General features: G+C 55.1%; 49 protein-coding genes and 2 pseudogenes (1 of these 51 running past the window's edge). 37 read left to right on the forward strand and 14 right to left on the reverse strand.

The window, feature by feature from the left end:
• Positions 1-97 (forward strand): annotated as a pseudogene (locus AC2FML_RS00005) (IS5/IS1182 family transposase); the annotation flags it as partial.
• Positions 98-106: 9 nt separating this feature from the next.
• Here the strand turns inward: AC2FML_RS00005 and AC2FML_RS00010 are convergent.
• A complete protein-coding gene (locus AC2FML_RS00010) occupies positions 107-1,960 on the reverse strand; it encodes an amidohydrolase (protein WP_496781441.1) in 1,854 nt (617 codons plus the stop codon).
• A 418-nt stretch (positions 1,961-2,378) separates the two neighbouring features.
• Between AC2FML_RS00010 and AC2FML_RS00015 the strand changes: the two genes are divergently transcribed.
• The 3 genes from AC2FML_RS00015 (at position 2,379) to AC2FML_RS00025 (ending at position 5,662) form a co-directional block, all read left to right on the forward strand.
• Positions 2,379-2,675 (forward strand): putative quinol monooxygenase, encoded by a 297-nt coding sequence (locus tag AC2FML_RS00015; RefSeq protein WP_496781443.1) that lies wholly within the window; start codon positions 2,379-2,381, stop codon positions 2,673-2,675.
• 20 nt (positions 2,676-2,695) lie between these two features.
• Positions 2,696-4,123, forward strand: a complete 1,428-nt coding sequence (locus AC2FML_RS00020) for an adenylate/guanylate cyclase domain-containing protein (protein WP_496781445.1) — start codon at positions 2,696-2,698, stop codon at positions 4,121-4,123.
• 306 nt (positions 4,124-4,429) lie between these two features.
• On the forward strand, positions 4,430-5,662 hold the full coding sequence (locus AC2FML_RS00025; RefSeq protein WP_496781447.1) for an alpha/beta hydrolase family protein: 1,233 nt from the start codon (positions 4,430-4,432) through the stop codon (positions 5,660-5,662).
• A 248-nt stretch (positions 5,663-5,910) separates the two neighbouring features.
• Here AC2FML_RS00025 and AC2FML_RS00030 read toward each other — a convergent pair whose 3' ends face one another.
• On the reverse strand, positions 5,911-7,185 hold the full coding sequence (locus AC2FML_RS00030) for an adenylate/guanylate cyclase domain-containing protein (protein ID WP_170339966.1): 1,275 nt from the start codon (positions 7,183-7,185) through the stop codon (positions 5,911-5,913).
• Positions 7,186-7,452: 267 nt separating this feature from the next.
• Between AC2FML_RS00030 and AC2FML_RS00035 the strand changes: the two genes are divergently transcribed.
• Complete coding sequence (locus tag AC2FML_RS00035) at positions 7,453-7,914, forward strand: hypothetical protein (RefSeq protein ID WP_170357415.1); 462 nt, start codon at positions 7,453-7,455, stop codon at positions 7,912-7,914.
• A gap of 345 nt (positions 7,915-8,259) precedes the next feature.
• Entirely contained in the window at positions 8,260-8,748 is a 489-nt protein-coding gene (locus tag AC2FML_RS00040; RefSeq protein ID WP_496782003.1) for a CHAP domain-containing protein, read from the forward strand.
• A gap of 597 nt (positions 8,749-9,345) precedes the next feature.
• On the opposite strand, the gene yghX is transcribed toward AC2FML_RS00040, so the two are convergent.
• From yghX to AC2FML_RS00065, 5 genes are all read right to left on the reverse strand, one after another.
• Positions 9,346-10,236, reverse strand: coding sequence for a YghX family hydrolase (yghX, locus tag AC2FML_RS00045; RefSeq protein ID WP_496781448.1), 891 nt, complete (start codon positions 10,234-10,236; stop codon positions 9,346-9,348).
• Positions 10,237-10,325: 89 nt separating this feature from the next.
• Positions 10,326-11,849, reverse strand: a complete 1,524-nt coding sequence (locus tag AC2FML_RS00050; protein WP_496781450.1) for a malonate--CoA ligase — start codon at positions 11,847-11,849, stop codon at positions 10,326-10,328.
• Positions 11,846-13,144, reverse strand: a complete 1,299-nt coding sequence (locus AC2FML_RS00055) for a malonyl-CoA decarboxylase (RefSeq protein ID WP_496781452.1) — start codon at positions 13,142-13,144, stop codon at positions 11,846-11,848. Before AC2FML_RS00055 ends, AC2FML_RS00050 begins: the two co-directional genes overlap by 4 nt.
• Before the next feature lies 1 nt (position 13,145).
• The gene (locus AC2FML_RS00060; protein WP_496781454.1) at positions 13,146-13,811 is read right to left on the reverse strand and encodes a GntR family transcriptional regulator; all 666 of its coding nucleotides are present in this window, start codon (positions 13,809-13,811) and stop codon (positions 13,146-13,148) included.
• Positions 13,812-13,853: 42 nt separating this feature from the next.
• Positions 13,854-14,240 carry a YciI family protein gene (locus tag AC2FML_RS00065; RefSeq protein ID WP_496781456.1) on the reverse strand — a complete coding sequence of 129 codons (387 nt, stop codon included), beginning with the start codon at positions 14,238-14,240 and terminating at the stop codon, positions 13,854-13,856.
• Between the two features lie 84 nt (positions 14,241-14,324).
• On the opposite strand from AC2FML_RS00065, the gene AC2FML_RS00070 reads away from it, so the two are divergent.
• The 11 genes and pseudogenes from AC2FML_RS00070 to AC2FML_RS00120 all read left to right on the forward strand — a co-directional run.
• Complete coding sequence (locus AC2FML_RS00070) at positions 14,325-15,209, forward strand: fumarylacetoacetate hydrolase family protein (protein ID WP_496781457.1); 885 nt, start codon at positions 14,325-14,327, stop codon at positions 15,207-15,209.
• Positions 15,206-15,871 carry a malonic semialdehyde reductase gene (locus tag AC2FML_RS00075; RefSeq protein ID WP_170363805.1) on the forward strand — a complete coding sequence of 222 codons (666 nt, stop codon included), beginning with the start codon at positions 15,206-15,208 and terminating at the stop codon, positions 15,869-15,871. The genes AC2FML_RS00070 and AC2FML_RS00075 overlap by 4 nt, the downstream gene beginning before the upstream one ends.
• Positions 15,872-15,889: 18 nt before the next feature.
• Positions 15,890-16,345, forward strand: coding sequence for an OsmC family protein (locus AC2FML_RS00080; protein ID WP_496782005.1), 456 nt, complete (start codon positions 15,890-15,892; stop codon positions 16,343-16,345).
• Between the two features lie 34 nt (positions 16,346-16,379).
• The gene (locus AC2FML_RS00085; RefSeq protein WP_170404055.1) at positions 16,380-17,453 is read left to right on the forward strand and encodes a C4-dicarboxylate TRAP transporter substrate-binding protein; all 1,074 of its coding nucleotides are present in this window, start codon (positions 16,380-16,382) and stop codon (positions 17,451-17,453) included.
• Positions 17,454-17,483: 30 nt separating this feature from the next.
• Entirely contained in the window at positions 17,484-18,035 is a 552-nt protein-coding gene (locus AC2FML_RS00090; RefSeq protein ID WP_170339329.1) for a TRAP transporter small permease subunit, read from the forward strand.
• On the forward strand, positions 18,032-19,336 hold the full coding sequence (locus tag AC2FML_RS00095; protein ID WP_170339327.1) for a TRAP transporter large permease: 1,305 nt from the start codon (positions 18,032-18,034) through the stop codon (positions 19,334-19,336). The genes AC2FML_RS00090 and AC2FML_RS00095 overlap by 4 nt, the downstream gene beginning before the upstream one ends.
• Positions 19,337-19,346: 10 nt before the next feature.
• Positions 19,347-20,213, forward strand: coding sequence for a dioxygenase family protein (locus tag AC2FML_RS00100; RefSeq protein WP_170366815.1), 867 nt, complete (start codon positions 19,347-19,349; stop codon positions 20,211-20,213).
• A 21-nt stretch (positions 20,214-20,234) separates the two neighbouring features.
• Positions 20,235-21,041 (forward strand): amidohydrolase family protein, encoded by an 807-nt coding sequence (locus AC2FML_RS00105; protein ID WP_170339937.1) that lies wholly within the window; start codon positions 20,235-20,237, stop codon positions 21,039-21,041.
• Complete coding sequence (locus tag AC2FML_RS00110) at positions 21,038-21,415, forward strand: hypothetical protein (protein WP_496781458.1); 378 nt, start codon at positions 21,038-21,040, stop codon at positions 21,413-21,415. The genes AC2FML_RS00105 and AC2FML_RS00110 overlap by 4 nt, the downstream gene beginning before the upstream one ends.
• Entirely contained in the window at positions 21,412-22,542 is a 1,131-nt protein-coding gene (locus tag AC2FML_RS00115) for a cytochrome-c peroxidase (protein WP_496735912.1), read from the forward strand. The genes AC2FML_RS00110 and AC2FML_RS00115 overlap by 4 nt, the downstream gene beginning before the upstream one ends.
• Before the next feature lie 255 nt (positions 22,543-22,797).
• A pseudogene (locus tag AC2FML_RS00120) lies at positions 22,798-23,049 on the forward strand (IS6 family transposase); the annotation flags it as partial.
• A gap of 296 nt (positions 23,050-23,345) precedes the next feature.
• Here AC2FML_RS00120 and AC2FML_RS00125 read toward each other — a convergent pair.
• Complete coding sequence (locus tag AC2FML_RS00125; protein WP_222458282.1) at positions 23,346-23,987, reverse strand: TetR family transcriptional regulator C-terminal domain-containing protein; 642 nt, start codon at positions 23,985-23,987, stop codon at positions 23,346-23,348.
• A 191-nt stretch (positions 23,988-24,178) separates the two neighbouring features.
• Between AC2FML_RS00125 and AC2FML_RS00130 the strand changes: the two genes are divergently transcribed.
• From AC2FML_RS00130 to AC2FML_RS00160, 7 genes are all read left to right on the forward strand, one after another.
• A complete protein-coding gene (locus tag AC2FML_RS00130; protein WP_496781459.1) occupies positions 24,179-25,042 on the forward strand; it encodes an ABC transporter permease in 864 nt (287 codons plus the stop codon).
• On the forward strand, positions 25,039-25,833 hold the full coding sequence (locus AC2FML_RS00135; protein ID WP_170339925.1) for an ABC transporter permease: 795 nt from the start codon (positions 25,039-25,041) through the stop codon (positions 25,831-25,833). The genes AC2FML_RS00130 and AC2FML_RS00135 overlap by 4 nt, the downstream gene beginning before the upstream one ends.
• Positions 25,834-25,853: 20 nt before the next feature.
• Positions 25,854-26,969 (forward strand): ABC transporter ATP-binding protein, encoded by a 1,116-nt coding sequence (locus AC2FML_RS00140; RefSeq protein ID WP_170357404.1) that lies wholly within the window; start codon positions 25,854-25,856, stop codon positions 26,967-26,969.
• Positions 26,966-28,021, forward strand: coding sequence for an ABC transporter substrate-binding protein (locus AC2FML_RS00145; RefSeq protein ID WP_170419474.1), 1,056 nt, complete (start codon positions 26,966-26,968; stop codon positions 28,019-28,021). The genes AC2FML_RS00140 and AC2FML_RS00145 overlap by 4 nt, the downstream gene beginning before the upstream one ends.
• Positions 28,022-28,115: 94 nt before the next feature.
• Positions 28,116-30,182 (forward strand): oxidoreductase, encoded by a 2,067-nt coding sequence (locus AC2FML_RS00150; RefSeq protein ID WP_496781460.1) that lies wholly within the window; start codon positions 28,116-28,118, stop codon positions 30,180-30,182.
• 8 nt (positions 30,183-30,190) lie between these two features.
• Positions 30,191-31,390: an aromatic ring-hydroxylating oxygenase subunit alpha gene (locus AC2FML_RS00155; protein ID WP_496781461.1), complete on the forward strand. Its 1,200-nt coding sequence runs from the start codon at positions 30,191-30,193 to the stop codon at positions 31,388-31,390.
• Between the two features lie 25 nt (positions 31,391-31,415).
• Positions 31,416-32,984, forward strand: a complete 1,569-nt coding sequence (locus AC2FML_RS00160; protein WP_496781462.1) for a trimethylamine methyltransferase family protein — start codon at positions 31,416-31,418, stop codon at positions 32,982-32,984.
• A gap of 63 nt (positions 32,985-33,047) precedes the next feature.
• On the opposite strand, the gene AC2FML_RS00165 is transcribed toward AC2FML_RS00160, so the two are convergent.
• Positions 33,048-34,442, reverse strand: a complete 1,395-nt coding sequence (locus AC2FML_RS00165; protein ID WP_496781463.1) for an aminotransferase — start codon at positions 34,440-34,442, stop codon at positions 33,048-33,050.
• Between the two features lie 189 nt (positions 34,443-34,631).
• Between AC2FML_RS00165 and AC2FML_RS00170 the strand changes: the two genes are divergently transcribed.
• From AC2FML_RS00170 to AC2FML_RS00195, 6 genes are all read left to right on the forward strand, one after another.
• Positions 34,632-35,222: a TetR/AcrR family transcriptional regulator gene (locus AC2FML_RS00170; protein WP_496781464.1), complete on the forward strand. Its 591-nt coding sequence runs from the start codon at positions 34,632-34,634 to the stop codon at positions 35,220-35,222.
• 416 nt (positions 35,223-35,638) lie between these two features.
• Positions 35,639-37,213, forward strand: coding sequence for an ABC transporter substrate-binding protein (locus tag AC2FML_RS00175; RefSeq protein ID WP_170419505.1), 1,575 nt, complete (start codon positions 35,639-35,641; stop codon positions 37,211-37,213).
• A 55-nt stretch (positions 37,214-37,268) separates the two neighbouring features.
• The gene (locus tag AC2FML_RS00180) at positions 37,269-38,822 is read left to right on the forward strand and encodes an ABC transporter substrate-binding protein (protein WP_475143423.1); all 1,554 of its coding nucleotides are present in this window, start codon (positions 37,269-37,271) and stop codon (positions 38,820-38,822) included.
• Positions 38,823-39,791 carry an ABC transporter permease gene (locus tag AC2FML_RS00185; RefSeq protein ID WP_170339894.1) on the forward strand — a complete coding sequence of 323 codons (969 nt, stop codon included), beginning with the start codon at positions 38,823-38,825 and terminating at the stop codon, positions 39,789-39,791.
• Positions 39,788-40,702 carry an ABC transporter permease gene (locus AC2FML_RS00190; protein WP_170339892.1) on the forward strand — a complete coding sequence of 305 codons (915 nt, stop codon included), beginning with the start codon at positions 39,788-39,790 and terminating at the stop codon, positions 40,700-40,702. The genes AC2FML_RS00185 and AC2FML_RS00190 overlap by 4 nt, the downstream gene beginning before the upstream one ends.
• Positions 40,699-42,387: an ABC transporter ATP-binding protein gene (locus tag AC2FML_RS00195; RefSeq protein ID WP_170461714.1), complete on the forward strand. Its 1,689-nt coding sequence runs from the start codon at positions 40,699-40,701 to the stop codon at positions 42,385-42,387. Before AC2FML_RS00190 ends, AC2FML_RS00195 begins: the two co-directional genes overlap by 4 nt.
• 528 nt (positions 42,388-42,915) lie before the next feature.
• Here the strand turns inward: AC2FML_RS00195 and AC2FML_RS00200 are convergent.
• Together AC2FML_RS00200 and rsgA are read right to left on the reverse strand one after the other, a co-directional pair.
• Complete coding sequence (locus AC2FML_RS00200) at positions 42,916-43,701, reverse strand: VOC family protein (RefSeq protein ID WP_496781465.1); 786 nt, start codon at positions 43,699-43,701, stop codon at positions 42,916-42,918.
• Entirely contained in the window at positions 43,688-44,524 is an 837-nt protein-coding gene (gene rsgA / locus AC2FML_RS00205; protein WP_496781467.1) for a ribosome small subunit-dependent GTPase A, read from the reverse strand. The genes AC2FML_RS00200 and rsgA overlap by 14 nt, the downstream gene beginning before the upstream one ends.
• Before the next feature lie 1,229 nt (positions 44,525-45,753).
• Here rsgA and AC2FML_RS00210 point away from each other — a divergent pair.
• Both AC2FML_RS00210 and AC2FML_RS00215 read left to right on the forward strand, forming a co-directional pair.
• Positions 45,754-47,286: a phospholipase D family protein gene (locus AC2FML_RS00210; RefSeq protein WP_496781469.1), complete on the forward strand. Its 1,533-nt coding sequence runs from the start codon at positions 45,754-45,756 to the stop codon at positions 47,284-47,286.
• Positions 47,287-47,399: 113 nt separating this feature from the next.
• Complete coding sequence (locus AC2FML_RS00215) at positions 47,400-48,476, forward strand: PLP-dependent cysteine synthase family protein (RefSeq protein WP_170340095.1); 1,077 nt, start codon at positions 47,400-47,402, stop codon at positions 48,474-48,476.
• Positions 48,477-48,929: 453 nt separating this feature from the next.
• Here the strand turns inward: AC2FML_RS00215 and AC2FML_RS00220 are convergent, their stop codons facing one another.
• Positions 48,930-49,832 (reverse strand): LysR family transcriptional regulator, encoded by a 903-nt coding sequence (locus AC2FML_RS00220; protein ID WP_170524375.1) that lies wholly within the window; start codon positions 49,830-49,832, stop codon positions 48,930-48,932.
• 188 nt (positions 49,833-50,020) lie between these two features.
• Here AC2FML_RS00220 and cuyA point away from each other — a divergent pair, with 188 nt between their 5' ends.
• The 5 genes from cuyA to AC2FML_RS00245 all read left to right on the forward strand — a co-directional run bounded on the left by cuyA (position 50,021) and on the right by AC2FML_RS00245 (position 55,426).
• Positions 50,021-51,052, forward strand: a complete 1,032-nt coding sequence (gene cuyA, locus AC2FML_RS00225; RefSeq protein ID WP_480636289.1) for a D-cysteate sulfo-lyase — start codon at positions 50,021-50,023, stop codon at positions 51,050-51,052.
• Positions 51,053-51,086: 34 nt separating this feature from the next.
• Positions 51,087-52,046, forward strand: a complete 960-nt coding sequence (locus AC2FML_RS00230) for an ABC transporter substrate-binding protein (protein ID WP_496781471.1) — start codon at positions 51,087-51,089, stop codon at positions 52,044-52,046.
• A 67-nt stretch (positions 52,047-52,113) separates the two neighbouring features.
• Positions 52,114-53,169: a quaternary amine ABC transporter ATP-binding protein gene (locus AC2FML_RS00235; RefSeq protein ID WP_170357437.1), complete on the forward strand. Its 1,056-nt coding sequence runs from the start codon at positions 52,114-52,116 to the stop codon at positions 53,167-53,169.
• Entirely contained in the window at positions 53,166-54,710 is a 1,545-nt protein-coding gene (locus AC2FML_RS00240) for an ABC transporter permease subunit (RefSeq protein WP_496781473.1), read from the forward strand. Before AC2FML_RS00235 ends, AC2FML_RS00240 begins: the two co-directional genes overlap by 4 nt.
• Entirely contained in the window at positions 54,707-55,426 is a 720-nt protein-coding gene (locus tag AC2FML_RS00245) for an alpha/beta fold hydrolase (protein ID WP_170389583.1), read from the forward strand. Before AC2FML_RS00240 ends, AC2FML_RS00245 begins: the two co-directional genes overlap by 4 nt.
• Before the next feature lie 193 nt (positions 55,427-55,619).
• Here AC2FML_RS00245 and AC2FML_RS00250 read toward each other — a convergent pair whose 3' ends face one another.
• Both AC2FML_RS00250 and AC2FML_RS00255 read right to left on the reverse strand, forming a co-directional pair.
• Entirely contained in the window at positions 55,620-56,945 is a 1,326-nt protein-coding gene (locus tag AC2FML_RS00250) for an HlyD family type I secretion periplasmic adaptor subunit (RefSeq protein WP_496781474.1), read from the reverse strand.
• On the reverse strand, positions 56,942-57,671 hold the end of the coding sequence (locus tag AC2FML_RS00255) for a type I secretion system permease/ATPase (protein ID WP_496781476.1). Its footprint extends 1,010 nt past the window's final position; the window shows 730 of its 1,740 coding nt (coding positions 1,011-1,740); the start codon falls outside the window, past its right edge; its stop codon occupies positions 56,942-56,944. The genes AC2FML_RS00250 and AC2FML_RS00255 overlap by 4 nt, the downstream gene beginning before the upstream one ends.

Here is a 57,671-nt window from a genome sequence, read left to right on the forward strand (position 1 = left end):
CAAGGATTGGAGGCGCGTGGCGACACGCTACGACCGTTGTCCCAAGGTATTCCTATCAGCCATCGCACTCGCGGCAACCGTTATGTACTGGTTATGAATCCTGACCCTAAAGATGGGCGTGAACAACCGAAAGCGCGTGATTGAGAGTGTTCACTGCGAACTCTCTTTGGCTGTCCGGATCATTTAGAGGCAAACGTGCATCTTCCTGTTCTGCCTTGTCGCCCACAGGAAACTTTTCGCCTTCCAATACTGTTCCCCAAACCTGAATGTCCTTGATTGCCATGGGGTCCACCGTCAATGGGTTGTCATCCAAAATAGTGAAGTTCGCACGCTTGCCAGGTTCGATACTGCCAAGGTCCCGTTCAAGACGATGAGAATAGGCGGCGTTGATTGTCACTCCACGCAAGGCCTCTTCGACCGGGACCGTCTGATCCTGTCCTGCTACCCGACCGGAACTCGTCACGCGGTTCACCGCACACCACATTAGGAACAATGGATCACCGGGCGCCATCGGCATATCGGAATGCAATGACCAGGATACGCCCGCTCGATCCAGATCTCCAAGACGGACCATCTCATTGGCGCGTTCAGGACCAAGACCGGTTTTACTGTATTGATCCGCAAGTGCCGTAACGTAGTAGGGATTTGCAGAAACAATCGCACCCAGACGTTTGATACGATCGACCTGATCGGGCGCACTCACAGCAAAGTGCACGATCACCGTTCTATGATCGAAACGCGGGTTTCTGCGTAAGTTTCGCTCTAAGGCGTTCAATACACGGTCCAACCCGGCGTCACCGTTGACGTGAATATGAACTTGGTAGCCGGCGTCCCAATAGGTTTGAAACGCGCGTTCAAAGGCCGGCAGGTCCATCATCCACTCGCCATGGTAATCGCCAAGCGGATCGTCCCTCAGTTGAATGGCAAGGGAATATATCGCACCGTCCGCAAAAAGCTTGACGCTGCCTTTGGACATACTGGTCTTGCCACCATACCAGTCGACAAGTGCTTCTGTCTGTTCGATCACATCTTCAGCATTGTCATATTTGGCGATCAGGCTTTTTCCATCTGGAATGAAGCTCCACCGAAACGGCATTGAGGGTGCGGAGAATACAGCGTTCACCGCATCCTGAACCGGGCGTGCGAGAATGCCGCCGGGCTCGTTGCCGTAGGTCACGCCTTTCGCATGCAAATAATCGCGCATGGTCTCCAAACCAGCGCGAAACTTTTCAGGGGTCGCCACGTATGGCGCAATCAAAGGCAGAACTGCAAACAAACCCTGTTCCCAGAAGTGCCCATGCTCAAAGCTGGATTGCATCTTTTCTGAGTCGGACCAAGCGTCCATGACCTCCTCGGTAACGCCTGCGGCCTCCATTGCAGCTGAATTCAGGATGAATTCGTGGCAAGAGCGTGCCCACACAAAGATAGGTCGTTCGCTGCTGATCTGGTCAAGGTCCGACCGTGTCAATGGACCATAAAATGCAGCGTGGTATCCCCATGTCATGACAGGGGTGTCCGGGTCTTGCTGACCATCAACAGCTTCAGACAACCGTGCCAGAAAGTCATCCTTGTCCACAACGGCGCGTGATAAACCTTGTGGCAAGTCCCAGTCCTCTATCGAAAGAATGACGGACGAAAGGCTCAAGCCGCCCAAAACTGGGTGATCATGCTGGGCGATAAAGCCGGGAACGATGATGTGGTCGGCGAATGTGTCATCAACGGTGAAGGGCTGTTCACCAATCGCCTCTTGAACTTGCTCTCTAGTGCCGGTCGCCAAAACCCGACTGTTTACAACAGCAACGGCTTCGGCGCTTGGAAGGTCGGGATCAAGTGTGACGATCTCGCGCGCCGTAAAAATCGTGACTTCATCAAGATCGAGTATCGCTCCGCCAAGATCGGTCAGCGTGCCTTCTTGCCCGAACAATGTACTCGGAGCAACGAGGATCGTCGTGCTCGTCAAGAAGGACCTAATAAATGCCCGTCTGGAGGTGTTTCCCATGGTGGATGCCTTTCCCTAATGCACTTAACTAACACAAAATACGCAGATGTTTTCAATGCGGTTAACCAAAAGACGCCCGTAAGCCGCACCAGAAGAAACGCTATTCAGAGTTTTGCTGACTTGGAGTCCTTCGAACCGCAGTTCTTGATGGAGGCCAATCGAAGCATTCAGCCTCTGTCTTCCCCAAGCTGTCTTTGGGTTCGATCCGGTTACTCGCTCCATTGCGACCAATGTCTGTTTTGTCCGCAGAGCAGTCATTCGTCCAAACTCTACGAGCACTGCTCGGAGTCATAATCTGACACTCGCCATCGAGTATGCTAAGCTGGATCGTGCGAGGCACACATACATTCAGAAACCGCATCTTTGGGAGGATGGATGTATGATCATGCGCATTTTTCAGGTGACAACGCGGCCGGGAAAAGAAGAGGAAGTTGGCCGCTTTTTTCGCGGCACTGCGATCCCGTTGATGAAAAGCACCCCTGGAATCGTGCACCTTTTTCCGGGCGCGCCGAGAGAGGATACGCCACGAGAGTTCAGTTTCGTTATGGTTTGGGAGAGCTTGGAGGCACTGAAGTCGTTTGTGGGAGAAAACTACCAAAGCCCGCACATCGATCCGATAGAAGCTGACCTCGTCGAGTCTCGATACATCAAGCACTATGACTTGGTCGACGGCTAATCGCGAACGGGAGGATCAGGATGTCGAAGGGTAGGGGAAAATCGCTGCCAGAACGCGTCCTTGGTCTGAACGAACCGAAGGCTGAGGACTTGGCAGCCTTGGAACTCCGGTTGCGAGAGGCGCTGGATCGGCAAAAGGCGACCGCCAAAATCCTGGAGGTCGTCAACAGCTCTATCAAAGACCCTCAACCTGTCTTCAACTCGATTGTTGAAGCGGGTCAAACGCTGTTCCCAAAGTCGACAGTCAGCATTGGATTACAGGACGGCGACAAACTGATTTTGGGAGCAATTTCTGGTCCCGAACCGGGTGGCGTCGAGGCTTGGCGGCGTCGCTTTCCGGCGCCACTTCATCCAGAAACAATCCATGGCCATGTCATTTTGAACGGCGAGGCGATTGATCTGCCGGACGTCGCCGCATCGAAAGACAGGTTCCGTATAGGGGCTGGAAACTTCCTCGCCTCAGGGTTTCAGGCAGTCACCATGGTGCCAATTTCACAAGGAGGACAAACTGTTGGAGCTCTCGCCGTGTTGAGGCATTCAACCGGAAGACTTCAAAAAGAGCAGTTCGATATTCTCACAACATTTGCGGCACAAGCGAACATCGCCTTGGACAACTTGCACTTGCTGAGCCAGATGCGTGAGGCGAATGACACTTTGACACACGTGTCCAAACAGCTTGCCAAATACATGCCACCCCAACTCTACGAGTCAATCATTGCCGGCGACCAACACGCGGCTATCGAAAGCCGCCGCCGAAAGCTCACGATCTTCTTCTCAGACATCGTCGACTTCTCCGAAATCACAGATCATCTCGAAGCCGAGGAGTTGACTACTTTGTTGAATGAGTATCTTTCAGCAATGTCCGAAATTGCCCTGAAGCACGGCGCATATTTCGACAAGTTTGTCGGTGACGCCATGATGCTGTACTTTGGCGAACCCGAAAGCCTCGGGGTAGAAGAAGATGCCGCTGCATGTGTGCGAATGGCAATAGATATGCAACGCAAGCTTGGCCACTTGCAAACGGAATGGCAGCGCAAAGGATTGATCGATCGACCATTTCGCGCTCGCATGGGCATAAACACTGGTTACTGCACTATTGGAAACTTCGGCTCGGAAGACCGGATGGACTACACTGCTATCGGACGCGAAGTGAACCTGGCTGCGAGACTTGAGGCCGAGTGTGATCCAGGAGGTCTCTTACTCGCTGCCGAAACCTATTCTTTGGTAAAAGACTGGCTTCCGGTTGAGGAACGAGAGCCTGTTCGAGTGAAGGGATTTCAAAACCCCATTCGCACCTATGCTGCGACCGCTATTTATGAAAGTGCCGACCGCGATAGCCGCATTATTCACGAGGAAGATGAAGGCTTTTCTCTTACAGTTGATCGTGCTCGCATAAGCAAAGGGGCAATCCTCCGACTAAAGTCCCTTGTTTCAGATCTGGACGACTAGTCAAATTTTCGGTCACGGCAGCTCAGTCCAAAACCTGTGACATCACATATCAAAAATGGCTGCACGACAATCGAAAGGCCAGTTTCCCGCCACGCTGCGACGCCAGGACGGGCTTCATTGAGAAATCGCGTGTGCAAAAGACCGCTTTCACGCGTGCAAGTGGGAACCAATGGCAAAGCCAACCACACTTCACAAGATGGTGAGTAGCAGGCTTGGCAGTCCAGAGCGATGAGTTGCACTAATCGCACCGTGTACTGTGCTAAAAAAGGGCGAACTCGTATCACTTACAGCATCGGGGCATTCGTCATGCGCTTTTCTCTCACCATCGCAACACTCGTTGTCTTGGCCACTCAGTCTTTTGCGCAAGACTCCGTTCTTATCGGGGACGCCCCGCTTCCTGCCGACATTGCAATTGATGTAACGCCAGATTCTCCTTTTCTTGGAATTTGGACGGGGAGATGGGACTCTCGGAGAAGTCATATCCTCGTCGTCGAAAGCCGAGATGAGGATGGGTTGTTCAATGTTGTTTACTCGGTCGGACGTGGCCAGCATGGCCGCGGAAACTGGTTCCGGAGCAAAGCACGTTTAGACGGAAGCACGTTGGTGTTCACCGACAATGACTTCGGGGCGCGCTATTCAATTTCGGGTACGGGGCGACTGCGGGGCATCTATCCAACCGAGGACCGCGTCGCAATACTCGAGCGACAAACCCTCTCAGAAGTCCTCGCGACGGCGACCCGCCAGTGGTTTGAGGTTGGAACGCGAGACTTCCTTACGACGGAACTCCGAGAGGACGGCGCAACAGTCGAGCTTGCTGTGGCTATCTATCCACCTCCTGGTGATGGGCCTTTCCCGTTGGCTCTCGTTCATCACGGCTCAACCGGCTCTGGAACCGATCCGCAGGCTTTTAATCGGTTCTTTTCCAACGACTGGCTTGCGGACGTTCTGAACTCACACGGTTGGATCGCTGCGTTCCCACAGCGCCGCGGTCGGGGTGGGTCCGACGGATTGTATGACGAGGGCTTTGCTGAAGATCGGACCGAGGGCTATTCGACGGAGGCCCGGCTATCTTTGGCAGGGGCGGAACGTGCGCTGATGGATGCAAAAGCAGCGCTGCATGCGTTGCAGGAACGACCGGATGTGAGTGATGGATCGGTTCTACTGATTGGTTTCTCGCGCGGGGGCATTGTTGCCCTTATGCAGGCCGGCGACGATCCGGGAAACACCGCTGGTGTGATCAACTTCGTTGGGGGATGGATGGCAGAGGGCTCCGGTGATCCTCAAATCAATCCGACGCTCTTTCGACGTATTGGAACATTCGATGGGCCGGTGCTTTCCATCTATGGGGAAGATGACATGTTCTACAGCATCGAGCATTCCCTATCCAACCTCACCGCAATGGAAGCGATGGGTGCCAATAGTGAGACTCATATCGTGGCCGTTCCTGGCTACAACAAAGGTCATTGGGTATTGTGGTGGCCGATACTCTGGGAAGAGATCGTCAGCGACTACATCCGGCGCCTCCATGATCAACGTTGAAACAATGAATTGGACTGCGACCCTGTTATCTCCGCGTTTTTTGCCGGATGCTTCGGTGAATTTCCGTTTCTGTCTGGAAGCAAGTTTTACCGATATGATTGGAATTGCAGCTTCTGTCTGCCGAGAAGCCAAACACTGAGTCTTGCGGGAAAACCGCTACGAGCCCGAAGCAGACCGTTGTCATTCTAGTGCCCGCGCCTCAAAACGCACATCAAAGCATGTTTGCAAAAGGCTCATGCAATTGAGCTTTACGTGACAATTCCGTAGGAAAAGACCTCTAAGTCTTCATCAAAACTCCGCAATGAATGCCGCCCCAATTTATGCGGCTCTTCAGATACCAAGCTGACAAAGTCGCCAGTTGCCAAAAGCCGCGCATCCAGTTTTCGCGTCAAGCTCTCTAACCTGCTGACTATCGCAACTGATGTGCCGGTTACCGTAAAATCCAAGCGCTTTTCAGTGCCAACATTCCCGTACACAGCCGCGCCAGTGTGCAAACCAATCCCAAACTCAGCACGGTCTGATGGATCAAGCTCTTTATGCCTTTGGAACGCTTCTCGCGCCGCCGACAGGGCAGCTTCGCACATGTCTTCGGGTAGTCTTCGTTGGCCATCAAAAGGAAAGATCGCAAGCAACCCATCGCCAACGAATTTCAGAACCTCTCCGCCGTGGTCGTGTACCGCCCCGCCGACGCAGTCGAAGAATTGGTTGACGGTCGCGACATATTTTTCCGGTGACAGGCGCTGGCTCAAAGCCGTAGACCCGTGTATGTCACTGAACAATAGAGCGCAGTCAATTTTGCTGACATCTCCCCGGGCTATTTGACCGTTCAATACAGATCGACCGGACACCTTGCCCAAGTAAACCTCCATCAACTCAGCTGCCAGGAACTGCTCTGACAGAACACGCGCTGTACCAAGCAAAGGTAGAGACAGTCGCGACAGACCATCTACCTCACGGTCTGTGAAACCAGAACGACGCTTTGTAGCAAAAGAGACTGACGCCCCCAAAGCCCACTCGACCTTGCCGTCAAATACAACGGTACGATTGCCGAATGGTGCACTGAATACGACGTAGTCGGTGACACCTGCCTCAGCGAGTTTTTGGAATAGCGGAAATCTGTCACGGGTCGCTTCGTCAGTCAGATCTGCTCGCATGAAAGGAAACTTGATCGAGCCGTTCGTAAGGTCGTCCGCCAAGTCCCAGACTTCCTTGTTGAAGTGCTGTTTCGCTATCTCATTGGCCAATTTCGAGTTCTCTCCGAAGGGTGCTTTGTCGAAGAGATCAGTTGTCACCGAGCTTCGTGGAAGAACAGTCCATTCAATTCGATGGTTGGAAGCATCCCATGTTGCGTCGAGCAATCCAATTACAGGGTGCATCATCAGGCGGCCCAAGGAAACACGCGAAACCGGCACGCCACCATCGATCAGCCTGTGACTTAGCTGCTCGACTAGCCCGCCAAGGTCGGCATCAAAAAAGGCCAGCTTCTGCAACCAATCTGCAATGCGGTCGAAAACATCCGCCATAACGTACACCTCTGCCACCATCTTGTTACAGCCGGAGGCTCATGTCATTGGGTTTGTCTTCGAACTCTCATTTCTCTTGCAATGGGTTTGCAAATTCTCACACGCGTACGCTCACGATTTTCAGACGAACGTCAGGTTCGAGTCCTCCTCAGACCTTGATCGCGTGCTCAGCATAGACAACGATTGGCTTGGTCTCTCGGCTGCATTCGACGACAAAGCAAAAGCATGTTTAAGGTTGTCAGCCCGCTTCGCACAATGGAGAATCAAATGCGTCGATCGAACCTGATGCTGCAAATAACTATGGGGGTAATGGGGGGTGCTGCATCTTCCCAACCGCTCTTTGAGGATTCCAAGGCCTTCAATCCTTCCAGCGAAACGGCAATGGCGATTACCGGGCCAGTAATCTTGTCTACCAAGCGGATAGTCTTCGAGACCGGCGCTTCTCTTGATCTCGAGGTTCATGACGCCAAGAGTTCAGGTAATTGGGGCGCGTCTGGTGACGTGCCTTTTGCTCAGGTATTCCGGGTATCAGGTGACGTCGGACCGTTGCGTCAGGGAAACACGCTTTGTGGAGACCAGCCAATCACATTTATGGCGGCCTGGAACGAAGAAAGTTCTGGGTTCGACTATCTCGGCATCGCGATGTTTACGGGTGCGGCAGCGCCTACAAGCGTTGATGACCAGACTATTTGTGCGACCTATTTCTACTCGATGGATGTTTCGGGCTAATTCAGAAGTTGTCCGAGGCTAGCCACTTCGTCCGCAAAGTAGTCACTCAGTGAAGACGCAGCGAACAGAGGATGTGAGCCCCAAGTGACCGATGCTGCGCGATCGACCGACGGCGGCTGTGCGCAGAAAGTTGACTTTGCAAAGTTTCGCGCTCGTCCTTTCGAGGATGAATATCAACTGGCAAATTTCTGCCGGGGATCCGGCTGGGCTCTTTTCATTACCCATTAGATCGCCTTAAAACTATCCGACCCCTCAAACCGTCAACGTAATGTCTTGAAGAACAGCGACAGCAAAGCGAATAAGAAACGGCCGTGCCTGCACGGTACTGCTCGCGCTGCGTTTGCGATGGGGCTTTTTGCTCTTGTTTCTGCCTGCGCTCAGGCCCCAAGCGGCGCGGATCTCGATCCAGAACGTCAGGCCATGGCGTTGCGCGAGGTCTCTCAAAAACAAGCTCGAGGGCAAAGGGTATGGTGCGTACCCTACGCACGTAACCTCAGCGGTATCGAAATTCGCGGAAACGCCAAGGACTGGTGGGGCAAGGCGCGCAATACTTTTGAGCGAGGCAATGAACCGGTTGTTGGTGCGGTCATGTCATTTCGAGCAACCCGAGGGATGCCGCTTGGTCACGTGGCTGTCGTATCCGATGTCGTCACTGACAGAGAAGTCATCGTGAACCACGCAAACTGGCACCGCAACAAGGTATCATTGAAAATGGGCGTCAAGGATGTATCCAAAAACAATGATTGGACATTGGTCCGCGTTGAAAATCATCCGGGCCGGTATGGCAGCTTCTACCCGGTGAACGGGTTTATTTATCCCAAAGTTGGGGAATAGATTAATTCAATTGTGAACCGCACACTATGCGTATCCTACGGATGGGTCACAAGCGGCTCAGTAGTTCACGCAGGCCAGTGGCGGAAAAGGTCCGCAAACCGGATAGTCGTGGCGGTAGAGCGAGTGACCGCATCGAGCCCTCCGTGGAAGTGAAGAATTTACGCAGCGAGCGCTCGCAGCAAGATTACCCACCGCATCGCCGAAAATCACCCGCTGCATGACAGAGGAAAATGCGGACGTTCAGGCAGAACGCAGCGAGATTGCGATCCGAAAGTTCCGCATTCCGGACCAAAACGACCGTTCGCGTCATACTATGCAGCCAGTAAGTCGGATGCAAAATTGCAAAAACTCGCGGCCGTTCACTCCGCCCTCTAAAATCACTTCAACCTTTAGCAATCTCTTACCAATCGAGACACCTTGAAGCTGACATGCAACGCTACCCTCGGCGAATGGCGCGAGCTTGGTGCAGCAAAAAGGCAGCTATTTGGGGCTGGCCGAGAATGCTTTGAGTTTGTTTGATGACGCTTTCTCGAAGTTTTTGAACACCGAAGCGACGACAGATTTTTTGCCGTCGCTTCGCCATTCCGCGAACTCAGTTCAGGACTTTAGGTAGGTGTCAAACCAATCAATGGTGCGGTCCCAGGCCAAGTTTGCCATTTCCTCGTCATACCGAGGCGTACTGTCGTTATGAAAGCCGTGGTTGGCATTCTCGTAGATGTAGGCCTCGTAAACCTTATTGTTGGATTGCAGCGCAGCTTCGAACTCCGGCCAACCTGCGTTGATGCGTTCATCAAGCTCTCCCATCTGAATCAGTAGCGGTGCCTGAATTCTAGCCACATCCTCAGCGGCCGGCTGGCGGCCATAGAATGGCACGCCGGCGGCCAATTCGGGGTAGGCCACGGCAATTGCGCTGACCACACCACCGCCATAGCAGAAACCTACAGCGCCAACTTTCCCAGTACAGTCTTCCCGGTTCAACAGGTATTCGAAGCCATTGAAGAAGTCATTCATCAGCTCGACCCGGTCGACTGTCTTCTGCAACTCGCGCCCATCTGCGTCGTTGCCGGGGTATCCGCCAACCGACGTTAGGCCGTCAGGAGCCAGTGCCATAAAGCCTGCTTTCGCCAAGCGTCGCGCCACATCTTCGATGTAGGGATTCAGGCCGCGGTTTTCGTGTATCACGAGCACCCCGGGCAGGGGTTCTTCCACACCAGCGGGACGAACAAGGTAGCCTCGGACATCACCCGTTCCGTTCGGAGAGGGGTAGGTTATGTAGTCTGCGTGGATATCGGGATCGTTGAACGACACCTGCTGTGCCAGCGCATAGTTCGGGCTGAGCATGTTCAATAACGCGGCAGCCGTTAAGCCGCCAACCGCGAATTTTCCGGCGCGGTCCAGAAATTGGCGTTTGGTGATCTTTCCGTGCGCATAATAGTCGTACAGATCCAGCAGTTCCTGATCGAAGTCTTTTGCGGTCATGCGAGTCATGGTCAATCTCCTGATGAGGTGGCGATTCAATCCGTGGGATACTATCAGTTCAAAGGGTTATGGTTTGTTCTAAGATCTAGGCAGGTCGGCTAAGACATTGCCGTAGCGGTTTCCTTCTTCGTGTGCTGATCGCGCAGAACGTTCTTTTGGACTTTTCCCATGGTGTTTCGTGGCAACTCTTGGACGAGTTCGTAGCGACGCGGATGTTTGAAGCGCGACAGCCTTTCCCTGATGATTGATGCAATCTGATCCGTGTCCAGTTCTACGCCTGGCTCAGCAACCAGAGCAGCAATGATCTTTTCCCCGAAGTCGTTGTCCGGGACGCCAAAGACTGCCGACTCCAGTACGCCATTGATGTCGTTTAAAACGTCTTCGATTTCCTTGGGGTAGACGTTGTAACCGCCAGTAATGATGAGGTCTTTTGAACGACCTACAATCGACAGGTAGCCATCCTCGCTGTATTTGCCCAGATCCCCGGTGATAAAGAACCCATTCTCGCGAAGTTCTGCAGCGGTTTTTTCGGGCATCTGCCAATAGCCTTGGAAAACATTAGGGCCGCGTATCTCGATCATTCCAACCGCCCCTCTGGGCAGTTGCTCACCGGTTTCAGGATCAGTGACGATCACCTCGATGCCGGGCAATGCCATACCAACAGTTCCTGCGCGACGTTCGCCAGTATAAGGGTTTGAGGTGTTCATGTTTGTCTCGGTCATACCGTAGCGCTCCAGGATGCGGTGGCCTGTGCGCGCTTCGAACGCCTGATGGGTTTCGGCCAGCAATGGGGCAGAGCCCGACACGAACAGCCGCATGTTCCCCGCAGTCTCTTTGGTGAAACCGTCATCCGCCAGCAATCGAGTGTAAAAAGTGGGGACACCCATTAGAAGGGTTGAATGCGGTAATTCCTCCAAGATCATTCCAATGTCGAATTTTTCCATGAGCCGAACTTCGGACCCGGCGACTAGTGACGTGTTCATCGCCACAAAAAGCCCGTGCGTGTGAAAGATCGGCAACGCGTGAACCAAGCGATCGTTTTTTGTGATACCCCACAAATTCGCGAGAGCTTGTGCATTGGTCAAAAGGTTCTGGTGGCTCAACATTGCGCCCTTAGAGCGACCCGTGGTTCCCGACGTATAAAGCAAGGCCGCAAGGTCGTCCGGGGCGCGATCAACGGTTTCAAACTCGCGCGGCTGCGTGTCAGCTTGGCGGCTTAAGCTTGATTTTTCACCGCCAAGGGTAAGCAGCCTTGCGCCATACTGATCCGCCAATTTTTTGATCTCAGCTTCGTCTTTGTCGTCGCAGACGATCACCGCAGGCAGGGCGTCAAATGCGAAGTAGTCCAATTCTGCCATTGTGTAAGCAGTGTTTAGCGGCAAATAGACAGCACCTGTCTGAACCGAAGCGGCATAGAGTGCAATCGTATCGGCCAACTTTGGGGCCTGCACAACGATGCGGTCGCCAGGAGAAACTCCGCTGTTCTGCAAAACATGCGCGATCTGCGCAGCGCGTTTCAGAAACGCGTCATATGACACTACCTTTCCGTCATCGAGTAGCAGGAACGGAGCCTCGTTTCCCACGTGGTGGGCAAACAAGCTGTCATAAAGTGTGTTAGTCACGCTGGATTTTCCTCTGGTCTGGCCGCAAGTACTGCGGTTGAAGCCGCGCGCACGGAACGCGAGGTTTCGATTGTGGCGTGCGTCACAAATTCTTCGTGGTGACGTTCAGTCTTTTTCAAGTCGTAGAGGTAATTGACCATTGCGCCGCCGGATTGGGACCGTCCGTTCTGTGACGGATCGGCCCCGGCATGCAGTTCGTGAAGCTCGGCGCCATTGCCCAGGTGAAAGCGGGCCACAGGGTCCAGCGGCATCCCATCCTCGCGCTTGGCGTGTAACAGGTATCGGGCGGCCATCGCCCGCACGTCCTGCGGAGGGGCTGTTCCCGCAAGTACGGCTTCGGCAGCATGGCCATGCTCGGGATGTCCTGTTTCGCCAGCTAGCCACCGGTTCATACCGGGTATCGGAGACAAGGTCACAAATGTGTCGAGGCCCGGAAGCTCTCGCGAAAGTTCGGTCACAACCTGTTTGATCAGCAGGTTTCCAAAGCTGATACCCGTTAAACCCCTCTGGCAGTTTGAAATTGAGTAGAATGCGGCGATTTTGGCCTGTTCTGGTTCGATCGGTTCTCGACCTTCGAACAAAAGCACATCAATCGCGTTCGGAATCTCAGTCGTCAAAGCAACTTCGACAAAAATCAGCGGCTCATCCGGCATTGAGGGATGAAAAAATGCAAAACAGCGACGGTCGGGTGGGAAAAGCCGGCGCCGCAAGTCGTCCAGATCATGAATCTGATGGACGGCCTCATACGCGACGATCTTGTCCAGAACGCGGGCTGGTGTATCCCAGCTGATTTGTTTGAGGACCAGAAAACCCCGGTTGAACCAGCTTCGCAGTAAATGCACGAAATCTACATCTGTGCGCTTGAGTTCGGGGTTGGATTTGAGATAACGCAGCAGGTCAACGCGCATTGCCACAAGCTCTTGCGTCGCGCCGGACGGTTGATTCAGACGGCGCAGCAATTCTTGCCGTTTGGGTTCGGCCGCCTCGCTAAGCCTTTTATAAAGATCGACACTTCTACACTCGGCATAACGACGCGCCGTCTCAGACAGTTGATCCGCGTCTAACTCAAGCTGGTCATTCAAATAAGCGAAGAAGTCCAGTTTTTCCGGGTCGTCCAAGGTCTGGTATCGATCCAGTATCGTTGATGCGAGTGCGAAACCTGATACTTCACCTTCCGCAGACAAGAGTGCTTCACATAGCTCTGATATGGATCGCTTGTCATCCTTGCCCCGCTTTTTGCCGGGGCGGTCGAACAGCTGATCAAGCAAATCGCCCAGAAACCAGTTCCGCTGCATTTCACGACTCCATCTGACTGCTCAGATACTCACCGGTTCGACGGTAATGATCGATCAAATGCCGCGTTGCGCTATCTGCATCGCGATCCAGTGCTGCGTCCAGTATTTCCTGATGCTCTGCGTTGATATCGCGCTTTTTGTAACTCGACCCGCCAGCCGCCAGATATCGATAGCGGATGTTCAGGTCGTAGAGCTGCGAGCAATACCGCAAGAGTAAAGGAAGCCTCGCATTGTCCAACAAGGCCATGTGAAACGCCTTGTGTGCGTCTTCAAAGTCGTGTTCCCCTTTTTGGCTCGCCTTTTTCATATGGTGGTGCCGCAAAACAAGCCTGTCTTCCCAGGCTGAGTCTGCATTGGCGATGGACTTGCGCAACGCGGTTTCTTCAAGACCGCATCGCAACATAAGGATTTCCTCGAAGTTGCATTTGCTTACTGGTGCAGCCCTGAATCCGCGCTGATCAATACGTTCCACCAACATATCCGATGTCAAAAGGCTTAGTGCTTCGCGAACCGGGCTTGCGCCGGTGTCCAGCATCCCGCGGAGCTGTTCAATCTTGAGCTTTTGACCGGGCGGCAGTTCGCCTGTCAGGATCATTTCGCGCAGCTTTCGATACGCACCATGAGTGGCGGATGTCTCTTTGCCCTCAGTATCAAGCATGGCGTCCATATCCGACGGTTCCTATTTCGCGGCAACTACTCTTGAGTGCTCTTAACTGAGGGCACTCGTTCCAGTCGATAGACCAACTGAAAGGCTCAGTGAGCCTTCGTTGATCAACCAGCGCCGAAGTACAAAGCTACGTGCCCCACTTTTGTGCATGGGATCGTCTTCGGCCAGCTTCCGGGCGGACTCAAGGCTGTCGGCCCTATAGATGATGAGGCCAATGCCCTGCATATGCTCGCCGGTTTCATCCGACATGGGACCTGCAAAAGCCAGCTGCCCCGAATGTTCAAGCTTCGCCTGATACGCCAGGTGATCCGGAAGTGAAACCTTTACGTCTTCGGGCGCTTTGGCTGGCGAGCTCAGTGCGACGTAAAGCTCCAAAGCAAGCGCACCGCGGCTTTTTGCTTCTAATTTGTAGTCTGCCCAAGCAACCATTCGCGGTCTCCAAAAATATCGATATTATTTGACATATGGCAAAATAGTCGGCAAAAATCAAGCAAGCTAACATGGAAGGTGACAATGAAATACCTGGTGGGAGAGACTTCGGAAGGCACAGCGGTTTTTGCCGTGAACGGTGAAAACGCAGTGGATCTAACGGCTTTGGACCCTGCCGTCGGTTCCGATTTGATGGGTTTGATTGGCCAGCCAGGTTTGGCCGACTCGCTGGCTGAAAAAATCACCTCGGCGGAAGCTGTACCGTTATCCTCAGTCACACCGGCGTTGCCCGTGGCGTCACCCGGCACAATCATTTGCATGGGTTTGAACTATACGGATCACATCAAAGAGGGCGGCTACGACATCCCCGAATATCCAACGCTGTTCATGCGCGGTAAGAATTCGATCATGGCGGCGGGCCAGCCTATGGTGCGGCCTGCGTGTTCGGAAAAACTCGACTACGAAGCCGAGCTTATGCTGATCGTTGGAAAACGCGGCCGCCATATCTCGGAGCAGGACGCGCTGGATTATGTCTTTGGCTACACTGTATTCAACGATGGTTCGCTGCGGGACTATCAGCGCAAAACCGTTCAGTGGACGCCCGGCAAAAACTTTGATGATACGGGCGCTATCGGTCCTTTCACCGTGACGCCAGATGAGTTGCCCGAAGGAGCATCAGGTCTGAAGATCGAAAGCCGTGTGGGCGATGAAATCCTGCAAAGCTCGAACACGGCCAATATGATCTGGGGTGTCCGGCAGGTAATTGCGACGATCTCGGAATATACCACTTTGGAGCCGGGGGATCTGATTGCTCTGGGCACGCCACCTGGAGTTGGACACGCCAAAAAGCCCAATCCCCGTTGGTTGAAGCCCGGCGAAACCGTCGAGGTCGAGATTGAAGGCATTGGAGTTTGCGCCAGCCCAGTGATTGACGAAAAAGACGCCAAGTCAAAGGTCGCCGCAGCATGACCGCACCAACCGGGGCAGAGCTGGAAGCACTTCGCGCCAAGGCGCAGCAAGATCATCGTGATCTGCGCCAGCGCATTCCGCGATTGTCCGAAGATGCAATTGCCTTGATCCTTCGCGAGTCCAGGTCTCACTATGCCTGGACCGACCAGCCGGTTTCTGACGATCTGCTCGAAGAGATTTACGACATCACGATCAACGGCGCGACCAGCATGAATACGCTGCCCGCCCGCTTCGTTTTCGTGAAAAGTGCCGAAGGAAAAGAGCGGCTTGCCAAGTCGTTGAAGCCGAAGAACGTGCCAAAAATGATGGATGCGCCGGTCACGGCGATCATTGCCTATGACATGGACTTCTGGAGGGAATTGCCTTTTCTTTTCCCGCACGAAGACCGACGGCCATTGTTTGAGAACAATCCCGAATATGTGGCCGATACAGCTTTTCGCAACGGAACGCTTCAGGGCGCTTATTTCATGATCGCCGCCCGAGCTGTCGGGTTGGATGTCGGCGCGATGTCCGGCTTTTCGAACAAGATCGTCGACGAGGAGTTCTTTGCAGGAACAACGCTCAAGTCGAACTTTTTGTGCAATCTGGGCTACGCAGATGAAACGGGACTGTTTCACAAGCTGCCTCGCTTCCCATTCGAAAAGGTTTGCTCTTATGCATGAGGAGGTGACCCAGTGGCCATGAAAGTGAAACCTGTCGTCACGTACCGCACGACAGCTCAATGCCCGACGCACGCGCGGACCGAGATTCCCATTCGTAATTTAGATGTTGTCGTAGACGAACCGGTCGAACGGGGCGGAACAAATCTTGGCCCGTCTCCGACCGAAACCGCAATGGCAGCGCTGATCGCCTGCACCAACGTCATCGGGCACAAGAATGCGCACCGTTTGGGAGTTGATCTTGGCACAGTGACGATAGACGCGAAATGCAGGTTGGATCGCCGTGGTGTCCTAATGGAAGAAGAGATCGATGTTCCGTTTCCGGAAGTTGAACTCACCGTGAATTGTGAAACGCCCGCCAGTCAGGAGGAGCTGACACGCGTGGGTGAGGAAACGGCCAAATACTGTGCCATCGCAAAGCTGTTCGAAGCGGCAGGCACTGACCTGACCGTCAACTGGGTCAAAACAAGCAGCTAAAAGTCAACAGACCCGACTTTCTGGGAGGAGAGAAATGAAAAACTGGACCAAACGCAGCCTTGTTGCGGCTGCTGTGGCAAGCGTCATGGCGATGCCTGCTAAGGCGGAAGAGACCATTTCGGCCGTTGTGATTGATGGGTACCCAGATCGGGCCCTTTGGGTGAAGGAATTCACCAATTTCTTCATTCCAGAAGTGGACAAGCGGCTGGCTGAGTCCGGTAACTACAAGATGAGCTGGCAAGAGAACTATGGCGGTTCGATCGTCAAGCCGAAGGGTGTTTTGGAAGGTGTCCAGCTCGGCCTTGGAGATATCGGGATCGTCACAACGATCTTCCATTCTTCAAAGCTTCCTAGTCAGGGTATCTCGGGGTCGACGCCCTTCGTTGCATCCGACGCCCGTGCTGTGGCCAAAGCCGTGGATGAAATCGCGCGTGAGTTCCCGGCGATGCAAAATGAGTTTGCCGCGCAGAACCAAGTTTATCTGGCGACGGGCGTTGTGCTCGACACATATCAGATTTTCTGCTCAGAGCCGGTCGAGAAAGTTGCAGATCTTGAAGGACGCAAGATCGCGGGTGCCGGCCTGAACTTGCGCTATCTCGAGGGTATCAAGGACGCGGCGGGCGTACGCGGAGGCCTCACTGATTTCTACAACATGGTTCAAACCGGCCTTGTCGATTGCGTAATGATTTGGCCGGAAGCTTCCAAGACGTTCAAAATCGTCGAAGTGGCCCCTTACATGTTGAAGGCAGACCTTGGTGCGGTAAATACAAAAACAGTCACCGTCAATGCCGACTACTGGGCGAGTCTGCCCGATGAGGTAAAAGAAGTACTACAGGCCGTGGCTATCGACTACCGTGACCACGTGGCAGGTATTGCAATGGATCGAGCCGCTGCGTCGCGAGATGCATTTCTAGAAGCTGGCGGATCGATCATTGAAATCTCGGACGAAGACCGCGCTGCGTGGGCAAATGCGATGCCCAATGTTGCGCAGGAATGGGCTGCAACGCTGAATGAGAACGGCGAGCAGGGCACAGATATGCTGGCCGCTTATCTCGGCAAGCTTCAGGATGCTGGTTTCACTGGTGTGCGGGACTGGACGGCCGAATAATCGTTCGGCGACCCGAGAAAGGGGCCAGACATGCTGAAGACCGCAGTTACCGTCCTGTCGCGGGTCGCCAATTCGCTTGCTATCGCCGCCAACGCATTGGGTACGCTTGTCGTCCTGGCGTTGGTGGTCATTCTGAATGTTGACGTCATTGCGCGGGGCCTTTTTTCGGCCCCACTGCGCGGAACCTACGAGATGGTGCAATTCTCGGTCGTGATGATCGTGTTCCTGCAGCTGGCCGACGTTGTCAGAGTGGATCGATTGACGCGCTCGGACGGGTTTTTGAACCTGCTACACCATCGTCGCCCCGGTCTGACAGCCAACCTGAGGCGCATCATCAACGCCATTTCGGCAATCTTCATGGCCTTGATCGCCTATGTAACCTTTCCAGAATTTCTTCACATGTGGGAAACACAGGACTACTTCGGAGTGCCCGGTCTTTTCACATTGCCTTGGTGGCCGGTCAAACTGGTCATCGCGTGCGGTACTGCGCTTGCCTGCGTGATCTTCCTGCTCAAGGTCGTCACGGCGCAGGACCGCCCGCAACTTGTCCGCACCCCAGAGCATGACGAGGCTGCAGAATGACCCCGATCGAGATTGGCCTGATCTCGGTCATCGCCATCGTTTTTCTGATTTACGCGGGCGTTTACATTCCTATCGCTCTGGGCGTGGTCTCGTTCGTGTCGATCTGGCTGATGCGGGACAACTTCACGCTTGCGCTCAACCTGTTGAAAGTGGCGGTTGGCGATAGCGCGATGGAGTATAGTTTCGCGACAATCCCTTTGTTTACCTTTATGGGGCTAATCGTTTCAAAAGCGGGACTAGGCAGGGATATTTACGAGGTCATGACCATGCGATTTCGCAAGGTCAAAGGCGGTATCGGAATGGCGACCGTCGGAGCAAATGCCGTGTTTGCGGCCGTTACCGGGTCGTCCATTGCGTCCGCATCAGTGTTCACCAAAGTCTCGGTCCCGCAGATGATGGCGCAGGCATATAATCCACGTTTTGCGGTTGGGGTTGTAGCTGGGTCTTCGGTCTTGGGGATGATCATCCCGCCGTCGGCAATGCTGATCATCTATTCCTTCGTGGCCGAACAATCCGTTGGTGACATGTTCCTGGCGGGGGTCATTCCAGGGATTATGCTGGCAATCGCTTATGTCGGCGCGATTTGGGTCATGGGGCGCTTCACCCCAGCTTTCGTCGGTGGTCGTGTTGTTGAAGACACCGAGTGGATGTCAGGACGCGAGATCGCCTCCAAGACACTGCCGACACTGTTCATCATTACCATCGTGCTTGGTGGTATCTACACGGGTTGGTTGACGGCAGTAGAAGCAGGAGCCGCCGGAGCTTTTGTCGCGCTAATCATCGCGGTTGCCCGCAAGTCTATGTCTCCGCGCGCATTCTGGGACGCGTTGCTGGAAACCGGGCACATCACGGCGGCGATCCTGTTCCTGATTACGGCGGCTTCAATATACAGTCGAATGCTGGGACTGGCGGGGTTGCCCAATCAACTTCAGGACTTGCTTGCAGGGAATTCCGCGTCCTTTTGGTCGATCATGCTGCTTTATGTTCTTCTGATGCTGTTCCTGGGAACGCTGCTCGACACGGCGTCGATCATTCTTATCGTTGTTCCGTTGTTCCTACCTATGGCCGAGGCGCTGGATATGTCGCTGATCTGGTTCGGCATTATCACCGTGGTCGGAGCCGAAATCGGGCTTTTGACACCGCCTTTAGGCATATCCTGCTTTGTCATAAAATCCACGATCAACGACGACCGCATATCACTCAAAGACGTGTTCATGGGCGCACTTCCCTTTGCGTTCGTGATGCTGATCGTTCTGTTCATTCTGATCGAGTTCCCGATCCTCAGCCTTGCCCTGATTTAAGGAGGCCAAGATGCGCTCTGTCACCAAAGACAATATCACTGACGTCTTCATGGGGTACCTGTCCAAAGACTCAGATCCACGAATGCGCGAGATCATGGGCTCACTGGTCAAACACCTGCACGATTTCGCACGGGAAACCAACCTGACGCATGACGAGTGGCGCGCTGGGATTGCGTTTCTGGAAGGCTGCGCCGCGGTGGAAACCGAGGATAGGCATGAATTCGTGCTAGCCTCGGACGTGTTGGGTCTGTCGTCATTGGTTGACATGCTGCATTCCAGCCCTGACGCGACCAGTTCGTCTGTGTTGGGGCCGTTTCACGTCTCAGGCGCACCCCCGCTGCCGATCGGTGGCGATATGAAACGTCACTACGGCGGGCCGGTCCTTCTTGCTGAAGGCGTGGTCCGGGATACAAAGGGCAATCCGATTGCGGGTGCCGAGCTCGACATCTGGCAAACCGCACCAAACGGGCTCTACGCCAGTCAGGATGAGGAACAGGATATCTACTCTTTTCATGGCTTGATGACGGTCGGCTCAGATGGCCGTTACGCTTTCACCACGGTCAAACCAGTGGAATACACGGTGCCATCTGATGGGCCAGTCGGAGACATTCTGCGAGCCTGTGGTCGCCATCCCTGGCGACCGTCGCACCTGCATTACATCGTCAAAGCTCCCGGTTATCGCACTTTGGTGACCGAGATATTTCCCGACGACGATCCCTATCTGGATGAAGACACGGTGTTTGGCGTGCGCGACGATCTGGTGATGACATATGTTGAACGCCCGGCTTCTGAATTTCCTGATGGCATGGAGCTTTCTGGTAAGATCCATGAACCTTTCTTGCATGTGAATTTCGACGTGACGCTTGCCAAGGACTGATTGATAGATAGGAGGCTTGAGGTGCTGAAACGTATCTTCATTTTGGGCGCTGCGCTGTTTTGCAGTGCCGCCATCGCACAAGAGCGCCCCATCTTCGACACGCATATTCATTACAGCCACGACGCCGTCGAACTGGTGCCACCAGAACAGGTGGCTAAAATCCTTCGGGATGCGGGCGTGCGGAAAGCGCTAGTTTCCAGCTCGGACGACAATGGCACTCAGCTGTTGTTGGACGCGGCACCGGACATCGTCGTTCCAGCGTTGCGCCCGTACCGTCGTCGCGGTGAAATCAACACCTGGATGCACGATGAAACTGTAATTGATTATCTGGAAGAAAACCTGGCCAAAAACGACTACGAAGCTATCGGCGAGTTTCACGCTTACGGCGAAGATATCAAAACGCCGGTCATCCAGCGTATGATTGCACTGGCCAAAGAGCGGAACCTCATTCTACACCACCACGGTGATCGAGAGGCAGTTGACCTGATCTTCGAGACTTGGCCAGAGGCGCGGGTTTTGTGGGCGCATTCTGGCTTTGACGACCCGGCCAGCGTGTCTGACGCTTTGGACACTTATCCAAGGCTTTGGGCGGACTTGGCTTTTCGGTCGGATATGGTTTCACGCGGCCGTTTAGACCCGGATTGGAAGGCCGCGTTCGAGGTGCATCCCGATCGGTTCATGGTTGGCACTGACACATTTGCGCCGGAACGTTGGTACTACGTTGGCCCGCACGCAGATTTTTCGCGTGAATGGCTGGATCTGCTGCCGGAACGGATCGCAGACAACATCGCCTATGCCAACGCTGAACGTTTGCTGGCATCAGAATGATCCGCTGGGTTATATGGCTTTTTGCTTCATCGGGCGCAGCAATTGCTTGTGACGCTGTGGGGCAACGCATGGGGTCGGAAGCCCCAGATGCGCCTGCGGTTTATTTGGCTGTCAGCGAAATTCCGTTGGCCCAACCGTTTTCCGTTCTGATTTCAGTCTGCAGTGAAGCAACAGCACATGAGGTGCGTGTTGATGCAATCATGCCCGCTCATCAGCACGGTTTGAATTACGTTCCCGAAGTTTCGGCATTGGGCGATGGAATGTTCCGGGTCGATGATTTGCTGTTTCACATGCCGGGACTCTGGGAGCTGCAGGCTGACGTTCATATCGGAGGGCGATCGCTGTCCTACACGTCAGAGATCACGCCCAAATGAAGTTCTGGGCTTTAACCGCGCTAATGGCGCTTCCGGTTGCTGTACACTCAGAAATTCTATTGTCCGAAGAGGAAATACAGCAAACGCTTTCCTTCGGGCCGTGGCCGCCAACATACAAGCCAGACCCCAGCAATCGCGTTTCAGGTGACTCAAGGGCTATTTTGCTCGGCGCGGCTTTGTTCAACGATCCGGTGCTGTCGGTAGACGGCGCTTTTTCTTGTGCGAGTTGTCACGACCCCGAACAGGCATTTACAACATCCGAGGCGCGGGCGCTCGGCCGTGTCAGGTTGGATCGGAACACCCCATCCCTGAGAAACCTTGCGAGTCTGCGCTGGTACGGTTGGGGTGGCAAGAGCGATAGTCTCTGGGCAGCAAGTCTGCATCCGATCATCGAAGAACAAGAGATGGCTCACAGCAGCGAAAGTCTAAAGGCGGCAATTTCCGAGAGTTCTTATGTTGCTGATTTTGAGTCCATTTTCGGCAATATCCGAAGTCAAGACCCGGAGTTGGTCCTGGTCAACACGGCCAAGTCTCTATCAGCCTATTTGGAGACGCTTAGAACCGAGCGGACACAATTTGACAGTTTCCGCGATGCGCTTGAACGCGGAGATCTGTTGGCGGCTGCGAACTATCCCGAAGCTGCTCAGAGAGGTCTAAAGCTCTTTCTGGGGCGCGGGAAATGTGCCCTTTGCCACAATGGCCCGGCATTTTCCAACAATGAATTTCACGACGCCGGTGTGCCTTACTTCCTAAGTGAAACCGAAGTCGATGAAGGACGGTTCGGCGGGTTGAACTTCCTATTTTCAAGCGTCTACACACTGGACGGGGAATGGAACGACGATCCCGCCAAGCAAGGTGCGTGGGCGGTTCGCAGTGTGCATAGGCGTCATTCTGATTTTGGGACCTTTCGTACGCCAAGTTTGCGGGGTGTGGCTGAAACTCCGCCCTATATGCACGACGGCAGTTTGATCGACTTGGACGCGGTGGTCCGGCACTACAGCGAGCTTGATACCGAAAGGCTGCATGCCGACGGTGAGGCCATACTCTCAGAACTGAGCTTGTCCGAGCAGGAGATCGCTGATCTCATTATGTTTTTGGAGACTGTGTCCGGCGTTGCATGGCCTTGAGATACTCCAATTCAGCCAAAGTGCCGCCTGAGTTATGCGGCACGTCGCATTTTGCTGACCCCCTTTCCACGTCAGAGAGTGTGGCCAACAAAACAAGGTCGTTGCAGTCGTCCGAATGATCTATGCCGAACCCCTTGTTGCCTACTTTGGTCGGGCCGTTCCCGAGTAAAATATCGTCTTGCTCCAGCGCCTGCCCACAAAAACTTTCGTCATTGGTCGCTTCGCATGCTAAAAGGCTGCACTAAGGCAATTGGGTTGGGCGCTTTTAACAAACGGCAAACGGGCAGGTGGCTCAATGACCGCCTCGAGAACTCCCACCTGCCGTTTCTACGACTCGACCTCGCGTTACAGCGTTTCAAACACATGCGAAATCTACAGAAATTCGCCGTCTTCAAATCCTCTGTATTTGACCACTTCAACTAGGAAAGATCGCTAACCAGCCCAAGCACCTTTAGGCTGATCCGCCTCGCAGGTCTTTGCGAGTGGAGTCAACTTTGTTCCGGATAGGTTCGTGGTTCCCGCGGTAAACTGAGACTGGTTCGACTTCGTCTGACAGAACCGCCACCCATTCCCGCCTTTCGCCACTGTTTTCTTGCCACGGGTTTCTGTGGGTAGTACCGTGGGCTGTGCCGCTCTGCCTCGATCAGAGAAAGCGCGATATGCAGACTGAGGCCGTTTTTCCGAAGCGTGCAAAGTTTACTTAAATCCGCCGCGGTCCATTCATCTCTCTGCTTCCATGATGTTGACTGAAAGATGGGATTGCCCACCTCTACAATAGCCAGACAGGAAACCTTTCGCGATCTCTACTCAGACAACACTGCGCCATTCAGGTCAAAGTGCTTTGGGAACATTGCACGCAGAAATCGGAAGACAATTCTCATTGCTTCGTCGCGGTCAAATGAATCCGGGTGGAGTAGGTAATCAGTCCACATGCCTTCGAGCATTGCGAGTGTGCCGTGCGTGGCGTCCCTGGCAACTTGATTAGGGTGTTCCGTCCCAGTTTCTTTTGCAATTCGAGCGAAAGCGTTGAAAACCAAGTTCCGAAGCTTGGCGTCGCGGGTATCTGAAAACGCAGCGATTGCTGCTCTGTTTCGGGCCTCGCCTCGAAATGCGTACCAAATGGAGACGTTTTTCTTGTTGAGAATGGTGTCACTCAAGTCGCCCCGAACAATCATCTCAATATGTTCCTGTCCGGTTTGCCCGGTCGCTTCCAACAAGTCATAAATGCCGTTGTAGTATTGTTCGGATGAATAGCGGGCGGCTTCGTCGACCAAGTTGTCCTTACCACCAAAATGAAGATGAATCATGCCGCGGGACAGATTGGCGCGTTGGATGATTTCGCTGACTGAGGTCTCGGAAATCCCTTTCTCTGCCACCGAGTCGAGTACGGCCTCGATCAGAGAAAGGCGATTTCGTTCGCGTATTTCTTGTCGTCTTCCGGTCATATGATTAGGCGGCTCTATTTGTTTTCAGTCTCTTGCGGTGGCGTCTAGTGGCCGATGCGAAATTGGCCAGCCTCTATGTCGAAATAATCAGTTGACACAACTAGTGCAAAAATCCCAGATTTAAATGGACGATTGTCCATTTTGTGATCGACTGTTGTCACAGCATCGAAAACGACATTCAGCAGGGAAGCATGGCAGGAGCACTACGAAGTGAGACGGGCAAGGGCCTGGCACTTAGCGCGCCTGCGACGCTCTACGTGGGGCTGCTTGTAGCCGTGCCGCTTTGTATTCTTGTCGCCTACAGTTTTTGGACCCAGACATATGTCCAGATTGACCGGACATTGACTTGGGCGAATTACCAAGAGGCGTTTACTGACCCCTTGGTTCGACACCTAATGATCCGTTCGGTTGCAATTGCGGGCGCGGCGACATTGGTAACGGTTTGTCTGGCCTACCCGATTGCCTACTTCATTGCGTTTCGTACGCAAAAGAAGACCCTCTGGCTGCTGCTGATCACTATTCCTTTTTGGAGCAGCTACCTTCTGCGCGTGTTCAGTTGGAAACTCATTCTTGGTTTCAACGGGGTGTTGAACTCGGCGCTGATTTCATTGGGTTTGATACAAGAACCACTGACATTCCTGCTCTACAATGAGTTTGCTGTGGTCCTTACGCTCGCCCACGCCTGGGCACCTTTTGCCATCCTGCCGATCTATGTATCGCTGCAAAAGATTGACCGCAGCCTTTTGGAGGCCGCAACAGACCTTGGCTGCAGTAAGTTTGAGCGCTTTGTACGTGTGACGCTGCCCCTGACGGTGCCGGGGATCATTGCGGCCTGCCTGATCATTTTCATCCCAACCGTCGGCGATTACGTCACTCCGGCCTTGGTCGGTGGATCGCAGGGAAAAATGGTCGCGAACTTGATCCAGGTGCAGTTTGGCGCCGCCAATAATTGGCCGTTGGGTGCAACCCTGTCTCTTCTCGCCATGCTTTCGGTCGGCTGCGTTGCGATCCTGTTCGTGGTGATCGTCACCGCATTGGGTCGGAGGATCAGATGACCAGGGTATTTCGCATCTCATGGTTGCTGGTTTACGCGATTGCCTACCTGGTGTTTCTCTATCTGCCGGTTTTGCTGTTGCCGCTGTTTTCGTTCAATGACGGAACCATCGTTGCGTTCCCGCTCAAAGGTTTCACGTTGAAATGGTACGCGCAGTTGGGTCAGCAAGACACGCTGTTGCAAGCCATGGTGAATTCGCTGATCGTCGGCAGCGTGACCGCCGTGATGGCAACTTCTCTGGGTCTCTTTGCAGCTCGCGCCTATGTCCGTTATCGCTTCACTGGGCGTGAGTTGTCCGAGGGACTGGTCATGCTTCCACTGGTCATTCCCGGCATCATCGTTGCCAGTTCAATGCTGGTTCTGTTTATCAGCATCGGGCTGAAACCATCGCTGACCACCGTGATCCTTGGGCATGTGTTTGTGGCGCTGCCCTTTTCCGTGTCGATCATGAAGTCTGCGTTCGACGACTTCGACCAGTCCCTGGAGGAGGCCGCGTTCGATCTTGGTGAAAGCGTTGTTGGGACGTTTCGACGTGTTACCCTGCCAATCGTCGCGCCGGGAATCATTGCTAGCCTGTTGGTCACCTTTACAGTGTCGTTTGACGAGTTCGTCCTGGCCTTTTTCCTATCCGGAAACAGCCCAACACTGCCGGTGTATATCTGGAGCCAAATCCGCTTCCCGGCAAAGCTGCCCAACACGTTGGCACTGGGGTCACTGCTATTACTGTCATCGGTCCTGCTGCTGTTGATTGCCGAATATTTCCGCCGCCGTTCCATCCAGTCCTCAGATTGAAGCCAAAGGAATCAAGTAAGATGAGCGAACAGAACATCATCGAAATTAGGGGCGTAGAAAAACGCTTTGGTTCCTTTGTGGCTGTGTCTGATCTGAACCTGACCTTGAAAGAAGGTGAGTTCTTTTCGTTGCTTGGCCCTTCAGGCTGCGGCAAGACAACGGCTTTGCGTATCATCGCGGGTTTTCAGGATCACGAAGAAGGCGAGATCCGGATCGATGGTCGAACGATGGGAGAGGTGCCTGCCAACAAGCGCCCTACAAATATGGTGTTCCAAAGCTATGCGATCTTTCCGCATTTGAACGTCGGCGACAATGTTGGCTTCGGATTACGCAAAACAAAGCTGTCTCGGAGGGAAATCAAAGAGCGTGTTGCCGAGGCGCTTGAGATGGTCGAGCTTGGCGGCCTGCAGGACCGAAAAGCCAACGAATTGTCGGGAGGTCAGCGGCAACGTGTGGCACTCGCCCGGGCACTCGTTATGCGGCCCAAGGTATTGCTCTTGGATGAACCGTTGTCTGCGTTGGACAAAAATCTGCGCGAAGCGATGCAGTTGGAGATGCGACGCCTTCAACAGAAGCTTGGAATTACTTTCGTCATGGTCACGCATGACCAGTACGAGGCGATGACCATGTCCGACCGCATCGGCGTCATGTTCGCCGGGCAGCTCAAGCAGGTGGATAAGCCAGAGGTCCTGTATTCCCAACCCTGCAACCGGGAAGTGGCTTCTTTCATCGGTGGAATGAACTTTCTGGATGCCGAAGTGACTTCGGAGAATTCTGAAACGCTCGAAGTCAACGTCAAGGGCTTTGGAAAGATGGAAATCGGGGTGAACCCCAATGTCCAGGTGCATGACAAGGAACTTCTTGTCGGGGTTCGACCTGAGCAACTGGAAATCAGCTCGGAAAAGCCGGATGGCTACGATGCTCTTGTTCAGGGCGAGGTCTCGGACGTCGCCTTTTATGGCGAGAGTGTCCACTACTATGTGCGCGTCGATGGTCTGAAAGACAGCATTGCCGTCGCAGTACCAAACTACTTTCACACGGTCGATCACACGCGCGGCGATACCGTCTGGCTTGGCGTTCAAAGCGCCTCGGTGATTGACTTGGGTAAGCGTGAATCTTTGGGAGGAGAACAATGATTAAAACAGCATCACTTACGGCAGCCGTAGTTGCCACCTTTACCGCGAGCCAAGCTCTGGCGAACGCCGCTGACCTGACCGTTTTTGACTGGTCCGGATATGAGGATCAGGGTTTCTACGGCGATTATGTCGAAAAGTACGGTGGGGCGCCCAGCTACACCTATTTTGGCAGCGTGGAAGAAGCGTTCACCAAGCTTCAGTCCGGGTTTGAAGCCGATTTGGCTCACCCTTGCACAGATGCTCTGAGGAAATGGGTGGCGGCAGATTTGATCAAGCCAATCGACACCAGCAAGCTGGAGAATTGGGACAAGTTGATGCCCAAGATCAAAGAGGTCGATGGCATCACGATCGATGGGCAGACCTACATGGTGCCGTTTGAGTGGGGCAACACTGGCCTGATCTATCGCACCGATATGATTTCGGCGGATGATGTTTCGCTGCAATTGCTTGCAGATCCCGCCTATCAGGGCAAAGTCGCCATTCCGGACGCCGCTTCCAGTGCCTTTGCAATGGCAGCCTTGGCAACCGGCGCCTCCAGCTATACCGATATGAGTGACGAGGAATTCCAAAAAGCGGCGGACTATCTGCGCGCGGTTCATCCGAACGTGCGGTTTTATTGGTCCGATGCCGGCCAACTGGATCAGGCAATTGCCAGCGGTGAGGTCACGCTGGGTTGGGGATGGAACCAATCGGAACTGAACCTGATCTGGAACGAAACCCCAGCCGTCATGATGCGTGATGTGGACAAAGGCATCGCGACCTGGGTCTGCGGTTATGTACATCTGAAATCTGCGAAGCAGTCGGATGAGCAGGTCTATGACATGCTGAACGCGCTCAGCTCCGCGGCAAGTGGGAAGTACATCATTGAAAGCTGGGGCTACGCCCACGCCAATGAAGACGCTTTTGCACAGGCAGACCCGGAGTTGATCGAGACTTACGGGTTCTCGGATGTGGACAGCTTCTTTGAAGGCAGCTTGTTCTTCGACGCCGTTAACCCCGAGTTGGAGGCCAAGATGTTGAAGGAATTCGAGCGCATTAAAGCGGGCTTCTGAGGGCGCTCTTACAACACAGCCGGGAATGGTGGGGATGTAGAAACCCTTCCATTCCCACGAAACTATTTCCGATTTTCTTGGAGGAAGCGCGGCAATGTCAGGCGCTGACGGATATTCTGTACTCTTTGAACCGGTTCAAATTGGGCCAGTGACGGCTCGAAACCGGTTCTACCAAGTGCCCCACTGCAACGGCATGGGGCACTTGCGACCGCAGGCCGAGGCTGCCATGCGGGCAATGAAGGCCGAGGGTGGTTGGGCCGTCGTCTCAAACCAGGAGACGGAAATTCACCCGACTTCTGACCTGTCCCCGTTTGCCGAAAACCGACTTTGGGATGAGCGGGATATCCCGGCGCTGCGCCTGATGACCGAGGCGGTGCATGGAAAGGGGTCTTTGGCGGCTATTGAATTGGCGCATAACGGTCACCACGCGCAAAATCATCTGAGCCGGGCCCCTTTGCTGGCGCCTTCAGAACTTGCCTTGCAAACTGCTTATCCCAAGCAAGCCAGGGCGATGGATAAGGCGGACATTCGCGAATTTCGCAAGTGGCATCGCGCAGCGGCTCGCCGTTCGCGCGAATCCGGGTTCGACATCGTGTATGTATATGCCGGGCATCACATGACCTTGCCTCATCATTTCCTGCTGCCACAGTTCAATGATCGAACGGATGAGTATGGAGGTTCACTGGAGAACCGGGTGCGGCTAACCCGCGAGCTTCTTGAAGAAACCAAGGAAGAGGTTGGAGACGATTGCGCCATTGCCCTGCGATTTGCGGTTGACGAAATGCTCGGGGCAGACGGCATGCAAGCGCAGGAAGAAGGCCGTGCTGTAGTCGAGTTGCTGGCCGAGCTTCCAGACCTTTGGGATGTTAACGTGGCAGATTGGAGCAACGACTCTGCAACGACCCGGTTCGAGCCCCGCGACGGCTTTCAAACCTCATATATCGAATTCGTGAAACAGGTGACTTCCAAACCTGTTGTTGGCGTCGGGCGTCTTACGTCGCCGGATTTGATGGCGTCACTGGTCGGGAAAGGCATTCTTGATTTTATCGGCGCGGCGAGGCCATCCATCGCTGATCCGTTTCTGCCCAACAAAATCAAGGAAGGTCGCATCGAAGAAATCCGTGAGTGCATCGGTTGCAATATCTGTGTTTCATCCGACTCTCTCGGTGTCCCCATACGCTGCACACAAAACCCGACCATGGGCGAAGAGTGGCGGCGGAAATGGCATCCAGAGTTCATTGAGCGTCGGGGGAAAGAGAAAACTGCGCTCGTTGTGGGCAGCGGACCAGCCGGACTTGAATGCGCCATGCAATTGGCGCGGCGGGGATACGAGGTAACTCTGGCGGAAGCCAAACAAGAGCTTGGCGGCCGTGTCTTGCAGGAGTCTGGTCTGACCGGGCTGTCCGCTTGGAAACGCGTCACAGATCACAGGATTTATGACCTTAGGCAAAGAGGGAACGTTCAACTGTTCACCGACAGCCTGTTGTCAGCAACCGAGGTTGTCGAGCTGGCTATTCCGAACGTCTTTGTCGCAACTGGCGCAAAATGGCGACGAGACGGGCGCGGGAAATCTGGATTTCACGGCGTATCAATAAGCGCCGGCGCTCAGGTATTTACGCCGGATGACATCATGTCAGGGACACTGCCGGGGAGCGGTCCGGTTTTGGTCTACGATGATGAACAGGCATATCTCGGTGGTGTATTGGCGGATCATCTGGCTCGGGCTGGACATGAGGTCGTCTTTGTAACCCCGGCTTCAATGGTTTCGCCGTTTACTGAACTAACGCTGGAACAAACTCGAGTACAACGCAGTCTTCTGGAGGGCGGCGTTCAACTGGTCCTGTCTCATACATTGGACAACGTGGCGCCGGGGCAGGCGACCGTGCGATGTGCGTACACGGGGCGAGAACAGACCAAAGACTGTGGTTCAGTTGTGTTGGTGACGCAGCGCGCGCGCGAAACCAACCTCTACGATGAGCTGCGCAGCTTGGCCAGCAACCCGCTGACTACGTTGGAATTGATCGGGGATGCAGCAAACCCCGGCTTGATCGCGGACGCAGTATATTCGGGCCACATGGCTGCTCGGAATTTCGAGCGCGAGGCGGGCGAAATTGACCGCGAATTTTTCCGTCGGGAACTCGTTTCCCTTGAATTTGTTTGAGGTGCGCCATGCCAAAAGATGATTTGCAAGTTATGCGCGACTTGATGGGCTCGCAACGTGAAGGGTTCGCCTTGCCTCGTCACTTCTACACGTCTCAAGCCGTATACGAGAACGATATCAGTGCGTTCTGGAACCGAAACTGGATCTGGGTCGGCCATGTTAGCCAGGTCCCTGAACCGGGTGATTATTTCCTGTTCGACTATGGGTCCGAGTCCATCATCATCGTTCGGGATCGTGAAGGCGAAGTGCGCGGGCATCTGAACGTATGCCGCCATCGTGGATCGCGGGTTTGCATCGAACGGAAAGGCAAAGCCCGCAACTTCATATGTCCGTATCACGCGTGGACTTTCGACTTGAACGGCAAACTGCGGAACGGTCGATCAATGGGATCGGGTTTTGATCCGGGCCAGTATGGGTTGTTCCCGGTTCAGGTGAAGATATACCAAGGTCTGATATTCGCCTGTGCAGCCGCGAATGCACCACCTCTGGATGCCGCGTTGGAGCGACTCGCCCCACTTTCAAAGCCGTTTGACTTTGAAAATCTGAAGGTCGCTCATGAAGCCTCGTATCCGGTTCCCGCGAACTGGAAACTGGCCTTGGAAAACTATCTGGAATGCTATCACTGCGCCCCGTCTCATCAGGACTATTCGCGCAGTCACTCGTTGAAAGATCCTGCTCAAGTTCTTGAGTTCAGCGGCGCTCTTCGCGAGCGGATGGACGAAGTCGGAGTTCCCTTGGAGGAGTTGGACCTGACCGGAGAAAACGCGCTCGCGCCGGGTGCAGATGTCTATTGGCGGCGCTACCCGCTGTTTCCTGGGTATTTGACGGGCAGCAAGGATGGTACGCCTTTGGCTCCCGCTCTGGGAGAGCTAAAGGGTCACGACGGCGGTGCCACCGATCTGGGGATCGGGACTTTGAACTACTTCCTTGTTTATGCAGATCACATGGTTGGCTACCGGTTCGTTCCGCGCGCTCTGCAGGAAACGGATATTCAGATCGTCTGGTATGTGCGCGGCGATGCTCGAGAGGGTCGTGACTACGATAAGGATGCGTTGACATGGCTCTGGCATGTCACGTCGCTCGATGATGAGCGGATCATCCGTCACAATCAGGAAGGCGTGAACTCCCACCATTTCGTTCCGGGACCGCTGTCCGAGATGGAGTGGAGCATTCCTGGCTTCTATCGCAACTACTTCAGCATGATCTGACTCGCTCAGATTTCGGAGAAACACCATGACAGAGTTAACGAAGCGCAGATCAAGACGGCGCGGAGGCGGGCGTGAGGCGCGCGCGGCCGTGCGAACCAGCAACGTCGCTTCGCAGGCAATCTGGCCGGGCATTACCGGAGGAAGATACAAGCCCCTGTCAGACGCTGACATGGCGCGTATTCATGAAGCCGCCCTGAATATTCTGGAGCGTACGGGCGTCGGTGATCCAACACAGGAAGTTCTTGATCTCGTGCTGCCCAAAGGGGCGACGGTGAACGAGCACGGCAGGCTATGCTTTCCTCGGGCCTTGATGGAAGACCTGTTGGCCAAGGCCGCCAGCGAATTCTATGTCCATGCACGCGGATCTCGGGCCGGAAAGGACGATATGCACTGCACCAAGGACAAGGTGTATTACGCAAATTCCGGTACGGCGGTGACAACGTTTGACGCGGAAACGCGCAGTTACCGACCATCGACGCTCAAGGATATCTACGATTTCACCCGTCTTGTAGACCGGCTCGACAACATTCACATGACCGGTGATACGGTTCTGGCAACGGATGTCCCGCAGGACTACGAGCATGACATGAGCATGCTATACGCCATTCTGGCGGGAAGCGAGAAACCGTCCTGCCTGACATTCCGCACGCGCGAACACATAAAAGACGCCATTCATATGTTCGATTTGGCATCGGGCGGGGAGGGAAAGTTCCTTGAAAAGCCTTCGGTGATTTTTGGAGGCTGTCCCATCGTCTCACCGCTTCGGTTCGGGCGGGAAAACCTGGAAATCCTGATTGATACTGCAAAAATGGGCCTTGTCTGCGACCTTGCCGTTCCGCCACAAGCCGGAGCCACGTCACCAGCGCCATTGGCCGGCACGCTGGCGCAGGCGGTGGCCGAGACCCTTTCCTGCGTGGCCGTTGCCAACCTGATCAACCCAGGAACACCTGTCGTCTTTGCGGCTTGGCCGTTCATTACTGATCTGCGCACTGGATCGTTTACTGGCGGAAGTGGCGAGCAGGCTTTGATTTCAGCCGCGGCTATTCAGATGGGCAACTTCTACCAGCTACCAACCAGCGTCGGATGTGGAATGACGGATTCCAAGATCCCCGATGCGCAATATGGTCTGGAAAAGGCGCTGACGTTCGCTTTGGCGGCGCATGCCGGTGCTAACCGGCTCTGCGAGTATGGTGGAATGCTCGGCAGCTTGATGGGCTGCAGCTTTGAATCGATGGTCATCGACAACGAGGCGGCGGGTATGATCTCTCGAACACTGCGCGGGATCGAGGTGAGTGACGATACGCTTTCGGTCGACGTCATCCATGAATGCGCAATAGATCCCGGTCATTTCCTTGGTAATGCGCAGACCTTGCAATACATGGAGACCGAGTATGTCTACCCAATCTTGATGGATCGGGAGCTTACCGACACTTGGGAGAAGGCAGGCCGTCAGGATATGTTCGAGCGGAGCAGGTCGGTTGTGAACGATATCCTATCCAATCACTACCCGAACTACTTTGGCAGCAAGGCTGATGAAGAGGTTCGATCCAAGTTTCCGATCAAGTTGCCGCCTGAAGAAATGCGGGCTGGGTGAGCGTAGCAGGTCGCGGTAGGGGCTCGCCACTTGCAAGGTTGCGAGGCCACCCCGAAGCCATTCCTAAGTTCTCAACGCATTCTGGCGCGTCAGGTCCTCGGTCGCCAGCCGGATGCCCTTTTCAAGGATGTCGAACATCTGGTTCAACTCGTCTTCCGAAATGATCAACGGCGGAGAAAACACACACATATTGATGATTGGCCGCAGGATCAGTCCGTTCTCCTGACAATGATGATCGATCAATGCGCCAACTGATTTATCAAGATCCAGCAAGTTATCGGCTTTGGCGTCCGCAACACACTCAACGCATCCAACCAGCCCCATACCGCGGGCATCACCGACGAGCGGCAATTCAGCTAGGGCCTGAAGGCGTTCTGCGAACAGCGGCGTGATCGCGCGGACATGCTCAAGAACGCCGTCACGCTCCATGATTTCGATCGTCTTCAAACCGGCCGCCGCGCTTACTGGGTGGCCCGAATAGGTGAAGCCATTAGAAAAGGTAGCGTCCTGGGCGTGTTCGCCGCTTATTTCTGCTATCAGCCGATCAGAAATGATGCAGGCCCCCATCGGCACATACCCTGAAGTCATTCCCTTAGCGCAGGTGATGATATCCGGCTGAATACCGAAGACGGCTTCGGACGCAAACCAATGCCCAAGCCGTCCGAACCCAGTCACAACCTCGTCCGAGATATACAGGACATCGTACTTTCGGCAGATTTCCAGACAGCGCAGATGATATCCCGGTGGAGGTACGATGACACCTCCAGAGCACAAGATCGGTTCAGCGATGAAAGCTGCGACCTTGTCTGCTCCGGTCTGCAGGATCATGTTTTTCAGATCCGCTATTTTTTCGTCCAGAAAGTCGTCGACTGTCTGCTCGGGGCGACGCGTATAAGGATTCACATTCGGCAGGAAGCGCGTCAGGTGACTTGCCTGGTCCAGCCAACCTTTGTCTCGCTCTTTTCCGGACACTGAGGCCGCCAGGTAGGTCGATCCGTGATAGGCTTTCTGCCGCGATATCACGATCTTCTTTTCAGGCTTGCCCAGAAGGTTGTTGCGAAACTGCACAAACCGAAGAGCGGAATCCACGGCGGTTGAGCCACCTGTCGTGAAGAACACATGGTTCAGGTCGCCCGGCGTCCTCTTGGCGATCTCATGCGCCAACCGGGCGGGGGCTGAGTTGGCATTGTTGAAGGGCGAAAAATACGCCATCTCTTTCGCCTGCTGGGCCATGGCATCGGCAATTTCAGTGTTTCCATAGCCCAATTGCATACACCACATGCCAGCAGGGCCGTCTATTAGGCGCTTTCCGTCCTCAGTGAAGACGTGAACGCCCAGGCCGCTTTCTGCAAAGGTGCGTTCGTTTTGGCCCAAACATGACATTCCCTCCCACGGGTGCAGGAAATGTTCGTTATCCCACTCGCGAATGGACCGAAAGTCAGAGTTGGAAAGGGTCATGCAGCGTCTCGATGAAATGGAAATCACAAAATGAACAAACATTTATTCAATGTCAATTCTTGAACTTTCGCTCTGCTAAATGCGAGAAGACAAAGGGCGACCACCCAGCGGAGGACAAACAAGATTACTCTCGAGCCTGATATCCCAACCAATGCCCGTGATCTGGGTAAGCTGCAGAACCGAAAGCAGTTGATCCAAGCGGCTGCAGAGGCCATCTATAAGTACGGAATTCGCGGCACAACCTCGGCGAGAATCCAAGAGTTGTCAGGACTGTCGCAAGGGATGGTAAACCTACACTTTGGCTCCAAAGAAAAGCTTCTGCTTGCGGTGGCTGAGGAATTGTCAGTCCGCTACGCGGAGCAGTGGAAGGTCATCGCAGCCAATCCCGAGTTGGACCCGGCAGACAAGTTAATCTCTTTCATTAAGGCAGACTTCGATCCCTTGGTCCTAAATGCACGGGACGTCGCAATTTGGTTTTCCTTCCGGGCCGAAGCGCTCTCGAACCCGAAGGTATTTCCTTTCATCGACTCGCGAGACAAAGGTTTCAGGGCGGCGATACTGGAGCTGTTGGAGCAAATAAAGGTTGAAGGCCAGTACGATGACGTAGACGCCAATCTTGCAACAGACGCATTGGTTGCTTTGCTGGAAGGGCTCTGGACCGACTACCACTTGCACTCAGAGATCTTCAAACCTTCGGAGGCTTTGAGGATCTGCCTGTTTGTACTGCAATCGATGTTTCCAAAACACTTTGGGCTGAGACCAGTCATCAGAAAGCAATGAGCCTACGGTAACTTTCTCCGCATTGCGAATGAGCGAAAGCACCTCGGGAGGATTGCAATTCTGGCAACAGATCAAAACAGCGTGGCAATCGCTTTATGAAGCGGACAATTATCCAGATTGTGAGCAGCGCAGTTCCCGTCAGCGCTATCTGGATCTACTTGTCGGACCATGAAGCTTGATGATTGCGGTTTGTGTTCCTCTCGTCTGAGTAATAGACACTTGATGCGGTGTTTTTGGGGAGAGTGGCTGTCCCCCTGAAGTCCCGTGTCGCTTGTGTTTAGCAAATCAAAACCGAGTTGAACGATTGACATGCATTCGCAGTTGGTATGCTATCCGCAGCCATAACGTTAACAGAAATTTGCGACACGGTATCGTGAATTCAATGCAGTTAAACGACTGCAATATGGGAGAAAATAATGAAAAATCCAATACTCGTACTGACGCTTTTGATGACGACGACGTCTTTGGCCAGTGCCGAAACTCTGCGTTGGGCGCGCTCGGGGGATGCGCTGACGCTTGACCCGCATTCGCAGAACGAAGGGCCGACGCATACCGTGCGCCACCAGATGTATGAACCTCTGATCATTCGCGATACGAGCGGTGCTTTCGAGCCTGCGCTGGCGACCGATTGGGCCCCCAGCGAGAGCGATCCGAATGTCTGGGTGTTCAATCTGCGTCAGGGCGTGAAATTCCACGACGGCGCCGATTTCACTGCAGAAGACGTGGTGTTCAGCATCAACCGTGCGAAGCAGCCGAACTCGGACATGAAAGAACTGATCAATTCGATTGTCGAGGTGCGCGCTGTCGACGACCACACGATCGAGATCGAGACGGACGGTCCGAACCCCATTCTGCCTGCGAACCTCACCGACCTGTTCATCATGGACAAGGGCTGGACCGAGGCGAATAACGCGGTCAACGTTCAGGACTTTGAAGGCGGTGAGATCACCTTTGCGACCGTCAATGTGAATGGAACCGGCCCCTACAAACTGGTCAGCCGCGAACCGGACGTCAAAACGGTGATGGAGCGGAACGAAGATTATTGGGGGCGTGATCAGTTCCCGATGGCGATCAGCGAAATCATCTATACCCCGATCCAGAATGACGCGACCCGCGTTGCGGCGATGCTGTCGGGCGAGGTGAACTTCCTTCAGGATATGCCGGTGCAGGACCTGGACCGGGTGAATGCCGTCGACGGTTTGGTCGTCAAACAAGCGCCGCAAAACCGGGTGATCTTCTTTGGAATGAACCAGGGCGCGGACGACATCGAGGCAGATAACGTCGATGGCAAGAACCCACTTGCCGACGTCCGCGTTCGTCGGGCCATGTCCAAAGCGATCAATCGAGATGCCATCCAACAGGTGGTCATGCGCGGTCAGTCGCAACCTGCCGGGATGATCGCCCCGCCGTTCGTGAACGGCTGGACTGCCGAGATGGACAGTGAAAGCAGCACGGATGTTGAAGGTGCAAAGGCGCTTTTGGCCGAAGCGGGTTATCCGGACGGTTTCTCGATCCGGCTGGATTGTCCCAACGACCGTTACATCAACGATGAAGGTATCTGTCAGGCCGCTGTCGGGATGTTGGGTCAGATTGGCATAACAGTGAATCTGGATGCCAAACCGAAGGCGCAGCACTTCCCGCTGATCACGGACGGAAAGACCGATTTCTACATGCTGGGCTGGGGCGTTCCGACGTATGACTCGGAATACATCTTCAACTTCCTGGTCCATGGCCGTGAAAGCGACATTGGGACGTGGAACGGCACCGGGTATGACAATGATGAGTTGGATGCCAAGATCGAGTCGCTGGCCTCGAACACGGATCTCGTCGCGCGAGATCAGGCTATCGCCGAGATCTGGCGGGTGGTGCAGGATGAACAGCTGTATATTCCGATCCACCATCAAGTGTTGAACTGGGGTATGGCTGAAAACCTGGACATCAACGTTGATCCCGAAGATCAGCCTATGGTCAAGCATTTTGGCCTGAAGTAAGAAACGTGGCCGGGCCTCGGGATGCGAGGCCCGCCACCAAAGAGTGGGAGCTATCATGAAACGTCTGACCACTGCCGCGCTATTCTGCGCGCTTGCCTTGCCCGTCGCAGGCGAAGAGTTCACGTTTGCCGTTACAACGGACCCGCAAACAATGGATCCTCATGCTGTCAACTCTGCCCCGGTTCTAGGTTTCTTGAACAACGTCTACGAAGGGCTTGTGCGCAGGGGCAAGGACATGACCATTGAACCGGCGCTGGCCACGAGTTGGGAAACCATCGGGGACGGAGCTGGATGGCGGTTCAAACTGCGCGAGGGCGTAACGTTTCATGATGGTTCTGAATTCAATGCGGATGACGTGATCTTCTCGTACCAGCGGGCGTCTGACGAAAACTCGGACACACGCAGCTGGTTCGCACCCGTCAGCGAGGTGGTGAAGGTTGACGACTACACCGTCGATGTCATGACCACCGCGCCGAACCCGATTTTTCCGGACAGCATTGCCAACTGGATGATCATGGATAGCGGCTGGGCCGAGGCAAACGACGCAGCACTGCCTGACAAAGAATCGGGCAACTATGCGACCCTGAACGCCAATGGCACCGGTGCTTTCCGAGTTACCGCTCGAGAGCCGGGCCTGCGCACTGTTCTGGAGCCGTTCGACGGCTGGTGGGACACAGCAGAACACAACCTGACCCGCGCTGAATTGGTGCCAATCCAAAACCCGGCAACCGCTCTGGCGGCTTTGTTGTCCGGAGATGTCGACTTCATCAACCCGGTCCCAATTCAGGATGTGGCTCGGTTGCAAGGCAATCCGGATGTGAAGGTCATTCAGGGCGTCGAAGCGCGCGTGATCATGCTGGGGTTTGATCAGCAGGAAGGCGCGAGCGAAGCCGGGCAGGGTGGCTCGGACCTTTTCCGAGATGTGCGCGTCCGCGAGGCGGTGGCAAAGGCAGTTAACGTTCCCGCTATCCTGCAAACCATCATGCGCGGCAATGCTGAGGTGGCGAGCCAGTTGGTCAGTCCTGCGATGCGCGGCTATTCGGCTGCAAATGCGGACCCCTATGGCTACGATCCCGAGGGTGCCAAGGCTTTGCTGGCTGAGGCTGGCGCTGAGGGGGCCGAGATCAGCTTTAAGTGCCCCAACAATCGCTACCTGAACGACGAAGCTGTTTGCCAGGCGATCACCGCCATGCTGTCTCAGGCCGGGCTGAACGTGACGCTCGATGCGATGCCGGTTCAGAACTACTGGCCTGAACTGCGGGCCGACAATTTTGATATGTATCTGTTGGGTTGGTCACCCGGTACGTTTGATGCCGAGCATCCCGTGCGTTTCCTCGCTTCGACCCCGAACGAGGAAAAGAAGTTGGGTTCGTGGAATTTTGGCGGCTATTCGAACGCTCGCGTGGATGAATTGCTGCCGCTGATCCAGTCCGAGATTGACGAACCCAAACGTCAGGCAATGCTGGACGAGGTGGCAGGTATCCTGCACGATGAGGTGGCCTATGTACCGCTTTACGTTCAACCGCTGGTCTGGGGCGCGCGCAGCAATATCGAGCTGACACAACGGCCCGACAACTTCTTCCTTCTGCGCTGGGTAACGGTCAACTAAATGCTGTCATACATTATCAGGCGTGTGGCTCAGTCGGCGCTGGTTCTGTTCGTCGTGGGCCTGGTCGCCTTTTCCATGTTCCGCTTTGTCGGAGATCCGATCGACAACATGCTGGGGCAAGAGCGGACCATGGAAGATGTGGAACGTCTGCGCGCGCAGTTGGGGCTCGATCAGCCGTTTCCGGTGCAATATGTGAAGTTTCTGCAGGAAGCGGTACAGGGCAATTTTGGCGTCAGCTTCCGTCAAGGGCGTCCGGTCGCGGAAATCCTGGCCGAACGCGCGCCGGCAACGTTGGAACTGGCGCTTGTCTCAGCCGTATTTGCCATAGTCTTGGGCATCGCGCTGGGTGTGTTCACCGCAATCCGCCGAGACGGGTTTGCAGCGAATTTCATCATGTCAGCCTCTCTGATCGGGGTGTCCCTGCCGACGTTCCTGATCGGGATTCTGTTGATTTACATCTTCTCAGTTGAACTTGGCTGGCTGCCCAGTTTTGGACGCGGAGAAGTCGTAGATCTGGGCTGGTGGAACACAGGCTTGCTGACAAGCAGTGGACTCAAGGCGCTGATCCTGCCCGCGATTACACTGGGTCTATACCAGATGACCCTCATCATGCGGCTGGTGCGCTCCGAGATGTTGGAAGTACTCCGGCAAGACTATATCCGCTTTGCCCGCGCCCGTGGGCTGAGTGACCGGACCATCAATTTCCGCCATGCGCTGAAGAATACCATGGTCCCCGTCATCACGATTATCGGCCTGCAACTGGGGGCCATCATCGCCTTTGCCATCATCACCGAGACGGTGTTTCAGTGGCCGGGCCTGGGCCTTCTGTTCATCAATGCAATCCAATTCGTGGATATCCCTGTCATGGCAGCATACCTGATGATGATCTCGGTCATCTTTGTCACCATCAACCTTGCGGTCGATATCCTTTACGCCTTCATCGACCCGCGCCTGAGGGTCAGCGCATGAGCCGTGTGAAACGCATTCTGGACAGCGACCAGTTCTACGCCTTCCGCCGCTCGCCTGTCGCCATGGTGTCGGCGACAGTGGCATTGATCCTGATCCTGGCCACGATCCTCGCACCACTGATTGCGCCGACAAACCCGTTTGATCCGGCCAGCCTGAACCTGATGAACGGCTTCACCCCGCCGATGGAACCCAATGCCTTTACAGGCGAAACCTTCCTGATGGGCACAGACGATCAGGGGCGTGATGTGTTCTCGACCATCCTCTACGGAATGCGGATCTCGCTATTCGTTGGGGTGGCGGCCGTTCTGTTCGCGATGGTTCTGGGGATCATTCTGGGCCTGTTATCAGGGTATTTCGGCGGTTGGACCGAAACCATCATCATGCGCACGGCGGATGTGCAGCTGACTTTCCCATCGATCCTTCTGGCCATGCTGATCTTTGGGATCGCCAAAGGCATTACCCCGGTGGAGTATCGGGACCAGATGGCGATCTGGGTGCTGATCCTGGCCATTGGACTGTCCGATTGGGTGCAGTTCGCTCGTGTCGTCCGGGGCGCAACGTTGGTTGAGAAGAACAAAGATTACGTCGCCGCCGCGCGCATCATCGGACAAAGCCCGCTGACCATCATGCTGCGCCATATCCTGCCCAATGTACTGTCACCGGTGCTGGTGATCGCGACTATCTCATTGGCGCTGGCGATCATTGCCGAGGCGACGCTCAGTTTCCTTGGCGTTGGCGCGCCACCGACCCAGCCCTCGCTGGGGACGCTGATCCGCATTGGGCAGGGATTCCTGTTCTCGGGCGAGTGGTGGATCCTGTTCTTCCCGGCCTGCACCCTGCTGGCACTGGCGCTGAGTGTGAACCTGCTGGGCGACTGGCTGCGTGACGTTCTGAACCCGAGGCTGAAATGACCGATCCCGTTCTTTCGATCCGCAACCTGACTGTGGAAATCCCCACACGCCACGGCATCTTCAAGCCGGTCGAGCATGTGACCTACGACCTGCATCCTGGCGAGATCCGGGGCGTTGTCGGCGAAAGCGGTGCTGGCAAGTCCATGACCGGCAACGCCGTGATCGGCCTTCTGGACCCCCCGGCCCATGTCTCCGAAGGTGAGGTCTGGCTGAACGGTCGCCGGATTGACGAACTGGACGCCGAGGACAAACGCCGAATCCGGGGCAAAGAGATCGGGATGATCTTTCAGGACCCGCTAACCTCGCTGAACCCGTTGTTCACAGTGGGCGAGCAATTGGTCGAGACGATCCAGCTTCACCTCGGCCTGTCCGCTTCCGAGGCCAAAAAGCGCGCCATTTCTCTGCTGGATCGCGTGTCCATCCCCGACCCGGCAGACAGATTCAACCAGTATCCGCACCAGTTCTCCGGAGGGATGCGTCAGCGGGTGGTAATCGCGCTTGCACTCTGTACCGAGCCCAGCGTTCTGATCGCGGACGAACCCACAACGGCCTTGGATGTGTCTGTCCAAGCGCAGGTGCTGGATCTGATCAAGGAACTGGCGAAAGAGCGTCAGGTCGGCGTGATCCTCGTTACCCACGACATGGGCGTTATCGCCGACACCACGGACTCGGTGACTGTGATGTATTCCGGTCATGTGGTTGAAAGCGGAACGACCGATCAAATCCTCGGCGCACCGAAACATGAGTATACCAAATCTTTGATTGCCGCCGTGCCGCGCCCGCACACCAAAGTCGAGCGTTTCCCAGTGGTCAATTATGGCGAGCGGGAAAGAACCTTCAAGATCGACGATCTGGCGGCCCATTGGGAAAAGACCGATCTGTCCAAATCCGGCAAACTGCTGGAAATCGAAAACATTACTAAGACTTTCCTGCAAAAGGGCGGGCTGCTGCCATCGCAACGCAAGTACTTCACTGCCGTCGATCAAGTGAGTTTCGACATTCGCGACGGTGAGGTTTTCGGCCTTGTCGGCGAAAGTGGCTCTGGCAAGTCCACAGTCGCCCGGATGATTGGAACACTCTATCCCGTAGACGGTGGTCGGGTGATCTTTGATGGCGAAGACGTCACAGTGATGGAGGCAGAGGCCCTGCAAGCCTACCGCCGCCAGATCCAGATGATCTTTCAAGACCCGTTCTCCAGCCTAAATCCCCGCATGAGGGTCGGGGACCTCGTTGCCGAGCCCATCCATCATCACAAAATCCTGCCCAAGCCCGCAATTGAACCGCGCGTGCGCGAACTGCTTGACTGGGTTGGCCTGGCCAAGGACGCGTGGCGCAAGTATCCACACGAGTTTTCCGGTGGGCAGCGTCAGCGCATTTGTATTGCTCGCGCCCTCGCAACTCAGCCCCGTTTTCTGATCTGCGATGAGCCGACCAGCGCCCTGGACGTATCCATTCAGGCGCAAATCCTGAACATTCTCAAAGACCTGCAGGAGCACCTGGGCCTGACTATGCTCTTTATCAGCCATGATCTTCCTGTCGTACGTCAGATGTGTGACCGGGTGGGCGTGATGCGGCATGGGAAGCTGCTTGAGGTTCAGGAGACGGACGCGTTGTTCGAAGCTCCCGAGCATCCGTATACACGGGAACTATTGGATTTGATGCCACGGCTAAAGCAATTGGCATAACCTTAACGGTTTGGTCTTGCATCGGTTTTCCAGAAGAAGTTGTTTGAGAGGTACGCGCGCAAGCAATCAACGGTAGTTTGAATTCAAACACCGACTTGAATTGGCTCCATCGCAAGGCGTCTAGTATTCGTTGTCGACCCAATTTCGGACCTGGACGAAGCTAGATGAAATGCAATCTCGATCAATGAGGTCTGCGTCGAGATCACAGCCGACGGCAGCAATACGGTTTGCGACTTCAGAATTCAGGATACCCCTTGAAAGACAGCTTTCCGCACCTCACCAAACATCTCGACACGGCAGTACGCGAGACTTGTAGGGGACTAGGTGTCGGTCATTGGTTTCAAACCGAGCGGCTACGGCACACACCCCCTATGCCGGACCAAAGCATCGGAGAACTGACCTCAGAAACAAGTCTGCGGCTGGATTCCAACCAATACACTGTCCACTAGCGCGCATAAGCGCTGAGTTCCGGACCTTGCAGAGCGGAAAATATCCGCTCTGCAGTTCCTGAATAGAATCTGCAGGTGGCTAGAAAGGGTTTGCCTGCTTGCCGCCGAACGCAAACGGCACTCCGTCCGGATCACACAGGATGGGGATTTGAGCTTGAACGGATTCGCTTAAGTTCAAGGAGGCCGGATGCGCCCCTTTGGTTTCAGCGGCACGGAAGGCGTCAGGGACTGAAGCAACTTTTAGGCTCGGGACCCAAGATGCGTTTGAGGCGGTTGCCCAAGTCGCGGCATGCTGGATTGCAACAAGACGGCCCCGAGGCCCGAGGAGAGTGGCGCAATCCTGGTCCCGGTCGGGAGACACCTGCCATCCGAAGAGTTCGATGTAGAACGCTTGCGGAAAGTCATCACCGTTGCCGATATACACTTCAGGGCCAAACTGCCGTCTCGGCACGGGGAAACTGTGCCGAGACAGCGAAATCCCCACCAACGCGCCGAGCGGATCGCGAACGAGTGCGTTGCGCCCGACGCCCGGCACCTCGAATGGCTCCCGAACAACTTGGCCTCCGAGCGTGTCGACGCGCTTGGCCGCCGGGTCCACGTCGGGGACCTCGATGTAGGCGACCCAGCCATTCGCTTGTTCCGGCGGCGTCTCGATTAACCCCGCGCCCGCTTCGTCACCGGAGAGGGCGAGGACGAAATCCTGCTCGCCGCCACCCCATGCAAAATCCGATGCCCGCTCGACTTCATAAGACCAGTCGGCGACGTGCTGGTAGAATGCCATTGAACGCGCCCTGTCCGGTGTGAATAGGTCATGCCATACGATTTGACCGGCTTTCGACTGTGTCATCGCCTTACTTCCTGACATCTTTGAGTTTTTTGACTCCGCGGACCATCTTCCCGAATGCCTTGTCGCGCGACCTGCGTTCCGCAAGACTCGCCGAGTTAAACGCATCTTCGGCCATGAGCTTGCGCCATCTGCGAAGCCGATCGCTATCAAGAACACCCTCATCGATAGCCTTCAGAACAGCGCATTCCGGCTCAGAATCGTGCTGACAGTTCTTGAATCGACACTGCGCGGCCAACTCCTGAATGTCGGCGAAAAGATCATTGATACCTTCCGCTGCATCGGTGAGCTGCAGTTCCCGCATGCCCGGACTGTCCAAGACCAGACAGCCATTGGGCATAGCATGAAGCTCGCGCCGCGTTGTCGTATGCCGCCCCTTTGCGTCGTCCTCACGAATGGCTTGGGTTTCAATGGACTGACTCTCGAGCAGCGCATTGGCCAACGTTGATTTACCAACACCAGATGAGCCGAGAAACGCCACCGTCTTGCCGGGTTTGCACCAGGGAAGCAGTTTTGTCCGGGGCGCGTCGCCGCGGGCGTCAAAGGCGACCACGTCGATCATGTCCGATACCGCGCGAGCAGCGTCGACATAGTTCTGCGGGTCTGTCACGAGGTCGGTCTTTGTGACGACGATGACGGGTGTCATCCGTGCCTCCAAAGCCAGAGCTGCATAGCGTTCCAGCCGGGCCACCTTGAAGTCCTGATTGCAAGACGTGACGATAAAGGCCGTATCAATGTTCGCCGCGATCAGTTGTTCCTGCCGGTCGGTTCCGGGCGCACGCCGCTTTATGAGGCTTGTGCGCTCAAGAACCCGACTGGAGCGCGGACGTGTGGAGTCCAGCATCAGCCAGTCTCCGACAGTTGCGTCGGCTCCCGGCGGAAGTACCGTATCTATGCCGTCACCGACGACATGCAGCCCATTGCGATGCACTTCGACAACGCGAACGGGAGGTGTCGCCGACAAGTCCTCTACGCTGATCTGTTGGGCGAAAAACGGTTGCCATCCCAATGCCTGAAGAGGGCTGGGATTGGCGTGCGATCCCGCTTCGCTTGCGCGAGGCGGAAGGAAGTTGGAGTAATCCCTTGTCATAGGGTGTTCACTTTCATGTCTCTGGCCCAGGTCAGATTTGGGCGCTGATGGTAGGAAAGAGTGCGCACATCAAAACACTCCGTCGGCAACAAAGCGACGGCGGTGCTTCAGATTTTGAATATGCTCCGGGAGGCGCGCTGCCTCCCTTCCTTACCGGGACATAAAATCTCCATTTCCGATGAAGTGCACATAGGAAGACCGCGGGCAGAACACAACAGTTGACCGGTGATTTGGCGCACTTCGTCACTTCTCTGTAGCAACCGTTCAACACGAAGAAGAGTGTGTGAGCTTTACCCGCGTAGCAGCCTTTTGTGCTAGAAACAGCAGTTGACGGCACCGGGTCAAAATTTCCCCAAGGTCCTCCTTGGGCCGTTATCACACACCGCAACAAGCTGAATATTAGGTGGCTTCGTCCGCAATGCGCCTGTCGAATTGGACTATAAGCGACTGCTCCGAGCCATAATCTGACACTCGGTATCGAGTACGCTAAGCTGGATCGTGCGAGGCACACATACATTCAGAAACCGCACCTTTGGGAGGACGGATGTATGGTCATGCGAATTTTTCAGGTGACGACGCGGTCAGGTAAAGAAGACGAGTTTGGCCGCTTTTTTCGCGACACTGCGATCCCGTTGATGAAAAGCACCCCTGGAATCGTGCATCTTTTTCCGGGCGCGCCGAGAGGGTGGTCTTGACCCCTAAAACTGGTCCGAACCGAGTGCGAAATTTTGGGTATATTTCTGGCAACAGGGGAGTGTAGCGATACCGAAGAAACCATTCAGCGACGAACAGATTGTCTTTCGATTGTGGACAGGGCGCTTCGTCAGCCGAAAAGATTTTTCAGTCGTGGTCGGCTGGCTGGCTTTGAGCCGCAATTCCTCTGGAACGACACAACTTCAGGAAACCTCCCCACCTTTCTCGGAACATACTTGCATTCTTGCCTCTTGGCGTAGTCACCTATGTGTGACGAGCGGAGGAAATCGATGAAGCCTTGGACAATCATGTTTTGTGCGTTCTGCACACTCGCTCTTGTCGCTTGTGCCCCAAAAGTTCGTACATATGAGAAAACCAATTCGGTTTCATTCTCGGCAAGGACAAACAGCACACTTGGGCAGACGGCGACCCGGCTTGGGGACCCCAAAGACGGCCGGTCCGGTGTCAAATTGATCAGCGACGGTGAACAAGCCTTGGTGTCACGGCTTCTACTCGCTGCAGCGGCTGAACAATCGATCGACGCTCAATACTACCTTTTGCATAACGACCCGACAGGTCACCTCTTTGCGGCCAGCCTTTTGCAGGCGGCGGATCGAGGCGTACGCGTTCGCTTGCTTTTGGATGACATGGACACATCCGGATACGACGCGATGACAGCCGCTTTGGACTACCACGAGAATATTGAAATCCGTCTGTTCAATCCTTTCTGGCGCGACCAAAGCCTGATCATTGCCGGGCTCACGGACTTCAAGCGGATCAATCGCAGAATGCACAACAAGTCGATGACCGCAGACAATGTGTTCACAATTGTCGGTGGCCGGAATATCGGCGCCGAGTACTTCCTCGCGCGGGAGGAAATGAACTATGCGGATCTGGATGTTCTGGCAGCCGGTCCCGTCGTAAATGAAGTTTCACAAAGCTTTGACGAATATTGGAATAGTGAGTTCGCGGTTCCGGCCCGCGTGGTCGTCGGGCAACCTGAAGAATTTTCGCTTGGCCAAGCGCGAAGCAGACTGAATGAGCTTGTGGAGGCGGCAAAGCAGACTCAGTACGGCGAAGCTCTCAGAAAATCTGCAAGAGAGAATTTTGCAGACGGAACGCTTTCCTTGGATTGGGTGCCCGCAAAACTCTACGCCGATCCGCCCTCCAAAGCCGCAGGGCTTGATAACTCAGATCCAATTCTTGCGTCGCAACTGCTGCCGTATTTCGAAGGTGCTGACAGGGAGGTCAATATCGTTTCGGCCTACTTCGTGCCACGCAACAACGGCGTGAAGTGGATGACCGAACTGGAAAACCGAGGTGTCGAAGTCAAAGTCGTAACCAACTCGCTTGCTTCAAACGACGTAGCACCAGTCTATGCGCACTACGCCAAGAAACGCCGGGCGTTGCTGCGCGGTGGGGTCGAGCTTTATGAATTGCGGCCTGACGCTTATCAGGTCCAACGTCGTGGAATAAACTGGGCTCAATCTCGGTCGGGTCTTCATTCCAAAGCGTTCGCTGTCGATGACAGATATCTGTTTGTCGGTTCGTTCAATTGGGACCCTCGTTCAGTCAACATAAACACAGAAATGGGCATTCTCATCGACTCTCCGGCGTTGACCGCACAAACCATGGGTGCTTTGGACGATGCGCTTCCAGCATATACATATCATGTGACGCTGGAGAGTGCTGGCCAACTCAAATGGAGAACCCGGGGCGAGAACGGAGAAATCCTTCAATATGACTCAGAGCCAACGGGTTCGGCTTGGGATCATATCGTAGCTGGATTTTTCAGTATTTTGCCAATCGGCTCTCAGCTTTAGTAGCGTGGGAGAAGGTCCGTTCCTCTACTGTGCTGTTGACGTTCTATCAATTGCATCGCGCTTGTGGCAGTCTTCTTCGCATTTGAAGAAAAGTGGATAAGCAGGAGGGGCACATGGAAATTCGAACCACATCCGGGCGCGGCCGTTTATATGACAGCGTCCTGGACACGGTCGGCAACACGCCGTGCATTCGCATCAACAAAATCGCGCCGGCCAACGTGACGGTCTACGTCAAGTTTGAAGCCTTCAACCCCGCGGGCTCGGTCAAGGACCGCCTTGCGCTGAACATCATCGAAGCGGGCGAAAGGGAAGGTCGGCTGAAACCCGGGCAAACGGTCGTCGAGGCTACCTCGGGAAATACCGGGATAGGTCTTGCGATGGTATGTGCCGCAAAGGGTTATCCGCTTGTGGTCACTATGGCTGACAGCTTCTCGGTGGAACGCCGCCGGTTGATGCGGTTTCTTGGGGCCAAGGTTGTGCTGACGCCTCGTGCGCTCAAGGGTTTTGGGATGTACTCCAAGGCCAAGGAGTTGGCCGAGGCAAATGGCTGGTTTCTCGCCAGCCAATTCGAGACAAGCGCCAACGCCGACATCCACGAGGCCACGACAGCGAGGGAAATACTCAGTGATTTCGAAGGAGAGCGGCTGGATTACTGGATCACCGGTTATGGAACAGGCGGTACCGTTTCGGGCGTGTCGCGCGTGCTCAAGCGCGATCGCCCTGACACCAAGATCATCCTGACCGAGCCTGCAAACGCTGCGATTGTCGGGTCTGGCTACGTGAACACCCGCAATGAGGCCCATCAGCCTACTGAGAGCCATCCGGCTTTCGAGCCGCATCCCATTCAGGGTTGGACGCCCGATTTCATCCCGTATGTGCTTCAGGAAGCCCTGGACAATGCTTATTATGATGAACTGCTTCCCGTCGCCGGAGCGGACGGTATCACCTGGTCCAGGCGTCTGGCCGCAGAGGAGGGGATTTTCACCGGAATCTCAGGTGGATCCACATTTGCCATCGCAATGGAAGTGGCCAAAAGCGCCCCGGACGGATCGGTGATGCTGGTGATGCTGCCCGACACAGGCGAACGGTATCTTTCGACACCGCTCTTTGAAGGGATTGCCGAAGATATGACGGATGAGGAACGAGCGATTTCCATGTCGACACCAACGGCGCAAATGCCGTCTGATTGAGCCGGGTCTCGTTGCTCGTCGATGCAGGTATTTGACCGTTCGATCTGCGGCGTTGATGCCGTCTGAAAGTCTGCGGACAGCGTGTTTGCCGCAATGCGTGGCCAGACAGTCAAACGATCCGGTTGGGTTGTGATTCAGAAGTTGAGCGGACTTCAACCGATGGCCGCCGAGTTTCCTGTGTCAAGGCCGCGTCTGTGCGGTCGAATGCTGACCTGAAGCGTCAAGCCTATCGTTGACCAACGATGTTGCACCGTCAACTGAACGGCGTTTGGGCGCCCTTCCGCAACGCAAAGTCAGCCTTTGGTTTGTTTAAGCGAGAGGTGCACAAGGTTCGTTGGAGCCAGAGGTAGCAGTTGAAATTCAACCACTGCAGGCCTTCTTATGGCCACTAGTCTGCTCCAGCAATTGGCGCAGAATAATTGGTTTGGAGCACCGGAAAATCGAGGTGCCGGATCAGGACGTCGAAACCGGTTTCTTTGCCCAGAATTCGAGCAGTGAATTTGCCGTCTCTACTTGATGATGCGCGTAGATGACCACATCGAGCATTTCTTGACCAATCTGGTTGCGCAGGGAGATCAGCTCGCCGCTTTCGATTTCTTTGTGAACCATGCTGAACGGCAGCCACCCGACACCAAGACCATTCAGGATCATTTCTTTGGCCCCGCTGGAGAAAGCTGTCTGGCAAATGGGATTCTTGCTGTAGTCGGCGGTCCCGAACGGGCGTTGGCTTTTTTTCAATGCTTCGCCGAAGTAGCTGTTTTCGGGGTAGACAATAGCCGGCGTGTTCATAGGCACGTCGCCTTTTCCGCGTACCGCGTATCGCAGGCCTCCGCCGATGACCGGTACCAGGTAATCCTGACCCCAAATCCCGCGACGCACGCCTGATCCGAATTGCAAGGGAGTGACACTCTGCGCCTCGTAGCACAGCAGCATATTCGTGTCGCCGCGCAGAAACAGGGTGACACAATCATTCAGATTGGCGGTCCTCAGGCGGAACCGAAGACCTTCAAAGCGGGCTCGCGCGCGAATGGCCATGTCGGGAAACGTCGAAACGACCGACGCATGGGTCGCTGCGATGGTGACTATCGAAACGGCCGGATCATGTTGCGCAATTTTTGTGCGCAACTCATTCAGTCGTGCGATCATGGCGCGGATTTCCGCTTCATTTGTCGCCAAGGCCGCGCTGATCTCGACACGGTTCGATTTGCGATCGAGGACCTCTATCCCCAACCACTCTTCAAAGCTTCGTATTCGTCTTGAAAACGCAGGTTGCGTGATGTTCCGGCGGGCCGCTGCACGGGTCATGTTCCGCTCTTCCAGAAGGGTCAGGACATCTTCGAACCATAGCATATTCATAAGCTTCTCCCGGGCTGCCCAAAGAAAAGGTATGGGTAGCCTGCGCAAATTGCACTGTTTTTCTGCCTTTTTTCCGCTTTTGCTTTCGAAAGTATTTGGGCGTTCGTGAAGACGGGGAGTTTTCGGTGGCTGAGACAAGTCAAATAACAGGCAGAAAAACGGTGCTCACGGCAGAATTGGTTCTGAGCCTGTGCAAAGAGCTTTCCCTCACGCTGGCAAAATTCCCAAGGGTGTCGCTAGGGCATTTCCCAACCCCTCTCGAACCGATGGACCGCCTGAGCGAAGTGTTGGGGGGGCCGCGCGTATGGGTCAAGCGGGATGATTGCACGGGCCTCTCCTCGGGCGGGAACAAGACACGCAAGCTGGAGTTCCTGATGGCCGATGCCGTCGAGAAGGGCGCCGATACGATCATCACCCAAGGGGCGACGCAATCCAATCACGCGCGCCAGACCGCGGCAGCCGCTGCAAAGCTGGGTATGGCGTGTCAAATCTTGCTCGAGGATCGAACCGGCTCGAACGATCCGAACTATATCCTGAATGGCAACGTCCTGTTGGATCGCCTACATGGCGCCAGCGTCTCAAAGCGCCCCGGTGGTGCCGACATGAACGCCGAGATGGATGCTTGCGCTGCGCAGTTAAGGGCCAACGGAAAAAAACCGTACATCATTCCCGGAGGCGGATCGAACCCGATCGGTGCTTTGGGATATGTCAATTGCGCGCGCGAGCTGAGCGAACAGGCCGCCAATGCGGGGCTGAAAATTGATGCCCTCGTACATGCGACCGGAAGTTCAGGTACTCAGGCCGGCTTGGTCGCCGGGCTTGCCGCGCTGCAAAGCGACATTCATCTGCTTGGGATTGGCGTGCGTGCGCCTAAAGAGAAACAAGAAAGCATGGTCCACGATCTGGCCGTTCGCACGACCGAGTTCTTGGGCACCGGCACAAAGATTTCACGGGATTCCGTCCGGGCAAACTGCGACTATGTCGGAGCGGGATATGGCCTTCCGACCGAGGGCATGGTCGATGCGCTCAAGCTACTGGCCCGTACAGAAGGCCTTCTGTTCGACCCTGTATACTCGGGAAAAGGGCTGGATGGTCTGATCGATCAGGTCCGCAAAGGCTACTTTGCGGGGATGGACAATATCGTCTTTCTGCACACCGGCGGAAGCGCGGCGTTGTTCGGCTACCCCGAAGTTTTTGACCTTCCGGGTTATGCAGCCTGACATTCAAAAGAACTAACCAACAGGGAGAAATAACATGGCATTCAAGGAAAAACTGATAGGTGCGGCATTGCTTTCGGCCGTCAGCGCGCCACTGGCGGCGGAAGAGGTCAAGATCGGTGTACCCACATGGACGGGAGCGCAAGCCATCGCTCATGTACTGGGTGAGATCGTGACAACCCGCATTGGTGGCACCGTGGAGTATGTTCCGGGCAACAATGCCACCATTTTTCAGGCGATGGACCAAGGCAAGGGCGATATCGACGTGCACCCTGATGTCTGGCTGCCGAACCAGGAAGCTTTCACCAAACAATTTGTCGATGGGGCAGGTACTGTGACGTTGTCGTCAAACCCCTATGAGGGCAACCAAGGCTTCTGTGTATCCAAAGACTTTGCCGCAGAGATGAATATCACTGACATTGCGGACCTGGGACGCCCAGACGTGGCGGCTGCAATGGACAGTGACGGCAATGGCAAAGGTGAAATGTGGATCGGTGCTCCGGGTTGGGCCTCAGCCAATGTGAACGAGGTCAAGGTTCGGGACTATGGTCTTCTCGACTTCATCGAGCCGATCCGCGCTGAAGAAGCTGTCAAGACCGCTCGCATCAAGGACAGCATCGCCAAGAAAGAAGGATACGCCTTCTACTGCTACGAGCCCCACGCCGTCTGGTACATGTTCGACGTGGTCATGCTGACCGAGCCGCCTTACGATCCGGAAAAATACATCATGGTGCAGCCTTCGGACGATCCGGATTGGTACAACAAGTCGATGGTTGCCAGTAAGGACGCCTTGAAGGAAGTGCAGATCGCCTGGTCGAACTCACTTGCGGATCGCTCGCCTGCGATTGCCGAGTTCTTCGCCAACTTTGCCCTCACGGCAGATGATGTAAGCTCGCTGGCCTTCGAAATCAGCGCCAATGGTCGCGATGCCAAGGAGGTGGCCGCCGAATGGGTGGCCGCCAACTCTGATCGCGTCGACGCCATGCTGGGTCTCTGATCCAAAACTTGGAAAGGGGCGGGTCCGTAAGGTCTTGCCCCTTCACGAATAACGCAGGGGTGGGCGGATGAGCGACGAGACTGTTGTCGATATCTCAAATGTCTGGAAGATCTTCGGAGCAAGACCTTTGGCGGCTCTCGAGGCTATCCGCGCGCGCGGCCTGACCAAGGCCGAAGTCCTGGCTGAATTCAATGTGGTTGTCGGCGTCGCCGATGTCAGCCTTAGCGTCAAGCGCGGTGAGATTTTCTGCATCATGGGGCTGTCCGGTAGCGGAAAATCCACACTTGTGCGCCACTTCAATCGACTGCTCGAGCCCACATCGGGCAAGATCGAGATTGAAGGTACAGACGTCATGGCGCTCGGTACCAAAGACCTGCAAGACTTTCGCAACCGCAAAATCGGAATGGTTTTCCAGAACTTTGCGCTGATGCCCCATCGTTCGGTTTTGGACAACGTGGCGATGCCGCTGGAAATCCGTCAAGTCGCCAAGAACGAGCGAATGCGGCAGGCGGCGGCCATTCTCGACATCGTGGAATTGGGTGCATGGGGGTCAAAATTCGCCCATGAACTTTCTGGCGGAATGCAGCAGCGTGTGGGTCTTGCCCGCGCTCTTGCCGCCAACCCGGATGTCCTGTTGATGGATGAGCCCTTTTCAGCACTTGATCCGCTGATCCGGCGGCAGTTGCAGGATGAATTCATACGGCTGTCGAAGATCCTGAAGAAAACGACGATCTTCATCACTCATGACCTTGATGAGGCCGTCCGCATCGGAGACCGGATTGCCATCATGCGTGACGGAAAGATGGTGCAGATCGGATCTGCCGAGGAGATTGTAATGCATCCTGCCGATGATTACGTCGCCGATTTCGTCGCGGGGATCTCGCGGTTGAAGGTCGTGCATGCCCATGCGGCGATGCAGCCCTTGGACACCTATCTCGCCAGGCACGGCCCGCTGCCGGCTGACACTGCGCGAGTGGACCATAATGAGACGCTGTCTGCCCTGATTACGCGGGCTATCGAAGACGACCGACCCGTATTGGTGACGGAAGGCGGTGTGGACAGAGGCGTCATCACGCGAGCAGATCTGTTGCGCACCGTGATCGAAGGGACAGAGATGTCATGAGCGAAGATCTTGGTGTGAACCCCCTTGAAGATACTGACAGCGCCGCCGCCAAAGCATACGCCGAGGAACGACGCGAAAACATTCGCACCTTCGTGCGCACTAGCCCTGACTATTACATCCGGAATTTTGACAAGATCGGAGCCTCGGCGCGCTTTACCGCAACATTCAACGTAATGGCCGGGCTCTTCGGTCCGATTTGGTTCGGTGCGCGCGGGCTCTGGTCGTGGGCCTTGGCCTTTCTTGTCGTCGAGGCGATTGGGTTCGTGCAGATCGCGCGGGGTTTGTTCGGAGACTTGGGGGCGGATGCCCTTGCGCGTGTGGCTTCCATCGAAGGGACCCTCGATCTCCGTTATAGACAGCTTGCCGCGGCGGAGGAGAGCGGATCAGATCGTGCGGCCGCGATCCAGCGCCAGATTGACGCCCTGGAGGCCAATATCGAAGGCTTCCGCGTTGAGGCCGAGACACTTGCCGCGCAAGGGCCATCAATTGTACTGGCGGGACTTTCAATTCTGATCGTCGCCAAGTTGGTGCAGGCAATTGTCGCAAATTGGGCGCTTGAGTCCCGGTTTTCGGACTGGCTGTCGGATCGAACCATCCGCTCTGGCATGCCGGTGAGCCAGATCGTCTTCAGCGCAGCATTCATGGTGCTGCTCGTGGCGACGGCAATGGTCCACTACAGTTTCCCGGGGCGGTTCGAGTTTCTCAGCGCGTTTCCAACCGAAAACTCGATCCGACTGGCCAGTATTGATGCGGTCGAGGACTTCATCGCCTGGTGCGTCGCCAACAGCGTGACTTTCTTTGAGGCTCTCACCTCCGCCATTCGCTGGCTGCTGGATGCAATGGAAGTGGCCTTGGTTCAGACCCCTTGGATCGTCGTCGCTGCCCTTATCGTATTGCTGACATGGCTTACGGCGGGCCTGCGCATGGCGATCTGGTCCGGAGCATTCCTGGCCTATATGGGTGTTCTTGGTTTCTGGGAAAAAGCCATGACGACCCTGGCGCTATTGGGAACCGCTGCGCTGCTATCCATCGTGATAGGCATTCCGCTGGGCATGTTCTCGGCCCGCCGCCCGCGGTTTTACGCCGTGATCCAGCCGATCATGGACTTTATGCAGACCATGCCTGCCTTCGTTTTCATGGTACCGGTGATCGCCTTTTTTGGTGTTGGCAAGCCGGCGGCTGTCATCGTCACGATGATCTTCGGCGGGACGCCCGTTGTGCGCCTTACCGTTTTGGGTCTGCGTGGCGTTCCGGAAAGCGTGCGTGAAGCCGCGATCAGTTTTGGCGCCAACAGGTGGTATCTGCTCACAAAAGTCGATCTGCCCCTTGCCGGCCCTTCGATCCGTGCGGGTATCAACCAGACGATCATGCTCTCGCTGGCTATGGTTGTCGTGGCCTCGCTGATTGGCGCCAAAGGACTGGGTGAGGACGTTCTTGAGGCGCTGCAATACGCCAATGTAGGCCAGGGGATACTGGCGGGCTTTGCCATACTCTTTTGCGCGATGATCCTTGATCGGATTGTTCAGGGCCAAAGAAAGTGACGCCGCTGGTACTCGTTCATGGTTTCATGGGGGGCAGTGCGCAATGGAATGCTTATGTCACCCCCCTTGAAAACCAGTTTTCCGTGGTGGCGGTTGATCTGCCCGGATTCGGAGCAAATGCCCATCTGCCTCCCATCGACAGTATTGGCGGGTATGCGGATTGGGTGATCCAGCACCTCCGCGACCTCAGGCTGGGGATGTATCATCTTCTGGGCCATTCGATGGGCGGCATGATCGCTCAGGAAATTGCCCGCCGGGATTTTGAAAGGGTGGACCGATTGGTGTTGTACGCAACCGGCGCGATTGGCGTTTTACCCGGGCGGTTCGAGACCATTGAGGAAAGCAAAAAGCGTGCGGCAGAGGACGGCCCCGCCGCAACTGCCCATAGGATCTCTGCAACTTGGTTTCTGGATCGTGAAGCCGCACAAGGGTTTGAGCACTGCGCCGCTGTAGCCGCGCAAAGCAAACTGGCTGCAATAAACGCCGGCCTGGACGCGATGCACTCCTGGTCCGGAGAGCAGAACCTCAGCCAAATCCGGCAGGAAACACTTGTGCTTTGGGGCGATCGGGATCGGACTTATCCGTGGAGCCAGACGCATATGCTTTGGCAAGAAATCCCCAAGACCTCGCTTGCGGTCGTGCCGGGTTGCGCCCATGCGGTTCATGCCGAGAAAACTGAACTATTCCAGCTTCTGGTCTCCGACTTTCTTGAGTGATGGGCACTGCAGGCGGCAGGGCGCTCTGCAGGAAACAGCCGAGTTCGGGCTGTTGAAGTTTCATTGGCGTTTATTCAAGAGCCAAGCGGGTTTATCTTCGTGCCAGTCGCAGCGCACGGGTTTTCCGCGCAGGGCCAGAAAGACCTATGTGAATCGCTCGTGGCTCGATTTGACGGCGACACGGGGCCCACACTCAAGTCTCACGAAATGCTTTCGCAAAGTAGTCGCTGAACGGTTTGATAAGGTAGGCAATCGGTGTTCTGTCCTGCGTCCGTATGAAGGTTTCGACCGGCATTCCAGGGACCAGAGGTGTTTCCGCGGGCAGTTTTTTCTGCTCTCCGGCATTCAGTGCGATCTCGGCCGTGTAGTAGGTCTGGTTTGTCGAAGCTTCCTCGAACGCATCCGCAGAAACCAGGGTGACCCGTCCTGTCAATTCGGGCGTCTTGCGCTGATCCATGGCCGAAAAGCGCAAAACGACATCTTGTCCGACGAACATCTGGTCAACGTGAATGGGGTCGACGCGGGCACTTATGATCAGCGGACGATCCTGCGGAACGAGGTACAATACCGGTTCAGCCGGTTTCACAACCGCGCCAAGGCTGAAGATGTTCAATCCATGTACGACCCCAGAGACCGGCGCCGTGATTTCAAGGTTGGCGATACGCTCTGCGATATTCGTCGTTTCCTCGCGTAATTCCAGTTCCCGATACCGCAGGTCCCTGAGGCGGGTAATGGCATCTTCGCGGCGTTTGCTTTGCAACTTGAGGATTTGAATCTCGATTTCGGTCTTTCGCCCCTCGGATTCCGCGATACGGGCAGTCAGATCACCCATCGTGCCGCTCAAGCGTGCTTCTTCCCGTTGCAATGACAGAACGCGGGATGCGGGGGCCAATCCGCGTTCAAACAAGGATTCCTGATCCGTCAGTTCCTTTCGTATCAGGTCCAGTTGGGTGGCAAGCGCCAGTTTTTGAGCATCAATCCCGACAATCTGACTGTCGATCTGACCAACTCTTTTGAGTTGCTGATCAATCTCCTGCGCGATGGATTCCTTGCGCGCCACAAACAATCGTTCCTGCCCATAGACCAAGTCCGCGATGTCGATGTCCAAAGATGCGGCTTTCTGAAGTATGGGGGCAAAGCGAATTTCTTCGGTTCCGTCTCTTTCCGCCTCAAGACGACCACGGCGGGCCATGAGCTCGTAAAGCTCTTTTTCGGCGATCGCCAATTTGGTGGCAAGGTCATTGGACGCCAGCTTGATCAGAACATCACCGGCCTCGACCAAGGACCCTTCGTCGACAAGTATCTCGGCCACCACGCCGCCATCGGGGTGTTCCACAACCTGTTGATTTTGATCAACTTCAATTTGACCGCTGGCAACGATTGCCCCGGCAATATTGGTCGTGAAGGACCAATATCCAAAGCCCCCAAGCAACAGCATCAGGCCCACGAGACCCACGAGCACTGGTCCGCGCGCTGACCAGGAAACAGACGAGTTTACGTCGGACCGTTCCGGTTTCATTTCAGGCCTCCCTGTCTGGCAGTTTTTGCGATCTGTTCGTGGTTGATAACGAGTTTCCGAAGAACGTCTTTCTTGGCGCCGAAGTCCCGGACGGTGCCGTTATCAAGCATTATCAGCTTGTCGCATTCCTGAATTGCGGCCGGCCGGTGGGCCACGATCAACACGGATTTTCCGTTTGCCTTGAACTCTTCAATTGCGCGATTGACCGCGGCACTGCCTTCGACGTCGAGGTTTGAATTGGGTTCGTCCAGCACGAGCAGAACGGGGTCGCCGTACATGGCGCGGGCAAGGCCGATACGTTGCATCTGACCACCGGACAGCTGCCCTCCGTTCGCCGACACGTTGGTGTCATAGCCATCAGCGAGCCGCAGTATCATCTCATGCGCATCTGCTTTCTTTGCGGCTGCCACGACGGCGGCATCGTCCGGCTCGGGCGCCATTCGGGCGATGTTTTCGGCAATCGTGCCGTCAAACAGCTGAAACCGCTGCGGAAGATAGCCGATGAGGCTGCCAAGTTCGGTCGAGCAGTATTGATCCAGCGCGGCGCCATCCAGCCGGATCGTGCCGCTGTGCGGACGCCATACGCCAGTCAAGGATCTGGCGAGTGTGGACTTCCCCGCGCCGGACGACCCAATCAAGCCAACCGCTTCGCCGGGGTTCACGTTGAACGAAACGGATTTCAGAGCGGCTTGTCGTGAGTTCGGCGGAAATACGGTCAGGTTTTGA

The sequence above is a fragment of the Ruegeria sp. BHSC029 genome (assembly GCF_059613085.1).

Excerpts from the sequence above, each read along its gene's own strand:
- AC2FML_RS00125 (WP_222458282.1), bottom strand. The coding sequence starts at position 23,987 with ATGACCGGAAGACGACAAGAAATACGCGAACGAAATCGCCTTTCTCTG.
- AC2FML_RS00215 (WP_170340095.1), top strand. The coding sequence starts at position 47,400 with ATGGAAATTCGAACCACATCCGGGCGCGGCCGTTTATATGACAGCGTC.
- AC2FML_RS00075 (WP_170363805.1), top strand. The coding sequence starts at position 15,206 with ATGACCGCACCAACCGGGGCAGAGCTGGAAGCACTTCGCGCCAAGGCG.
- AC2FML_RS00195 (WP_170461714.1), top strand. The coding sequence starts at position 40,699 with ATGACCGATCCCGTTCTTTCGATCCGCAACCTGACTGTGGAAATCCCC.
- AC2FML_RS00165 (WP_496781463.1), bottom strand. The coding sequence starts at position 34,442 with ATGACCCTTTCCAACTCTGACTTTCGGTCCATTCGCGAGTGGGATAAC.
- AC2FML_RS00085 (WP_170404055.1), top strand. The coding sequence starts at position 16,380 with ATGAAAAACTGGACCAAACGCAGCCTTGTTGCGGCTGCTGTGGCAAGC.
- AC2FML_RS00210 (WP_496781469.1), top strand. The coding sequence starts at position 45,754 with ATGAAGCCTTGGACAATCATGTTTTGTGCGTTCTGCACACTCGCTCTT.
- AC2FML_RS00135 (WP_170339925.1), top strand. The coding sequence starts at position 25,039 with ATGACCAGGGTATTTCGCATCTCATGGTTGCTGGTTTACGCGATTGCC.
- AC2FML_RS00240 (WP_496781473.1), top strand. The coding sequence starts at position 53,166 with ATGAGCGAAGATCTTGGTGTGAACCCCCTTGAAGATACTGACAGCGCC.
- AC2FML_RS00025 (WP_496781447.1), top strand. The coding sequence starts at position 4,430 with ATGCGCTTTTCTCTCACCATCGCAACACTCGTTGTCTTGGCCACTCAG.
- AC2FML_RS00155 (WP_496781461.1), top strand. The coding sequence starts at position 30,191 with ATGCCAAAAGATGATTTGCAAGTTATGCGCGACTTGATGGGCTCGCAA.
- AC2FML_RS00040 (WP_496782003.1), top strand. The coding sequence starts at position 8,260 with ATGGGGCTTTTTGCTCTTGTTTCTGCCTGCGCTCAGGCCCCAAGCGGC.
- AC2FML_RS00015 (WP_496781443.1), top strand. The coding sequence starts at position 2,379 with ATGATCATGCGCATTTTTCAGGTGACAACGCGGCCGGGAAAAGAAGAG.
- AC2FML_RS00095 (WP_170339327.1), top strand. The coding sequence starts at position 18,032 with ATGACCCCGATCGAGATTGGCCTGATCTCGGTCATCGCCATCGTTTTT.
- AC2FML_RS00090 (WP_170339329.1), top strand. The coding sequence starts at position 17,484 with ATGCTGAAGACCGCAGTTACCGTCCTGTCGCGGGTCGCCAATTCGCTT.
- AC2FML_RS00110 (WP_496781458.1), top strand. The coding sequence starts at position 21,038 with ATGATCCGCTGGGTTATATGGCTTTTTGCTTCATCGGGCGCAGCAATT.
- AC2FML_RS00030 (WP_170339966.1), bottom strand. The coding sequence starts at position 7,185 with ATGGCGGATGTTTTCGACCGCATTGCAGATTGGTTGCAGAAGCTGGCC.
- AC2FML_RS00180 (WP_475143423.1), top strand. The coding sequence starts at position 37,269 with ATGAAACGTCTGACCACTGCCGCGCTATTCTGCGCGCTTGCCTTGCCC.
- AC2FML_RS00065 (WP_496781456.1), bottom strand. The coding sequence starts at position 14,240 with ATGGTTGCTTGGGCAGACTACAAATTAGAAGCAAAAAGCCGCGGTGCG.
- AC2FML_RS00185 (WP_170339894.1), top strand. The coding sequence starts at position 38,823 with ATGCTGTCATACATTATCAGGCGTGTGGCTCAGTCGGCGCTGGTTCTG.
- AC2FML_RS00055 (WP_496781452.1), bottom strand. The coding sequence starts at position 13,144 with ATGCAGCGGAACTGGTTTCTGGGCGATTTGCTTGATCAGCTGTTCGAC.
- AC2FML_RS00140 (WP_170357404.1), top strand. The coding sequence starts at position 25,854 with ATGAGCGAACAGAACATCATCGAAATTAGGGGCGTAGAAAAACGCTTT.
- AC2FML_RS00020 (WP_496781445.1), top strand. The coding sequence starts at position 2,696 with ATGTCGAAGGGTAGGGGAAAATCGCTGCCAGAACGCGTCCTTGGTCTG.
- AC2FML_RS00235 (WP_170357437.1), top strand. The coding sequence starts at position 52,114 with ATGAGCGACGAGACTGTTGTCGATATCTCAAATGTCTGGAAGATCTTC.
- rsgA (WP_496781467.1), bottom strand. The coding sequence starts at position 44,524 with ATGCTGGACTCCACACGTCCGCGCTCCAGTCGGGTTCTTGAGCGCACA.
- AC2FML_RS00080 (WP_496782005.1), top strand. The coding sequence starts at position 15,890 with ATGAAAGTGAAACCTGTCGTCACGTACCGCACGACAGCTCAATGCCCG.
- AC2FML_RS00070 (WP_496781457.1), top strand. The coding sequence starts at position 14,325 with ATGAAATACCTGGTGGGAGAGACTTCGGAAGGCACAGCGGTTTTTGCC.
- AC2FML_RS00100 (WP_170366815.1), top strand. The coding sequence starts at position 19,347 with ATGCGCTCTGTCACCAAAGACAATATCACTGACGTCTTCATGGGGTAC.
- AC2FML_RS00145 (WP_170419474.1), top strand. The coding sequence starts at position 26,966 with ATGATTAAAACAGCATCACTTACGGCAGCCGTAGTTGCCACCTTTACC.
- AC2FML_RS00190 (WP_170339892.1), top strand. The coding sequence starts at position 39,788 with ATGAGCCGTGTGAAACGCATTCTGGACAGCGACCAGTTCTACGCCTTC.
- AC2FML_RS00175 (WP_170419505.1), top strand. The coding sequence starts at position 35,639 with ATGAAAAATCCAATACTCGTACTGACGCTTTTGATGACGACGACGTCT.
- AC2FML_RS00250 (WP_496781474.1), bottom strand. The coding sequence starts at position 56,945 with ATGAAACCGGAACGGTCCGACGTAAACTCGTCTGTTTCCTGGTCAGCG.
- AC2FML_RS00115 (WP_496735912.1), top strand. The coding sequence starts at position 21,412 with ATGAAGTTCTGGGCTTTAACCGCGCTAATGGCGCTTCCGGTTGCTGTA.
- AC2FML_RS00230 (WP_496781471.1), top strand. The coding sequence starts at position 51,087 with ATGGCATTCAAGGAAAAACTGATAGGTGCGGCATTGCTTTCGGCCGTC.
- AC2FML_RS00200 (WP_496781465.1), bottom strand. The coding sequence starts at position 43,701 with ATGTCAGGAAGTAAGGCGATGACACAGTCGAAAGCCGGTCAAATCGTA.
- AC2FML_RS00130 (WP_496781459.1), top strand. The coding sequence starts at position 24,179 with ATGGCAGGAGCACTACGAAGTGAGACGGGCAAGGGCCTGGCACTTAGC.
- AC2FML_RS00035 (WP_170357415.1), top strand. The coding sequence starts at position 7,453 with ATGCGTCGATCGAACCTGATGCTGCAAATAACTATGGGGGTAATGGGG.
- AC2FML_RS00160 (WP_496781462.1), top strand. The coding sequence starts at position 31,416 with ATGACAGAGTTAACGAAGCGCAGATCAAGACGGCGCGGAGGCGGGCGT.
- AC2FML_RS00060 (WP_496781454.1), bottom strand. The coding sequence starts at position 13,811 with ATGGACGCCATGCTTGATACTGAGGGCAAAGAGACATCCGCCACTCAT.
- AC2FML_RS00150 (WP_496781460.1), top strand. The coding sequence starts at position 28,116 with ATGTCAGGCGCTGACGGATATTCTGTACTCTTTGAACCGGTTCAAATT.
- yghX (WP_496781448.1), bottom strand. The coding sequence starts at position 10,236 with ATGACTCGCATGACCGCAAAAGACTTCGATCAGGAACTGCTGGATCTG.
- AC2FML_RS00220 (WP_170524375.1), bottom strand. The coding sequence starts at position 49,832 with ATGAATATGCTATGGTTCGAAGATGTCCTGACCCTTCTGGAAGAGCGG.